At 52.1% G+C, this 56704-nt stretch carries 58 protein-coding genes, 1 other RNA gene and 2 pseudogenes (2 of these 61 cut by a window edge); 31 read left to right on the forward strand and 30 right to left on the reverse strand.

Annotated features, from left to right (window positions below; all coding sequences use genetic code 11):
- A protein-coding gene (locus N0B36_RS16510; RefSeq protein WP_047413955.1) for a DEAD/DEAH family ATP-dependent RNA helicase crosses the window boundary here: on the forward strand, positions 1-253 show its end. It extends 1679 nt beyond the left edge of the window; the window shows 253 of its 1932 coding nt (coding positions 1680-1932); its start codon lies off the left edge, out of view; it ends in the stop codon at positions 251-253.
- A gap of 153 nt (positions 254-406) precedes the next feature.
- Positions 407-1651: a tryptophan permease gene (gene mtr, locus N0B36_RS16515; protein WP_016154664.1), complete on the forward strand. Its 1245-nt coding sequence runs from the start codon at positions 407-409 to the stop codon at positions 1649-1651.
- Positions 1652-1740: 89 nt separating this feature from the next.
- Here the strand turns inward: mtr and N0B36_RS16520 are convergent, their stop codons facing one another.
- From N0B36_RS16520 to N0B36_RS16530, 3 genes are all read right to left on the reverse strand, one after another.
- Positions 1741-2748, reverse strand: coding sequence for an LLM class flavin-dependent oxidoreductase (locus N0B36_RS16520; RefSeq protein ID WP_016154663.1), 1008 nt, complete (start codon positions 2746-2748; stop codon positions 1741-1743).
- 80 nt (positions 2749-2828) lie between these two features.
- On the reverse strand, positions 2829-3707 hold the full coding sequence (locus tag N0B36_RS16525; protein WP_259688639.1) for a U32 family peptidase: 879 nt from the start codon (positions 3705-3707) through the stop codon (positions 2829-2831).
- 8 nt (positions 3708-3715) lie between these two features.
- Positions 3716-4711, reverse strand: a complete 996-nt coding sequence (locus N0B36_RS16530; RefSeq protein WP_016154661.1) for a peptidase U32 family protein — start codon at positions 4709-4711, stop codon at positions 3716-3718.
- A gap of 219 nt (positions 4712-4930) precedes the next feature.
- Between N0B36_RS16530 and N0B36_RS16535 the strand changes: the two genes are divergently transcribed.
- Positions 4931-5455 carry an SCP2 domain-containing protein gene (locus N0B36_RS16535; RefSeq protein WP_016154660.1) on the forward strand — a complete coding sequence of 175 codons (525 nt, stop codon included), beginning with the start codon at positions 4931-4933 and terminating at the stop codon, positions 5453-5455.
- Positions 5449-5952 (forward strand): GNAT family N-acetyltransferase, encoded by a 504-nt coding sequence (locus tag N0B36_RS16540; RefSeq protein ID WP_047499702.1) that lies wholly within the window; start codon positions 5449-5451, stop codon positions 5950-5952. Before N0B36_RS16535 ends, N0B36_RS16540 begins: the two co-directional genes overlap by 7 nt.
- Here N0B36_RS16540 and N0B36_RS16545 read toward each other — a convergent pair.
- Positions 5939-6248, reverse strand: a pseudogene (locus N0B36_RS16545) (GIY-YIG nuclease family protein). The gene N0B36_RS16540 and the pseudogene N0B36_RS16545 overlap by 14 nt on opposite strands.
- 43 nt (positions 6249-6291) lie before the next feature.
- Between N0B36_RS16545 and N0B36_RS16550 the strand changes: the two are divergent.
- Together N0B36_RS16550 and N0B36_RS16555 are read left to right on the forward strand one after the other, a co-directional pair.
- Positions 6292-6720, forward strand: a complete 429-nt coding sequence (locus N0B36_RS16550) for a YhbP family protein (protein WP_016154657.1) — start codon at positions 6292-6294, stop codon at positions 6718-6720.
- 37 nt (positions 6721-6757) lie between these two features.
- Entirely contained in the window at positions 6758-7393 is a 636-nt protein-coding gene (locus N0B36_RS16555; RefSeq protein WP_047499696.1) for an NAD(P)H-binding protein, read from the forward strand.
- A gap of 49 nt (positions 7394-7442) precedes the next feature.
- Here the strand turns inward: N0B36_RS16555 and dolP are convergent, their stop codons facing one another.
- Genes dolP through N0B36_RS16575 form a run of 4 tightly spaced genes read right to left on the reverse strand, consistent with a single transcriptional unit; the run spans position 7443 to position 11057 of the window.
- Positions 7443-8018: a division/outer membrane stress-associated lipid-binding lipoprotein gene (gene dolP / locus N0B36_RS16560; protein WP_003024954.1), complete on the reverse strand. Its 576-nt coding sequence runs from the start codon at positions 8016-8018 to the stop codon at positions 7443-7445.
- Between the two features lie 9 nt (positions 8019-8027).
- Positions 8028-8618: a DnaA initiator-associating protein DiaA gene (gene diaA, locus N0B36_RS16565; protein WP_003024948.1), complete on the reverse strand. Its 591-nt coding sequence runs from the start codon at positions 8616-8618 to the stop codon at positions 8028-8030.
- Positions 8619-8652: 34 nt separating this feature from the next.
- A complete protein-coding gene (locus N0B36_RS16570) occupies positions 8653-9048 on the reverse strand; it encodes a YraN family protein (protein ID WP_216404065.1) in 396 nt (131 codons plus the stop codon).
- On the reverse strand, positions 9006-11057 hold the full coding sequence (locus N0B36_RS16575) for a penicillin-binding protein activator (protein ID WP_046275524.1): 2052 nt from the start codon (positions 11055-11057) through the stop codon (positions 9006-9008). Before N0B36_RS16575 ends, N0B36_RS16570 begins: the two co-directional genes overlap by 43 nt.
- Positions 11058-11120: 63 nt before the next feature.
- On the opposite strand from N0B36_RS16575, the gene rsmI reads away from it, so the two are divergent.
- Both rsmI and N0B36_RS16585 read left to right on the forward strand, forming a co-directional pair.
- Entirely contained in the window at positions 11121-11984 is an 864-nt protein-coding gene (gene rsmI, locus N0B36_RS16580; RefSeq protein WP_016154652.1) for a 16S rRNA (cytidine(1402)-2'-O)-methyltransferase, read from the forward strand.
- 2 nt (positions 11985-11986) lie between these two features.
- On the forward strand, positions 11987-13000 hold the full coding sequence (locus N0B36_RS16585; RefSeq protein WP_200047076.1) for a Fic family protein: 1014 nt from the start codon (positions 11987-11989) through the stop codon (positions 12998-13000).
- Here N0B36_RS16585 and N0B36_RS16590 read toward each other — a convergent pair.
- The 8 genes from N0B36_RS16590 to garD form a co-directional block, all read right to left on the reverse strand.
- Positions 12997-13770, reverse strand: a complete 774-nt coding sequence (locus tag N0B36_RS16590) for a DeoR/GlpR family DNA-binding transcription regulator (protein ID WP_003828620.1) — start codon at positions 13768-13770, stop codon at positions 12997-12999. The genes N0B36_RS16585 and N0B36_RS16590 overlap by 4 nt on opposite strands.
- Before the next feature lie 111 nt (positions 13771-13881).
- Complete coding sequence (gene gatD, locus N0B36_RS16595; RefSeq protein ID WP_016154649.1) at positions 13882-14925, reverse strand: galactitol-1-phosphate 5-dehydrogenase; 1044 nt, start codon at positions 14923-14925, stop codon at positions 13882-13884.
- Between the two features lie 44 nt (positions 14926-14969).
- Positions 14970-16343, reverse strand: coding sequence for a galactitol-specific PTS transporter subunit IIC (locus N0B36_RS16600; protein ID WP_016154648.1), 1374 nt, complete (start codon positions 16341-16343; stop codon positions 14970-14972).
- 4 nt (positions 16344-16347) lie between these two features.
- The gene (gene gatB, locus N0B36_RS16605; RefSeq protein WP_003828616.1) at positions 16348-16632 is read right to left on the reverse strand and encodes a PTS galactitol transporter subunit IIB; all 285 of its coding nucleotides are present in this window, start codon (positions 16630-16632) and stop codon (positions 16348-16350) included.
- Positions 16633-16661: 29 nt separating this feature from the next.
- Positions 16662-17126 carry a PTS galactitol transporter subunit IIA gene (gatA, locus tag N0B36_RS16610; protein ID WP_019077770.1) on the reverse strand — a complete coding sequence of 155 codons (465 nt, stop codon included), beginning with the start codon at positions 17124-17126 and terminating at the stop codon, positions 16662-16664.
- Positions 17127-17140: 14 nt separating this feature from the next.
- Positions 17141-18412, reverse strand: a complete 1272-nt coding sequence (gene gatZ / locus N0B36_RS16615) for a tagatose-bisphosphate aldolase subunit GatZ (protein WP_181220886.1) — start codon at positions 18410-18412, stop codon at positions 17141-17143.
- A 132-nt stretch (positions 18413-18544) separates the two neighbouring features.
- The gene (locus tag N0B36_RS16620; RefSeq protein ID WP_181220885.1) at positions 18545-19399 is read right to left on the reverse strand and encodes a tagatose bisphosphate family class II aldolase; all 855 of its coding nucleotides are present in this window, start codon (positions 19397-19399) and stop codon (positions 18545-18547) included.
- Positions 19400-19577: 178 nt separating this feature from the next.
- Positions 19578-21149: a galactarate dehydratase gene (gene garD, locus N0B36_RS16625; protein ID WP_216403294.1), complete on the reverse strand. Its 1572-nt coding sequence runs from the start codon at positions 21147-21149 to the stop codon at positions 19578-19580.
- A 403-nt stretch (positions 21150-21552) separates the two neighbouring features.
- Here garD and garP point away from each other — a divergent pair, with 403 nt between their 5' ends.
- The 19 genes and pseudogenes from garP (at position 21553) to N0B36_RS16715 (ending at position 42441) form a co-directional block, all read left to right on the forward strand.
- On the forward strand, positions 21553-22887 hold the full coding sequence (gene garP, locus N0B36_RS16630; RefSeq protein ID WP_003024898.1) for a galactarate/glucarate/glycerate transporter GarP: 1335 nt from the start codon (positions 21553-21555) through the stop codon (positions 22885-22887).
- A gap of 15 nt (positions 22888-22902) precedes the next feature.
- Positions 22903-23673, forward strand: coding sequence for a 2-dehydro-3-deoxyglucarate aldolase (garL, locus tag N0B36_RS16635; RefSeq protein ID WP_216403293.1), 771 nt, complete (start codon positions 22903-22905; stop codon positions 23671-23673).
- A 31-nt stretch (positions 23674-23704) separates the two neighbouring features.
- The gene (gene garR, locus N0B36_RS16640) at positions 23705-24595 is read left to right on the forward strand and encodes a 2-hydroxy-3-oxopropionate reductase (RefSeq protein WP_003840019.1); all 891 of its coding nucleotides are present in this window, start codon (positions 23705-23707) and stop codon (positions 24593-24595) included.
- A gap of 65 nt (positions 24596-24660) precedes the next feature.
- The gene (gene garK, locus N0B36_RS16645) at positions 24661-25806 is read left to right on the forward strand and encodes a glycerate 2-kinase (protein WP_181220883.1); all 1146 of its coding nucleotides are present in this window, start codon (positions 24661-24663) and stop codon (positions 25804-25806) included.
- A gap of 32 nt (positions 25807-25838) precedes the next feature.
- An RNA gene (rnpB, locus tag N0B36_RS16650) (RNase P RNA component class A) lies at positions 25839-26215 on the forward strand.
- 324 nt (positions 26216-26539) lie between these two features.
- Positions 26540-28180 carry an S-type pyocin domain-containing protein gene (locus tag N0B36_RS16655; RefSeq protein ID WP_259688640.1) on the forward strand — a complete coding sequence of 547 codons (1641 nt, stop codon included), beginning with the start codon at positions 26540-26542 and terminating at the stop codon, positions 28178-28180.
- Between the two features lies 1 nt (position 28181).
- A complete protein-coding gene (locus N0B36_RS16660) occupies positions 28182-28442 on the forward strand; it encodes a bacteriocin immunity protein (RefSeq protein ID WP_200108100.1) in 261 nt (86 codons plus the stop codon).
- 105 nt (positions 28443-28547) lie between these two features.
- Positions 28548-28697, forward strand: a pseudogene (locus tag N0B36_RS24470) (S-type pyocin domain-containing protein); the annotation flags it as partial.
- Positions 28698-29105, forward strand: coding sequence for an HNH endonuclease signature motif containing protein (locus N0B36_RS16665; RefSeq protein WP_409065458.1), 408 nt, complete (start codon positions 28698-28700; stop codon positions 29103-29105).
- Position 29106: 1 nt separating this feature from the next.
- Entirely contained in the window at positions 29107-29364 is a 258-nt protein-coding gene (locus N0B36_RS16670; protein ID WP_259688641.1) for a bacteriocin immunity protein, read from the forward strand.
- A 750-nt stretch (positions 29365-30114) separates the two neighbouring features.
- Positions 30115-31053, forward strand: a complete 939-nt coding sequence (tdcA, locus tag N0B36_RS16675) for a transcriptional regulator TdcA (protein WP_259688642.1) — start codon at positions 30115-30117, stop codon at positions 31051-31053.
- A 98-nt stretch (positions 31054-31151) separates the two neighbouring features.
- Entirely contained in the window at positions 31152-32141 is a 990-nt protein-coding gene (gene tdcB, locus N0B36_RS16680) for a bifunctional threonine ammonia-lyase/L-serine ammonia-lyase TdcB (protein WP_003828594.1), read from the forward strand.
- Between the two features lie 22 nt (positions 32142-32163).
- Complete coding sequence (gene tdcC, locus N0B36_RS16685; RefSeq protein ID WP_153689985.1) at positions 32164-33495, forward strand: threonine/serine transporter TdcC; 1332 nt, start codon at positions 32164-32166, stop codon at positions 33493-33495.
- Positions 33496-33526: 31 nt separating this feature from the next.
- On the forward strand, positions 33527-34735 hold the full coding sequence (tdcD, locus tag N0B36_RS16690) for a propionate kinase (protein WP_016154632.1): 1209 nt from the start codon (positions 33527-33529) through the stop codon (positions 34733-34735).
- 28 nt (positions 34736-34763) lie between these two features.
- Positions 34764-37058, forward strand: a complete 2295-nt coding sequence (gene pflB, locus N0B36_RS16695; protein WP_016154631.1) for a formate C-acetyltransferase — start codon at positions 34764-34766, stop codon at positions 37056-37058.
- A 13-nt stretch (positions 37059-37071) separates the two neighbouring features.
- A complete protein-coding gene (locus tag N0B36_RS16700; RefSeq protein ID WP_016154630.1) occupies positions 37072-37467 on the forward strand; it encodes an enamine/imine deaminase in 396 nt (131 codons plus the stop codon).
- Between the two features lie 87 nt (positions 37468-37554).
- On the forward strand, positions 37555-38919 hold the full coding sequence (tdcG, locus tag N0B36_RS16705) for an L-serine ammonia-lyase (protein WP_019077758.1): 1365 nt from the start codon (positions 37555-37557) through the stop codon (positions 38917-38919).
- A gap of 855 nt (positions 38920-39774) precedes the next feature.
- Positions 39775-41106: an amino acid permease gene (locus N0B36_RS16710; RefSeq protein WP_016157542.1), complete on the forward strand. Its 1332-nt coding sequence runs from the start codon at positions 39775-39777 to the stop codon at positions 41104-41106.
- 24 nt (positions 41107-41130) lie between these two features.
- The gene (locus N0B36_RS16715; protein WP_016154627.1) at positions 41131-42441 is read left to right on the forward strand and encodes a serine dehydratase subunit alpha family protein; all 1311 of its coding nucleotides are present in this window, start codon (positions 41131-41133) and stop codon (positions 42439-42441) included.
- A 53-nt stretch (positions 42442-42494) separates the two neighbouring features.
- Here the strand turns inward: N0B36_RS16715 and N0B36_RS16720 are convergent, their stop codons facing one another.
- Positions 42495-42644: a hypothetical protein gene (locus tag N0B36_RS16720; RefSeq protein WP_016157540.1), complete on the reverse strand. Its 150-nt coding sequence runs from the start codon at positions 42642-42644 to the stop codon at positions 42495-42497.
- A gap of 26 nt (positions 42645-42670) precedes the next feature.
- Entirely contained in the window at positions 42671-43372 is a 702-nt protein-coding gene (locus N0B36_RS16725; protein WP_016157539.1) for a pirin family protein, read from the reverse strand.
- 104 nt (positions 43373-43476) lie between these two features.
- On the opposite strand from N0B36_RS16725, the gene yhaJ reads away from it, so the two are divergent.
- On the forward strand, positions 43477-44373 hold the full coding sequence (gene yhaJ / locus N0B36_RS16730) for a DNA-binding transcriptional regulator YhaJ (protein ID WP_016154624.1): 897 nt from the start codon (positions 43477-43479) through the stop codon (positions 44371-44373).
- Between the two features lie 64 nt (positions 44374-44437).
- Here yhaJ and N0B36_RS16735 read toward each other — a convergent pair whose 3' ends face one another.
- The 11 genes from N0B36_RS16735 to N0B36_RS16785 form a co-directional block, all read right to left on the reverse strand.
- Positions 44438-44803: a DUF805 domain-containing protein gene (locus tag N0B36_RS16735; protein ID WP_016154623.1), complete on the reverse strand. Its 366-nt coding sequence runs from the start codon at positions 44801-44803 to the stop codon at positions 44438-44440.
- Between the two features lie 124 nt (positions 44804-44927).
- On the reverse strand, positions 44928-45914 hold the full coding sequence (yqjG, locus tag N0B36_RS16740; protein WP_049283302.1) for a glutathionyl-hydroquinone reductase YqjG: 987 nt from the start codon (positions 45912-45914) through the stop codon (positions 44928-44930).
- A gap of 72 nt (positions 45915-45986) precedes the next feature.
- Complete coding sequence (locus N0B36_RS16745) at positions 45987-46379, reverse strand: DoxX family protein (RefSeq protein ID WP_003024847.1); 393 nt, start codon at positions 46377-46379, stop codon at positions 45987-45989.
- A 174-nt stretch (positions 46380-46553) separates the two neighbouring features.
- Positions 46554-46853, reverse strand: coding sequence for a YqjK-like family protein (locus tag N0B36_RS16750; RefSeq protein WP_003024845.1), 300 nt, complete (start codon positions 46851-46853; stop codon positions 46554-46556).
- The gene (locus N0B36_RS16755; protein ID WP_016157537.1) at positions 46853-47248 is read right to left on the reverse strand and encodes a phage holin family protein; all 396 of its coding nucleotides are present in this window, start codon (positions 47246-47248) and stop codon (positions 46853-46855) included. Before N0B36_RS16755 ends, N0B36_RS16750 begins: the two co-directional genes overlap by 1 nt.
- A 2-nt stretch (positions 47249-47250) precedes the next feature.
- A complete protein-coding gene (locus N0B36_RS16760) occupies positions 47251-47556 on the reverse strand; it encodes a YqjD family protein (protein WP_003024832.1) in 306 nt (101 codons plus the stop codon).
- A 33-nt stretch (positions 47557-47589) separates the two neighbouring features.
- A complete protein-coding gene (locus tag N0B36_RS16765; protein WP_016154619.1) occupies positions 47590-47958 on the reverse strand; it encodes a DUF1090 domain-containing protein in 369 nt (122 codons plus the stop codon).
- Positions 47959-48105: 147 nt separating this feature from the next.
- Positions 48106-48474 carry an EnvZ/OmpR regulon moderator MzrA gene (mzrA, locus tag N0B36_RS16770; RefSeq protein ID WP_029139667.1) on the reverse strand — a complete coding sequence of 123 codons (369 nt, stop codon included), beginning with the start codon at positions 48472-48474 and terminating at the stop codon, positions 48106-48108.
- Positions 48475-48492: 18 nt separating this feature from the next.
- On the reverse strand, positions 48493-49155 hold the full coding sequence (gene yqjA, locus N0B36_RS16775) for a DedA family general envelope maintenance protein YqjA (protein ID WP_003024820.1): 663 nt from the start codon (positions 49153-49155) through the stop codon (positions 48493-48495).
- A 348-nt stretch (positions 49156-49503) separates the two neighbouring features.
- A complete protein-coding gene (exuR, locus tag N0B36_RS16780; protein WP_047499647.1) occupies positions 49504-50280 on the reverse strand; it encodes a transcriptional regulator ExuR in 777 nt (258 codons plus the stop codon).
- A gap of 134 nt (positions 50281-50414) precedes the next feature.
- Positions 50415-51716 carry an MFS transporter gene (locus tag N0B36_RS16785; protein WP_016154616.1) on the reverse strand — a complete coding sequence of 434 codons (1302 nt, stop codon included), beginning with the start codon at positions 51714-51716 and terminating at the stop codon, positions 50415-50417.
- Positions 51717-52189: 473 nt separating this feature from the next.
- Here N0B36_RS16785 and uxaC point away from each other — a divergent pair, with 473 nt between their 5' ends.
- The 3 genes from uxaC to N0B36_RS16800 all read left to right on the forward strand — a co-directional run bounded on the left by uxaC (position 52190) and on the right by N0B36_RS16800 (position 55866).
- A complete protein-coding gene (gene uxaC / locus N0B36_RS16790; RefSeq protein WP_047499643.1) occupies positions 52190-53602 on the forward strand; it encodes a glucuronate isomerase in 1413 nt (470 codons plus the stop codon).
- A gap of 15 nt (positions 53603-53617) precedes the next feature.
- On the forward strand, positions 53618-55105 hold the full coding sequence (locus N0B36_RS16795) for a UxaA family hydrolase (RefSeq protein WP_016154614.1): 1488 nt from the start codon (positions 53618-53620) through the stop codon (positions 55103-55105).
- A 206-nt stretch (positions 55106-55311) separates the two neighbouring features.
- On the forward strand, positions 55312-55866 hold the full coding sequence (locus N0B36_RS16800) for a YgjV family protein (protein WP_016154613.1): 555 nt from the start codon (positions 55312-55314) through the stop codon (positions 55864-55866).
- 14 nt (positions 55867-55880) lie between these two features.
- Here N0B36_RS16800 and sstT read toward each other — a convergent pair whose 3' ends face one another.
- Positions 55881-56704, reverse strand: partial view of a serine/threonine transporter SstT gene (gene sstT, locus N0B36_RS16805; RefSeq protein WP_049283300.1) — the 3' portion only. Its footprint extends 421 nt past the window's final position; only the last 824 of its 1245 coding nucleotides appear in the window; the start codon falls outside the window, past its right edge; it ends in the stop codon at positions 55881-55883.

Consider the following 56704-nt stretch of genomic DNA (forward strand, 5'->3'; position numbering starts at 1 on the left):
GCTGGTTGGCGATGCAGTTCCGCACACCGGTGGTGAGCGTCGTGGCGGTGGCCGTTTCAGCGGTGAGCGTCGTGAAGGCGGTCGTGGCGAAGGTCGTGGTTTCAGCGGTGAGCGTCGTGAAGGCGGTCGTAGCGAAGGTCGTCGTTTCAGCGGCGAACGTCGTGAAGGCAACCGCGGTCCGCGTCGTGACGATTCTTCTGCTCCGCGTCGTGATGATTCCGCTGGTCGTCGTCGTTTCGGTGGTGATGCGTAATCCATGCGAAATTACGGTTTAATACCGTAAAGTAAAATATACAGCCCCGATCTCAACAATCGGGGCTTTTTTTATTTCATTTGTACTCGTGTACTGGTACAGTGCAGCACATTGAAATGTAGTCACAATATAAATGACTGGAGAGATGGCTAAATGGCAACACTAACCACCACCCAAACGTCACCTTCGCTGCTTGGCGGCGTGGTGATCATCGGCGGCACCATTATTGGCGCGGGGATGTTTTCTCTGCCAGTGGTCATGTCCGGGGCGTGGTTCTTCTGGTCAATGGCGGCGCTGATCTTCACCTGGTTTTGCATGCTGCACTCCGGGCTGATGATCCTTGAAGCTAACCTCAATTACCGCATTGGTTCCAGCTTTGACACCATCACGAAAGATCTGCTGGGCAAAGGCTGGAACGTTGTGAACGGCATCTCGATTGCTTTCGTTCTCTATATCCTTACCTATGCGTATATCTCGGCGAGTGGTTCGATCCTGCATCACACCTTTTCGGAGATGTCGCTGAACGTTCCGGCGCGTGCGGCGGGTCTTGGTTTTGCGCTGCTGGTGGCGTTCGTGGTGTGGTTAAGCACCAAAGCGGTTAGCCGCATGACGGCGATTGTGCTGGGCGCGAAGGTGATTACTTTTTTCCTGACCTTCGGCAGTCTGCTGGGGCATGTTACGCCTACTACGCTGTTTAACGTGGCGCAGAGCAACGCTTCGTATACGCCGTACCTGCTGATGACGTTACCGTTCTGCCTGGCCTCATTCGGCTATCACGGCAACGTCCCGAGCCTGATGAAGTACTACGGCAAAGATCCGAAGACCATCGTTAAGTGCCTGGTGTACGGCACGCTGCTGGCGCTGGTGCTGTATACCGTATGGTTGCTGGGGACGATGGGTAACATCCCGCGTCCGGAATTTATCGGTATTGCGCAGCAGGGCGGTAACATTGATGTGCTGGTACAGGCGCTGAGCGGCGTGCTGAACAGCCGCAGTCTGGATCTGCTGCTGGTGGTGTTCTCCAACTTTGCGGTGGCGAGTTCATTCCTCGGGGTCACGCTCGGTCTGTTTGACTATTTGGCGGATCTGTTTGGCTTTGATGACTCGGCAATGGGACGTTTTAAAACGGCATTGCTGACGTTTGTCCCGCCGATTGTCGGTGGCCTGTTGTGGCCGAACGGTTTCCTGTACGCCATTGGCTATGCAGGGCTTGCCGCGACCATCTGGGCCGCCATTGTTCCGGCGCTGCTGGCCCGTAAATCCCGCGAGCGTTTCGGCAGCCCGAAATTCCGTGTCTGGGGCGGCAAGCCGATGATTGCGCTGATCCTGGTATTCGGTATTGGCAACGCGGTTATCCATATTCTGTCGAGCGTGAATTTGTTGCCTGTGTACCAGTAACCTTTTAGTGCCGGATGGCGGTTGCGCCTTATCCGGCCTATACGGTCTCGTAAGCCCGGTAAGCGAAGCGCCACCGGGCAAAACAACGATTACCCCACCAACTCTTCTTTCACCTGCATCGCCAGGTCAAACGAATGTAGCCGTGCCTGATGATCAAAAATCTGGCCGTTAACCATAATTTCATCGGCCTGGGTTTCACGCAAAATGGCGTCGAGACCGTGTCGCACTTTCGCCTTATCACCAACCAGCGACATGCTCAGAGCCTGTTGTACGCCGTACTGCTCAGAAGCGGACCACAGCTGATGCATATTCTCTACCGGTGGCGGTAGCTGGCCGGTTTCGCCACGACGCAGTTTCACAAACGCCTGCTGCATTGAGGTGAAAAGAAATTCGGCATCGCGGTTGCTGTCGGCGGCAATGATGTTGATGCACACCATCGCATACGGCTTTGCCAGCCGCGCTGAGGGCTTGAACTGGGTGCGATACAGATGCAGCGCCTGATGCAACATATCCGGAGCAAAGTGCGAGGCGAAGGCAAATGGCAGGCCGAGCTGGGCTGCCAGCTGTGCGCTGTACAGGCTGGAGCCTAATAACCAGACCGGGATCTGCTCGCCGTAGCCGGGAACCGGGCGTACATGGGGATTAGGATCGCGGGCGTCGAACCAGTCCACCAGTTCAGCTACGTCGCGCGGGAAGTTATCGATATCACCACTCATATGGCGGCGCAACGCGCGCATGGTCGGTTGGTCGCTACCCGGCGCGCGGCCAAGCCCGAGATCGATTCGTCCCGGATACAGCGTATTCAGGGTACCGAACTGCTCGGCGATCACCAGCGGCGAATGGTTGGGCAGCATAACGCCGCCAGAACCAAGATGCAGCGTGGTGGTATTGGCAGCCAGATAGCCAATCAGCACAGAGGTCGCCGCGCTGGCGATGCCGGTCATGTTGTGATGTTCTGCCAGCCAGTAGCGGTGGTAGCCGCGCTTTTCGGCCAGTCGAGCGAGATCAAGCGAGTGTGTGAAGGCCTCTTTTGCCGAAGATCCTTCAGGGATCGGCGCCAGATCCAGCACCGAGAACGGAATAGTTTTGTCAGTCATAACGGCTCACTTTGTTACCGGTTAATCTTTTAATACTGCATTAAAGATTAGCGAATGTTGTTAACAAAGTGAGCTATTAATCACGGCTGTAGTTCAAGACCTGCCAGTCGCTTCCAGTAGCCGTTGCAGTCGCTGTGGGCAGCAAGCGGTAATGGGGCAGTGCCATTTTCATTGGCGCGGAAGGCATCGAGCATGGCGAACGTGTCGCTGCCTGCAGGGGACAGACGTACAATATCAACCAGACCCTGCATCGATGTCAGCTCGTTGCCGAGGTTGTAAACATAGCCGCTCATAGTCTGGATGCCGTTGAGGACAAAGACCTGCTGATTCTCCTGCGACAGCACATCGCGCCCATTCGGGTATTTGATGCAGCAGGTTTCACACTCGTCTTTTGGACGGTCTTCAGAGCGTGCGGTAAAGCAGCGGGCAGAGTACGCCAGCGGCAGATGCCCGTAGCTCAGTACCTCTACTTCAAACTGATTGCGAATACCCAGCTCTTCACACTGGTTAAGCAGATTGACCAGCCAGTCACGGGACAGTTCTACCGGCATACACCAGCGCACCATGCCCTGCCTGAGCAGCAAACGCAGGGTTACCGCGTTGTAGCAGTTGAGTGCATGCCCGGCGACAAACGGCAGCTTACGCTCGGCGCACATGTTTACCACGCCGAGATCGCTGGCTTCCAGCAGGAAGTCGCCGTTTTCGACATAGCGCTTCAGTTCTCCCAGCTCAGAGGAGGCCTGCACCAGCGCCAGCGTTGACAGCACCACCTGTTTACCGCTGCCAGCGAGTGATTTCGCCATATCGATCCAGTCGCCCACTTTGGTGGCGCGGCGTTTACTGCACACCGCTTCGCCAAGATAGATAACGTCGGCCTGGCTGGTGGCGGCCTGCTGATAAAAATCTTCCAGCGTTTCTTTCGGCCAGTACCATAGCACCGGCCCTAAGGAATATTTCATTGCTTCTCTCACTGCCATTTACGGTGATACGCGCCAAGCGTGGTCTGCGTGCCTTCGGACATTGAACCGAGCGTTTCCATCCACGCGGCCTGTGGGGCGTAGTTTTGCGGGTCGGCCATACAGCGGTCGATCGCCTGGCGCCACACTTTCGCCACCTGGCTGACGTAGGCCGGGCTACGCTGACGCCCTTCGATTTTCACCGAGGCAATATTGGCCGCCAGCAGTTCAGGCAGCAGCTCCAGCGTATTCAGGCTGGTGGGTTCTTCCAGCGCATGATAGCGCTCGCCATCAACCAGATAGCGGCCTTTACACAGCGTCGGATAACCGGCGTTTTCTCCGTCCTGATAACGGTCGATCAGCACTTCATTAAGACGGGATTCCAGCCCTTGTTGGGTCTGCTGCCAGCGAACAAAACGGGCAGGAGAGCAGGCGCCAACCGTATTAGGAGACTCGCCCGTCAGATAGGATGAAAGATAGCAGCGGCCTTCCGCCATAATGCACAGACTGCCAAAGGCGAACACTTCCAGGGGAACTGGCGTGACGCGAGCGAGCTGCTTCACCTGGTGAATAGACAGTACGCGCGGCAGTACCACGCGGGCGACATCAAAGTTGCGATGATAGAAATTAATCGCCTCTTCATTGGTTGCAGATGCCTGAACAGAGACATGACGCTCAATATGCGGGTAGCGCTCTGCGGCATACTCAAGCATGGCGAGGTCGGCGAGGATCAGCGCATCCGCACCCAGTTGCGCCGCCATATCTACGGCACGTTGCCAGCGCGCGTAACCATCCGGATGCGCAAAGGTGTTAATCGCGATGTGCAGCTTACGGCGGTGCTGATGGACAAAACTCACCGCTTCCTGCAATTTTTTCTCGGTAAAATTAAGGCCGGCGAAATGACGGGCGTTGGTATCATCTTTCAGCCCGATGTAGACCGCATCAGCGCCGTTCTCGATGGCCGCCTTAAGCGCCGGGAGGTTTCCGGCAGGGCAGAGCAGCTCCATAATTTATCCTGAACGTTGCGCCGTAAAGGGCGCAGAAATGTTAACGAAGAGGGATTTTAGTTAACCTTGCTGAGACAATTTTTGATTTGAGGCAGTTAAAGTCGTATTGGTGATACCAATAAGAGGTAACAATTTCGTAGCGAATTGTTGATTTATGCCGCTATGTCGTTTATTTGATATGGCAAAATAGCAGGATAATTGAAACAGGGAGTAAAGCTCGTGTTGGATAAACTGCGTTCACGCTTAGTACATTTTGGTCCTTCTCTGATGAGTGTACCGGTTAAACTGACGCCCTTTGCGCTGAAGCGCCAGGTTCTGGAGCAGGTCCTGAGCTGGCAGTTTAGTCAGGCGCTGGCCGATGGGGAGCTGGAGTTTCTCGACGGTCGCTGGCTGAGCATTCATGTGCGTGACATTGGCCTTAAATGGTATACCTCTGTTGAGAACGATAAACTTATCGTCAGCCAGAATGCAGAGGCGGATGTGAGTTTTAGCGCGGATGCCAGCGATCTCCTGATGATCGCGGCGCGTAAGCAGGATCCGGATACGCTGTTCTTCCAGCGTCGCCTGGTGATTGAAGGTGATACAGAATTAGGGCTGTATGTAAAAAATCTGATGGACGCCATCGAACTGGATCAGATGCCTAAAGCGTTGCGCGTCATGCTGATGCAGTTGGCGGATTTTGTTGAGGCGGGAATGAAAACGTCGCCAGAAACCAAACAGACTTCGGTAGGTGAGCCATGCTGATTCGAGTTGAAATTCCCATTGATGCCCCAGGTATTGATGCATTGCTGCGTCGTTCATTTGAGAGCGATGCGGAAGCGAAATTAGTGCACGACCTGCGTGAAGACGGTTTCATAACGCTGGGTCTGGTTGCTACCGATGACGAAGGTCAGGTAGTGGGTTACGTCGCGTTCAGCCCTGTCGATGTCCAGGGCGAAGACCTGCAATGGGTCGGCATGGCGCCGCTCGCGGTGGATGAAAAATACCGTGGACAGGGCCTGGCGCGTCAGCTGGTCTATGAAGGACTCGATTCCCTGAACGAGTTTGGTTACGCCGCGGTGGTTACGCTGGGCGATCCGGCGCTGTACAGCCGCTTTGGTTTTGAGCTGGCTGCCCATCATGACCTGCGTTGCCGCTGGCCGGGTACCGAAAGCGCGTTCCAGGTTCATCGCCTGGCGGACGATGCGCTGGAGGGTGTGACGGGCCTTGTGGAATACCACGACTACTTCAATCGTTTTTAAGCGCCGGGGGTTTGCAGGCTGCTCAGTAGTGCCTCAAGCCCTTCGCCTTCAACAAGGCGCTCTTTCTGCCGCTTTGTAAGCTGTTTGACGCGATATTCTAAGCGCAGGGCCAGCGAACGGTCGCCGACCTGAGCCGCAAATGCCAACGTGAGTTCTCCCTTTCCGCGCAGCGCCTTCGCGCCTTTCCCACTTTGATGCTGCTTATAGCGGCGCTGCACATCGGTGGTTATTCCGGTGTATAAGGCGTTGTCCGCAGTACGGATCAGGTACAGATACCAGGGTGTCATTGTCACCATCGACGTGATAATTTTCAGGCCTACAGTATAAAAGAGAACAGAAATGGAAACACTGACTGCGGTGACCCGCTGGCTGGCAAAGCAGCACGTCGTGACCTGGTGTGTACATCATGACGGTGAATTATGGTGCGCCAATGCGTTTTACCTGTTTGATGCGCAGAAGATGGTGTTCTATGTGCTGACCGAAGAAAAAACGCGGCATGCGCAGATGTCCGGGCCGCGCGCGGCGATTGCCGGCACGGTAAATGGTCAGCCCAAAACGGTCGCCCTGATTCGTGGCGTACAGTTTAAAGGGGAAATCCGGCGTCTTGAAGGGCAGGAGAGTGAAGCCGCGCGTAACGCCTACAACCGCCGTTTCCCGGTCGCCAGAATGCTGCCTGCGCCCGTATGGGAGATTCGACTGGATGAAGTCAAATTCACGGACAACACGCTGGGCTTTGGTAAAAAAATGCACTGGCAACGTGATCTATAGTTAATAGAGTGATTAAAGAGTCAGGGGAAGATTAGCGATGAGTCAGGTGTTAATAACAGGCGCAACGGGGCTGGTAGGCGGAAATTTGCTGCGTATGCTGCTCAATGAACCCCGGGTCAATGCCATCACGGCACCGACGCGTCGACCGCTGGCTGATACGGCTGGCGTCTATAATCCCTATGATCCGCAGCTAACCGATGCGCTGGCGCAGGTCACCGAACCGGTAGATATTGTCTTTTGTTGTCTGGGAACCACCCGGCGAGAAGCGGGTAGCAAAGAAGCGTTTATCCATGCTGACTATACGCTGGTGGTGGACACGGCCCTGACGGGGCGTCGGTTGGGCGCTCAGCATATGTTGGTGGTCAGTTCGATGGGGGCCAATGCCAATTCACCGTTTTTTTATAACCGGGTGAAAGGGGAAATGGAGCAGGCGCTGATCGCGCAAAATTGGCCGCGGCTGACGATTGTTCGGCCTTCAATGTTACTCGGAGAGCGGGATAAACAGCGGGCGAATGAGAGGTTTTTAGCGCCGTTATTTCGGCTGCTGCCGGGGAACTGGAAGTCGATTGAGGCGCGTGATGTAGCCCGGGCTATGCTGGCGGAGGCACTGGCGCCTGGACATGAAGGCGTTTCGATCCTGACCTCTTCCGAACTGCGCGAAAGAGCCAAATAAAATGCCGGAGAGGACGCTCTGGCGTCGCCATCCGGCATTTGTAGCAGTCTTACTTAATAAACGTAAAAGCCGTAGTGACGCGTTTCACGCCGCTTACCCGGCTGGCGATGTCTGCCGCAGCCTTCGCTTCACGTTCAGTTACCAGACCCAACAGGAACACTTCCCCGTTTTCGGTGGTGACTTTCACGTTAGAGGATTTCACCTGATCGCTGGTCAGCAACTGGGAACGTACTTTAGTGGTTATCCAGGTATCGTTAGACGCATCGCCCAGGCCGATTGGCTGACCCTGACGGATCTCGTTAAAGACCTCAGTAGTACCTTCTACGCCCATCGCAATCTGTTTTGCTCGCGCAGACAGTTCGCTATTTGGCGACTGACCGACCAGCAGCACTTTACCCTGATACGCGCTCACGTTGATACGCGCCTCTTTCTTGATCTGGGCATCTTTCGACAACGCGGTATTGACGCGTAATTCCAGGGTTCCGTCATCTACCTGGGTGCCTACACTGCGAGGATCCGTCGCGGCTTTGGTGCCGACAGCAGCAGTTCCGACAACGGCGGCAGCGACACAGCCTTGCAGCAGCAGGGCAGCGATAATCACAGCAAGCGGCGAAAATGCCTTCATGTGTACTCCTTAATCATCCTGGTGAGGGAAAAGCGTGTTATCGATGAGATCGCAAAGGCAGTTGACCGTCAGCATATGCATTTCCTGAACGCGGGCGCTGTGGTGTGAAGGGATACGGATTTCAACATCCTGCGGCCCCAGTAACCCGGCCAGCTCCCCTCCGTCATACCCGGTCAGTGCGACAATTGTCATGTCGCGTGTCACGGCGGCTTCAACGGCTTTTACGATATCGCGGCTATTACCACGCGTAGAGATTGCCAGCAGAACATCCCCTGCATGTCCCAGCGCACGGACTTGTTTTGCATAAACTTCATCGTGCAGGCGATCGTTGGCAATCGCAGTTAAGACCACATTATCAGTATTTAGTGCAATCGCAGGTAAACTTGGGCGCTCTGTTTCAAAACGATTGATCATGCTGGCAGCAAAATGCTGTGCGTTGGCAGCGGACGTCCCATTACCACAACAGAGAATTTTGTTGCCATTGAGCAGGGACTGAACCAGCGTCATGGCTGCACGGGAGATCGCATCCGGAAGTGCTTCAGCCGCAGCTATCTGAGTTTGAATGCTTTCTGTAAAGCAGACTTTAATTCTATCTAACACGCTAATCCTTAAGAACCAGGCTCTGAATCTTCAACTATGAGCGGTCGTTGAACGCGTCCTTAAACCACTCAACATCATTTCCGGTGAAGGCTAACACATCGAACCGGCAATCCACAGTATCAAAACTTCCATTGTGGCGCGCAAGCCACAAGCGGGCAGTCTGTAATAATTTGTGTTGTTTGCTCCGGGTCACACTCGCCGCTGCACCGCCAAACTGGGCTGAGCGCCGATAGCGAACCTCAACAAATACGGTGGTGTTGCCTTCACGCATTATCAGGTCGATTTCGCCGCCACGCTCATGCACGTTGGCGGCGATAAAATGCAGTCCCCTGCTCTGCAGCCAGTCACGCGCGGTGGATTCCCACGCGTCACCGGTCTGTTTACTCGTTAACTGGCGGGGACGACTTGTCCTTGCTGGTATTTGAGCCATGATAACTTCCTGTTAATCACACAATCCTGCGTTGCGGTTAAGGCTCCGGTGTTGCCGTTAATTTCGAAACCCTGCACCTGACGCATTTGCGAGAAGTGGTTGGCAAGCGACCAGGCATCGACGCCCATCGCGTACATACGTGCCAGCGAGTAGTCGTTACGAACCGCGCCCAGCGCCTGCTGCATGAGAGGGGCGTTAGCGCCTGCCAGCATCGGAATTTCGCTGTACTGCAAGCCTTCCATCTCCAGACGGAAATCCGGGCCGGCAGTTCCCTGCGCGCTACGGGAGCTGGCGTACAGCGTGGCACCGCTCTGGCTACCGTTGCGCATGGCGATCATCGGCTTTATAAATGCAATTTCTTCCGGCGTTGCCAGAATATATACGGCATCAACACGACCGCTGCCGCCGGTGATTTGCGCATCGGTAGGTGCTGCCGGAATGGTCAGACCGCCAATCGTCACGCCAGGCTGCGCGGGTACAGAAGAGGCCACCGGGCTGCCCGTCAGGGAAATCCCCGAGCCGCCGTTGACGCCCATTTTCAGCTCAGCGGTGGAGCCGAACTTCTGCTGCAGCACCACGCCGCCACCCAGTTTTTGCCACTCCTGTGCAAAGGCGTTGGCAACGCGATCGCCTAACGAACTCCGCGGGATCAACAACAGCGGCGTCTGCTTTCCTTGATCGCGAATGTGGCGTGCTGCGTCGCGCGCTTCATCTTCTGGCGACAGAGCGAAGTAGCAGACGTTCGGCAGGTTTTTCACCGACTCCGGCTGATTAAGCGCCAGGACGTTTAATGGCGTGTTGCTTTTCATCAGCTCTTCAACATTGTTCTTCAACAGTGGGCCAACCACGATGCTGGCGCCATCCTGCTGAACCTGAGTCAGGATCTGATTCAGCGGCTGTGATGACGTGTCGTAGATTTTCAGCTCCGCGGACGGATTCGCTGGTGCGCTGGCGGTTGTTGGCTGCGCAGGCGCTGTTGGTTGTGGAGCTGTAGCTTCTGGCTGTGCTGGCGTCTCGTTGGTCAGATCGCTTACTGACGCCTGAGCCGGGCTGGCAACACCGTCAGTCGTTTGCGGCTGTTCCGTGGTCGTCGCAGCCGCTGTATCCGCAGCAGGCGCGGCAACAGCAGGGTCCGCTACGGGTTGAGTACCCATATTTTTCGCAGCTTCAAAGCCTTGCTGAATAGTACGGCCAAACACCGCAGCCTGACCGTTCAGCGGCAGCAGCAGAGCAATTTTGCTGGTGGAAGCGGGTTTAAAGCTCTGCACGTTAACCAACTGCGTTGGCAACAGTTTTGCCCCCGGGTTTTGTGGATAACGTTTCTGCCAGTCAGCAATACCGGCTTTCATCATGTCTGGATCGTTACGGTTATCGAACCAGACGCGCTGGAGATCTAACCAGCCTTGCAGCACGTTTTCATCCGCATTGATGACCAGCGTCTGCGCTTGCTCCTGGGTCATGGATGACAGCGCCTGCCAGGTGGCATCCATGTTTTTCTGCTTAGCGTTCGCGGCCAGCAGCGGTTCCTGGGCGATCAGGGCGCGCAGTAAAGTCAGCGATGGACGACCCTGGTTGACGTCGATTTGCGCCTGCCAGTATCTCGCCTGCTGGTTTTGATCAAAATCGGCGGGGGTTAGCTTATCCAGCAGGGCCTGTGCGCCAGCGACATCTTTCTGCGCGAGCTTAATTTCGACAGCCAGCAGTGACTGCTCACGACGCTGGGTATCGCTTAGCTTCTGTGGTAGCTGGTTGAACAGCTCGAAAGCCTGCTGGCTCTTGCCTTCTTTCAGCAGTGCACGAATGGCGAGTAATTGCCAGTTGGTCTTGCTATCATCTGAGCTTTGCTGCATTTGTTGCAGATAAAAGCCGGAATCAGCCTGCGCAGTGCCCTGCATATGGGCTGCACTCTGGTCTGGTGCCTGGGTGCCACAGCCTGCAAAAATCAGTGCAGCCAGAATGACTGGTAGCGCGCGTGCGGCTTTCAAACGAGAAAATGTTGAGGGTACCATACTGTATCCAGTGATATTTTTTTACTCAATGCTCAATATTAAATCGGCAATACGGACGACACAATGAAACAACACGAATCGGCGGATAATTCTCAAGGCCAACTCTTTATTGTACCTACTCCTATAGGAAATTTGGCTGATATTACCCAACGAGCGCTCGAAGTTTTACAAGCCGTTGATTTGATTGCCGCTGAAGACACTCGTCATACAGGACTCTTGTTACAACACTTCGCGATTAACGCGCGTTTGTTCGCTTTACATGATCACAACGAGCAGCAAAAGGCCGAAACGCTGGTGGCGAAGCTTAAAGAAGGGCAAAACATTGCGCTGGTTTCCGATGCCGGAACGCCGCTGATTAACGATCCTGGCTACCATCTGGTACGGACCTGTCGCGAAGCAGGGATCCGCGTTGTTCCCCTGCCAGGCCCTTGCGCGGCGATTGCTGCCCTGAGCGCTGCAGGTCTGCCTTCAGACCGCTTTTGCTATGAAGGTTTTCTGCCTGCCAAATCGAAAGGGCGTCGTGATGCGATGAAAGCCATTGAGGCTGAACCGCGTACGCTTATTTTTTATGAATCTACCCACCGTTTGCTGGATAGCCTGGAAGACATGGTTGCCGTCTGGGGCGAATCCCGCTACGTGGTGTTGGCGCGTGAGTTGACCAAAACCTGGGAAACCATTCACGGCGCGCCGGTCGGCGAACTGCTGGCGTGGGTCAAGGAAGATGAAAACCGTCGAAAAGGCGAAATGGTGCTGATTGTCGAAGGACACAAAGCGCAAGAAGACGACCTTCCGGCTGATGCGCTGCGTACGCTGGCCTTATTGCAGGCAGAGCTGCCGCTGAAAAAGGCCGCCGCACTGGCCGCTGAGATCCACGGCGTGAAGAAGAATGCGCTGTATAAGTACGCGCTGGAACAGCAGGGGGAGTAACAGTGAGTACCTACCAACCACCTTTCGTCATCACTCCATTGATCCTCAATCAAGTCATTGAAATTGGGGAGTTGATGGGAAATTGGGCGGCGATGGCTGGTAGGGCATCTCCTCTTTTGCGCAAAGAGAATCGTATTCGCACTATTCAGGCCTCTTTAGCGATTGAGCATAATTCGTTGACTACGGAACAAGTCACCGCTCTGATGGAGGGGAAACGTATTCTGGCTCCGGCTAAAGATATACAGGAAGTCAGAAATGCGATTCTGGCCTATGAAAAAATGTCAGAGTGGAAAAGTGAAAGACTCTCCGATCTTTTACAGGCACATCAAATCCTGATGATGGGGCTTGTCGATAACCCGGGTCAATTGCGATCCGGCAATGTCGGTGTTTACAGGGAGAAACAGCTTATCCATATGGCCCCACCGGCGTCACAAGTTCTTCGATTGATGAATGACCTACTGGGCTGGTTAAAAACGACAGAGCTCCACCCACTGATTGCTGGTGCTATTTTCCATTATGAATTTGAATTCATTCATCCTTTTGCCGACGGCAATGGACGGATGGGCCGGTTGTGGCAGACATTAATCCTCCGTGAGTGGCGATCGGAATTGGCGTGGTTACCAGTAGAGACACTGATCCACTACCAACAGGATCGCTACTACCAGGTGTTAGGGCAGTGCGATCGGCAAAGTAGCTGCACGCCATTTATAGAATTTATCCTTGAAAACATCATCTCTGCTTTGCAAGAGGGATTGGGGAAATCATCAGCCCTGTCGGAAGAAATGTCGGAAGAAATGTCGGAAGAAATGTCGGAAGAAATGTCGCCTGATTTACTGGATATTGAAAAACGCATACTACAAATCTTGTCGAATCAGCCAGGCAGATCCGCCAAAAGTATCGCTGATGAGTGTGAAATCTCAGCCCGAACTGTAGAACGCTATCTGAAAGCGTTGCAGCTAAAAGGTAAACTGCAACGCGTTGGCGCGACGAAAGGGGGGCTATGGAGGGTAATTTAAACGACCAGCAGTTCAACCCCTGTTTTGGCCAGCGCTGATTTATCCTGTTTGCTGATACTGTCGTCGGTTATTACGCAGTTAATCTTCTCCATTGGAAGTACCTGATTAAAACCTCGTCGGTTAAATTTTGTTGCATCCAGTACGGCAATAACCTTATGTGCCGCAGCAGCCATCACGCTACTAATCGAATAGCCTTCGTTGAATGTCGTTATACCATTAGTGGCATCAATCCCGTCGGCGCCAACGAACATCAGGTCTGCGCTTATCCCTTGAAGGGAACGTTCAGCGATAGTGCCATGCATTGAATGAGTTTTGTGACGCACCGTGCCGCCGCAGACGACCAGCGTAATGTCTTTGTTTTCCGATAACGTAAACGCAGCGGGCAGGCTATTGGTAATAACTGTGATATTACTTTTTCGGTTTAGCGCCTCAGCGATCAGTAAGGTCGTGCTTCCGCTATCCAGAATCACGGTCATTCCTTCCTCGACCATTGCCGTTGCAGCCTGAGCGATCCGCTTTTTGGGATCGCTGGCAAGCTGATACCGGTCTTCTAATAATACTTCCTGATTGTCACCTTCAGCCAGATGGCTTCCTGGTTTTGCCGCACCGCCATGAAAACGGGTGACCAGACCCTTCTCTTCTAATAACCGCAGGTCGGCGCGAATGGTTACTTCAGAAATACCAAAGGTATTCGAAAGATCCATTACCAGTACGCTACCTTGCGTATTAATCAGGTCGACAATTTTATTCCTTCTCTCAAATGAGTTCATATTGATTTGCCTGATAATTTGACTGCCACTAGTTTAATCGAAGGATTGCGAAAGGTGAACGCTAAATTTCGAAAGTAAATGTGAGCCAGCGCAGGTTGCTGGCTCGTTGGGTCAGGAGAGTTTGAGCAGAATTTTCCCCTGCATCGGCGCGCCATTGAGTGACTTGACGGCGCTGGCAAAGCTGTCGGCATCACCACTGTGGGCAATTAACGGCTCAAGCTGTAAGCGTTTCTCCGTGAGTAAACGGGCAGCGGTTTCCCACTCTTCTCCAGGCCATGGGCTGGAATAGTTCATCCAACTGCCAAGGATGGTTAACTCTTTACGCAATATTTGCCCAAAAACACCTGAAGCTAGCGCCAGATCGTGATGCAGCGTACCGACTAATGCCAGTTGAGCGCGAGGTCCGGCAATTTCGATCGACAGAGTAACAGTTTGTGGGGTTCCCGCAGTCTCCAGGATGAGTTGGTCAAATTGAATGTTCTCCAGACCGGAGTGGATCTCGGTCGCACTCATCTCCCGACTGTTAAACACATAGGTTGCCCCCAGTTCTTTTGCTAACGCCAGCTTCTGCGGGTTGATATCAATCGCCGTGATGCTTTTTGCGCCGAGTTCGCGAGCACATTGCATTGCCAGTAAACCGATAGTACCTGCACCAACGATGATCACGTTTTTGCCTTCGCATCCCTGAGCGAGGTGAAAAGCATGCAGGCCAACGGTAATGGGCTCAATGAATGCGCCATCATCAATCGGCATTTCTGAAGGCAGGCGGAACAGGTTGGCGCGTTTTACCACCACATATTCTGCATTGCCGCCTTCGCTGCGCGATCCGACAAACTGATATTGCTTACACAATGAGAAATATCCACGCTCGCACTGAGGACAGTGGAAGCAGGGGAGCAGCGGTACGCAGGCAACGGCATCTCCGGGTTGTAGATCGGTTACGCCCGCGCCGTAAGACTCAACATAGCCACTGAACTCATGCCCAAGTGTGATTGGATAATAGTGAGCGCCATGATTGAAGACTCGGGGAATATCTGAGCCGCAAAGCCCTGAACTGACCACCTTGACCAGTACATCTTCATCAGTTTGTAGTTGTGGTATGGGACGTTCTTCAACGCGTACGTCGCCCTCAGCGTGAATAACCACTGATTTCATAAGTGTCTCCAGAAAAGTGAAGGGGAGCAAATGCTCCCCAGAAATTAAGATGCGGTCTGGCTTTCTGTTATGGCTGCCGCTTTTTCAGCCGCCACGAAATTACGCGCCCGACGCCAGGTCAGCAGTACACCCAACAGGTAAATAGCACCGATAATGATGAAACCCACCACGTTCTGCCAGGTGAAGAGCTGGATTAGCAGCCAGGTGATTGGGGAACCGCCCTGGTCCATTGAAGCCACCATGCCACCAGCTTTCAATGCGCCCGCATTGGCGGCTAGCTGGGTATGTAAACCAATGGTTTGCGTGGCTATCCAAAGGGTGATACCCATGATGATGACGCCGGAGATCAGCGTGCGGAAAAGGTTTCCCTGATGAACGGCTACCGCCATGGCGACAAAGAAACCAATGGTCGCGAGATCGCCGAATGGCAGAACCTGGTTTCCTGGTACCAGAACGGCAATCAGAATGGTCAGCGGGATAAAGATAAGACTGGCGGAAACCACCGACGTATGGCCGAGCAGTAGCGCAGGATCCAGGCCAATCAAGAACTCCTGTCCACCAAATTTTGCCTGCAGGCGCTTGCGAGCATGCTTTGCAATGGGAGTGAGTCCATCCATAATCGGTTTAATTACGCGTGGCATGAGCAACATAACGGCAGCTGTTTTAACCGCCAGTTGGAGCACAGCTTTAACGTCATACCCTGCCAGCATGCCGATCACTAACCCCATCACAAAACCGACGGTGACGGGTTCTCCGAAGGGGCCGAAGCGTTTTTGTACATCATCCGCACTGAAATGAATGCGGTTCAGACCTGGGATTTTTTCAATGATCGTATCAACCAGGACCGCTATCGGGCCCAGATATGCCGAGGAACCATGTGGAATGGCGATGCCTTCCAGGCCAAAAAAGTCGCGCGTGTCTTTGGCAAACCAGTCGCCCAGTTTGTAAACGAAGGCGGCATGAACAACCACACCGAGGATGCCCAACCAGTATGAACCGGTCGCCAGATGCAACATGGCGCCGGTAAACGTCATATGCCAGATATTCCAGATGTCGACATTCACCACACGGGTCATGCGGGTAACCAGCATCAGGATATTCACCCCAATGGCGACAGGAATCGCAATTAACGCAATTTGCGAAGCCCAGGTCATCGGTGATGAACCAGGCCAGCCGACATCGATGACGTGCAGGTTGATTTGAAACTGTTCTGCCATTGCTTTTGCGGCAGGTCCAATAGAGTCCAGCATCAGGCCGATTACCAGACCGATGCCGACAAACCCAATCCCGATATGCAGACCAGATTTAAAACAATCCCCGAGCTTCATTCCCAGCAATTTTGAGAAGATGATGATCACTAACGGCAGCATAACCGTTGGACCTAAATCGAGGATATAACGCATTATTTCGCTAAACATGGCGTTACCCCACGAGGATGGTCAGGATTTTTTGCTGCAATGCTTCGATACCCACGCCTGAGACAAAAGGCATGCCGTGAACCACCGGGATATCGCCAAATGTACGGTCAACGCGAGCCGTGGTACAAATGAGGTCTGCGCCGTCCATATAGGTTTCGATTTCTGTTACACGACACTGAACCAGGTCGAGTTGTATATTGTTGGCTTCACAGAGTTCTTTAATTTCTTCCGCAGCCATTGTTGAAGTTGCTACAGCACCGCCACAGGCCACAATTACTTTACGTTTCATAGGGTATTCCTTTTATTATCAGTTTTTTATCAAATCTGGGCACAGAGCTCAGACTCAAGGATTTTTTCCCGAAAGAGCATTGCCAGTTCTGCATCGGGCGCATTCAGTAACGCTTCAATGGTGTTCGGGTTTTGTAGCTCACTAAACAGACGACGCAGGAGCTTCAGTTGTGCCGTCGGGTTCTCAACGATTAAGGCGATAATTAAAGAGACGGCGATCTCTTCATCATCATCCGCTTGTTGAAAGTTGACCGGTGTATCCGGGCGAATCAGATAGATAGCAGGAGATTTAGCATGAACAGCTTCACAATGTGGAATCGCAACGGCATGACGTTCCAGCGCTATTCCAGTTGGAAAGGTTGCTTCACGCTCAATCAGGGCCTGCGGGTAGCTTTCGTGCACGACCCCTTTGGCCAGCATCTCCTCCCCAATATGTGTCAGCGCATGCTGACACGAGCTAAAGTTAATTCCTGTTCGGACAAAAAGTTGGCTCATATATTCTCCTGATTTCAGGCAAGTGCTGGTGCGCAACCAAAGCGATAGGCGCGCAGAACGTCCTGAATTTTGTCGATAATCAGATTGTGTGGCGTCGCGGTTAACGTTCCTTCAGACAGACGCTCAAATTGCACGGGCATAAATTGGCTAATTAGCCCCAGTGGTAAAGCGACGTCATTAAGATTGGTTATTAATTTCTCTACGCTTTGACGAATGCGGGGATGCGGCCAGTAGTAACGAATACGGTCGGAGAGACTGAAGTGAATATCAACCATCGCCTGACTCCAGGTTGGGCGATAGTATTTTTTCCAGTAGCCCGGTTCATTCAACATAACTTCGTCAATCACTTCCAATACCCGGCTTCTCTGCTCCGGAGATACCAGTTCATTTTCCATTTGCGCAAGGGCAAAAATAGCTTCACGCAGAGCGAAGGTGAGTGCTGGACCCACTTTCAAAATCGCATAGTGATCGCGTACCAGCGCACGGTATGCCTGGCGGGTTTGATAATCGGTAGAATGCGCTTCGTAGACCATTGGGGTCTCTTTGACCCAGGCGGAAAGCGCTTTTGCAGCTTGTGGCTGATAGTGAATAATTTGAGTGTGATCGAATTCGACGCCGGGCTGGACCACAATGGCGATTACGCGCGTTAACGCTTCTTCAAGCCCTAATGCACTGAAGGCAACCTGATGGGTTTCCAGTGTCCGGGCGGCATCTTCTTCACGTGTGACATGAACGCTACCGATGGTGGTGGCTTCTCCTCCTGGTACGGGAACTTCTGTGCCAATCACGTAAGTCAGTTGGCGTTTCTGTTCTTCGGTTGCTGTTGATTCTGCTGCCTGGCAAAGTATGGCTGCTCGCTGAGCAACAACCATCGGGTCTAGCGGTGTCGGATCGTCAGCGCAGGACATTGAAGCATCAAGATGGATTTTGCTGAATCCTGCGGCGACGTAAGCTTTAATCAAGGCTACGGATTTCTCCATCGCTTCTGCCGCTACTTCATTTTGCCAGCAGTTAGGGCCGAGGTGATCGCCCCCCAGGATCAGTCTTTCTCGAGGGAAGCCAATTTCTTGTGCGATGCCATAGACAAAATCACGGAAATCGGCGGGTTTCATCCCGGTATAGCCACCAAACTGATTAACCTGATTAGACGTTGCTTCGATCAGAACTTTACTGTCCGTATTGAGATCAAAGCGTAATGCGGATTCAATGACCAACGGATGTGCTGAACAAACAGAACAAATACCTAAATGTTCACCTGCTTTATGACGAGAGATTATTTCTTTCACTTCTATCTCCGATATCTTTTGTTTATCTTCATAATATTTTTGGATTGAAGGCAAAGGGTAAAAGCAGCTTTCGTGATCCAGCTTTAAAACAGACCTTTGCCAGAATTCATACAATTCATATTAATCAGTTACTTATAGTTTTCCTTCGCAACCGCAGTCGGCAATGACTTTACGTACCACTTCTTTCATGGCGGCTTTTGCTGGCACCATGTAATGCCGTGGGTCATTCGCATTGGTATGTGTACTCAGATAGGTTTTGAGTGCGCCAGAAAAGGCGATTTTGAGTTCGGTAGCGACGTTGACTTTGCAGATCCCTAAAGAGATGGCGCGCTTAATATCATGTGCTGGCAGGCCGGATGCGCCATGTAGAACCAGTGGAATATCAACGGACTGACGAATTTCTGTTAGCCGTTCAAAATCCAGTTTAGGTTCAGTGCTATACAGACCATGAGCCGTGCCAATCGCGACCGCCAGTGAGTCGATACCGGTTTTTTCCACGAACTCCCGAGCCTGTTCTGGGTGGGTATAAAGCGCATCTTTTCCGTCCACGATTAGGTCATCTTCTTGTCCACCCAACCGTCCCAGCTCAGCTTCAACGCTAACGTCATAGCGATGGCAGTAATCTGTTACGTGTTTAACTAACGCAATGTTGTCGACAAACGGCAGATGGGAACCATCGATCATGACGGAGCGAATACCTGTAGCGACTTTCTCTTCAATATCGGTGGCGCTTTCATGGTGATCGAGATGGATGGCGAGAGGATGGTTCCAGCATCTTGCCAGTTCACTGGCGATTGCAACGATATTACCGACACCGGCATAGCTAAAAGTGCCAGGCGTGCCGGCGACGATCAACGGAGAGCGTAGTTCGGCTGCTGTTTCCACGACAACCTGTAAGGTCTCCAGGTTGTGAATGTTAAACGCCGGTACGGCATAGCCTTCTCGCTGTGCCTTCTTCAGCATCATTTTGCTTGAGATGATAAACATACTTCCTCCGAAGTCTTTCGATTGCTTTCTTCGAAATAAAGTATAGGGTTTCGTAACGTTTTTTTGTGATTTCGATCTGATAAATGAAAGTTTCGAAAGAAAAGGGAGGGTTGCGAAAGTATATGGCGAAAAAAAAAGCATGCCCGAAGGCATGCTCATGAAGAAAAAACGTGGATAATCAGGTCACTGGCGCCGGGTTAAACACCGCCAGTTGGTTATGCAGTCCCCATTGATCCGAGAAGGTTTTCTTACGCCCGCTGGCGACGTCGAGAATAAACTCGAACAGTTTCAGACCCACGTCTTCAATGGTTTCTTCCCCGGTGGCGATGGTGCCTGCGTTGATGTCCATCAGGTCAAACCAACGGTTGGCCAGCTCGGTACGGGTCGCCATTTTTATCACCGGCACGGCCATCAGGCCGTACGGCGTACCGCGACCGGTGGTGAACACCTGCACGGTGATCCCGGAAGCGACCTGCTGCGTACCGCAGACAAAATCGCTGGCGGGTGTAGCCGCGTAAATCAGGCCACGTTTGGTTGGGCGTTGGCCCGGCGACAAGACTTCGACAATCGCGCTCTTGCCAGACTTGGCAATAGAACCCAGCGCTTTTTCCACCACGTTTGCCAGACCGCCTTTCTTGTTGCCAGGAGAAGGGTTGGCGCTGCGATCCGTTTTGCCCATATCAAGGTAGTTATCGTACCAGGCCATCTCTTCGAGCAGGCGTTTACCTACTTCTTCGTTAATCGCACGTGGGGTCAGAAGATGGATGGCATCGCGCACTTCGGTAACCTCAGAGAACATTACGGTGGCGCCGCAGCGTACTAACAGGTCGGAGGCATAACCGACCGCCGGGTTGGCCGTCACGCCTGAAAACGCATCGCTGCCGCCGCACTGCATGCCGACCACCAGTTCTGACGCCGGGCAGGTTTCACGCTGGCGTTGATTGAGTTTTGCCAGATGGCGTTCGGCCACCTGCAAAATATCGGCAACCATCAATTGAAAGCCAACGTGTTTTTCATCCTGCAGGCTGACGATGCTGGCGCTGTCGACCGGAATACTTTTCACATCGTGCGTACCTTCCAGCAGGCGCTCTGGCTGCAGTTTTTCGCAGCCGAGGCCAATGACCATCACTTCACCGCCAAAGTTCGGGTTTAGCGCAATATTGTGAATGGTACGAATCGGCACGATGGCGGCTGGGGCATTAATCGCCACGCCGCAGCCGTAAAGATGATTGAGTCCGACCACGCCGTCAACGTTCGGGTATTTTGGCAGCAGATCGCGCTCAATGATTTTCACCACATAATCCACCACGCCCGCCACGCAGTGCACACTGGTGGAAATACCGAGCAGATTCTTGGTGCCGACACTACCGTCTGCATTGCGATAACCTTCGAAGGTGTAACCTTCAAGAGGCGGCAGCGGTTCTGGCACTTTGGTTGCCAGCGGCAGCGTCTCCAGCGGCGGGGCCTTGGGTAGCTCAACCATTGATTCATCAATCCAACTGCCGCGTGGGATATCGCGAACGGCATAGCCTATCACTTCGCCATAACGCACGATTTCGCCGCGAACAGGAATATCCAGGAGCGCCACTTTATGTCCCTGGGGAATATGTTCAATGAGTTCCAGTCCGTCTGGAAAACGCGTCCCAGCTTTCAGACCATTGTCATTGACAATTATCGCCACATTATCTGTTTCGTGAACTTTAATATAAAACGCCGTTGGCGATTCTTGTCTGATTTCGATGTCGGCCATTGTCCAGTATTCTCCAACAAGGTGGTGATAATAGTGTGGATATTTATATTTTGAATCTAATTATAAGTAATAAAGATTCGGTATCGTGAAATAAGAATGTCAGGAGTTTATCGCCAAGAATGTGATGATGATCACTTAAACTTAGCAAGGCCGCCCCACCAGGGGTAGCAATACGTAAATGTGTGCATTAGCGCCCATGTATGTGTGCATATGCCCAAAACATTATTTTAATAACGCATGTTTAATGAGCGCTTGCACAATGATTAACGTTGCGCTGCTGATTATACTAAATCACGGTTTCATAGCGTCTGATAAATTATTATGCATTCTTATTATCAGTAATTTATCACCAGGAATATCTACCCAATAATAATAAAAATTTAATGTACCCGAGGTAATTAGAATGATTCTGGATACAGTTGTCGAGAAAAAGAAAGGCACGCACACCCGTTACTTAATATTGCTGATAATATTTATCGTTACAGCCGTTAACTATGCGGACCGTGCAACGCTGTCAATTGCCGGCACGGAAGTGGCGAAAGAGTTACAGCTCAGTGCCATCTCAATGGGGTACATTTTCTCCGCTTTCGGCTGGGCTTACCTGTTAATGCAAATCCCCGGCGGCTGGCTGCTGGATAAGTTCGGTTCAAAGAAAGTCTATACCTACAGCCTGTTCTTCTGGTCGCTGTTTACCTTCCTGCAGGGCTTTGTCGACATGTTCCCGCTGGCCTGGGCGGGTATTTCAATGTTCATCATGCGCTTTATGCTGGGCTTCTCGGAAGCGCCGTCCTTCCCGGCGAATGCCCGGATCGTGGCGGCCTGGTTCCCGACGAAAGAGCGCGGTACGGCGTCCGCAATTTTTAACTCCGCACAGTATTTCTCTCTGGCGCTGTTTTCGCCGCTGCTGGGCTGGCTGACCTTCGCCTGGGGCTGGGAACACGTCTTTACCGTGATGGGCGTGATTGGTTTTGTGCTCACCGGGCTGTGGGTAAAGTTTATTCATAACCCAACCGATCACCCGCGTATGTCGCAAGAAGAGCTGAAGTTTATCTCTGAAAACGGCGCGGTCGTGGATATGGACCATAAAAAGCCGGGTGATGTGAAGTCAGGCGGTCCTAAACTGCATTATATCAAGCAGTTGCTCACTAACCGTATGATGCTCGGCGTGTTCTTCGGACAGTATTTTATCAACACAATTACCTGGTTTTTCCTCACCTGGTTCCCGATTTACCTGGTACAGGAAAAAGGCATGTCGATCCTGAAAGTGGGCCTGGTGGCTTCGATTCCTGCGCTGTGCGGATTTGCCGGTGGCGTACTCGGCGGCGTGTTCTCTGATTATCTGATTAAACGTGGCTTCAGCATCACTCTGGCACGTAAGCTGCCGATTGTGCTCGGAATGCTGCTCGCCTCGACCATTATTCTGTGTAACTACACCGATAACACCACCCTGGTGGTGGCGCTGATGGCGCTGGCGTTCTTCGGTAAAGGCTTCGGGGCGCTGGGGTGGCCGGTGATTTCCGATACTGCGCCGAAAGAGATTGTCGGTCTGTGCGGTGGGGTATTTAACGTATTTGGCAATGTGGCTTCCATCGTCACCCCGCTGGTGATTGGGTATCTGGTGAGCGAGCTGCACTCATTTAATGCTGCGCTGATGTTTGTAGGGTGCTCGGCGCTGATGGCAATGGTTTGCTACCTGTTTATTGTCGGTGACATTAAACGTATGGAATTGCAGAAATAAACAAAGGTGTAAGCGATGAATAACACGATTTTTCCGAATAAGTTTAAAGCGGCTCTCGCGGCGCAACAGATTCAGATTGGCTGCTGGTCTGCATTAGCCAACCCAATCAGTACCGAAGTTTTAGGCCTGGCGGGTTTTGACTGGCTGGTGCTGGACGGCGAACACGCGCCGAACGACATATCGACGTTTATCCCGCAATTGATGGCGCTGAAAGGCAGCGCCAGCGCGCCGGTAGTGCGCGTACCGACCAACGAGCCGGTAATTATCAAACGCCTGCTGGATATCGGATTTTACAACTTCCTGATCCCGTTCGTGGAGACGGAAGAAGAGGCGGTGAACGCCGTGGCGTCGACCCGCTATCCGCCGGAAGGTATTCGCGGCGTGTCCGTATCCCATCGCGCCAATATGTTTGGCACCGTACCGGACTATTTTGCGCAGTCGAATAAGAACATCACCATCATCGTGCAGATCGAAAGTCAGCAGGGCGTTGATAACGTTGACGCAATCGCGGCGACAGAAGGCGTCGACGGGGTCTTCGTCGGCCCAAGCGATCTGGCTGCGGCGTTAGGCCACCTCGGCAATGCGTCACATCCTGATGTGCAGAAAGCTATCCAGCACATTTTTGCCCGCGCGAAAGCACACGGCAAACCAAGCGGCATTCTGGCCCCGGTAGAGGCGGATGCGCGTCGTTATCTGGAGTGGGGCGCGACGTTTGTTGCCGTTGGCAGCGATCTTGGCGTGTTCCGTTCAGCCACGCAAAAATTGGCTGATTCTTTTAAGAAATAACCCCCCCTCGACAGTAGAGAGAGATAAAGACATGACAATGAAAGTTGGTTTTATTGGCCTCGGTATTATGGGTAAACCAATGAGTAAAAACCTCCTCAAGGCAGGTTACTCGCTGGTGGTTGCTGACCGTAACCCGGAATCCATTGCGGAAGTGATTGCCGCAGGCGCAGAAACCGCCGCCACGGCGAAAGATATTGCCGAGCAGTGCGATGTGATCATCACCATGCTGCCGAATTCTCCACATGTGAAAGAAGTGGCGCTGGGAGAGGGCGGCATTATTGAAGGGGCGAAACCGGGGACAGTGCTGATCGACATGAGCTCCATCGCGCCGTTAGCCAGCCGTGAAATCAGCGACGCGCTGAAAGCGAAAGGCGTGGATATGCTGGACGCGCCGGTAAGCGGCGGCGAACCGAAAGCCATCGACGGTACTCTGTCGGTGATGGTTGGCGGTGATAAAGCGATTTTTGACAAATATTACGATCTGCTGAAGGCGATGGCAGGTTCCGTGGTACATACCGGTGACATCGGCGCGGGTAACGTCACCAAGCTGGCGAATCAGGTGATTGTGGCGCTGAACATTGCGGCAATGTCCGAAGCGCTGACGCTGGCGACCAAAGCGGGCGTAAACCCGGATCTGGTGTATCAGGCGATCCGTGGTGGGCTGGCGGGAAGCACCGTACTGGATGCGAAAGCGCCAATGGTTATGGACAGAAACTTTAAGCCGGGTTTCCGTATCGACCTGCATATTAAAGATCTGGCGAACGCGCTGGATACCTCTCATGGCGTTGGCGCTCAGTTACCGCTGACTGCTGCAGTCATGGAGATGATGCAGGCGCTACGCGCTGATGGGCTGGGCACCGCCGATCATAGCGCACTCGCATGCTACTACGAAAAACTGGCGAAAGTGGAAGTCACTCGCTAACAAGAAGGGCGCGGATGCGCGCCCTGTATTTCTTGCCTTGCGCGGCACTGTCAGGCTACATAACTATGAAAATCGTAATTGCCCCAGACTCTTATAAAGAAAGCCTTTCTGCCACCGAGGTAGCTCAGGCAATAGAAAAAGGATTTCGGGAAATTTTCCCCGATGCGCAATATGTTTCTGTCCCGGTTGCCGATGGTGGTGAAGGAACGGTCGAAGCCATGATTGCCGCTACGCAGGGGAGTGAACATTCAGCGTGGGTGACAGGGCCGCTGGGCGAAAAAGTGAATGCCTGCTGGGGCATGTCTGGAGATGGTAAAACCGCGTTTATCGAAATGGCGGCAGCCAGCGGTCTGGCGTTGGTTCCACCTGAAAAGCGTAACCCGTTAGTCACCACGTCGCGTGGCACCGGGGAGTTGATTTTGCAGGCGCTGGATAGCGGTGCGCAGAGCATCATTATTGGTATTGGCGGTAGTGCGACCAACGACGGCGGCGCGGGTATGGTGCAGGCGCTGGGGGCGAAACTCTGCGACGCCAACGGGACAGAGATTGGCAACGGTGGTGGAAGCCTGGGGAGTCTGAACACCATCGATATATCGGGCCTGGATCCGCGCTTAAAAACCTGCTCAATTCGCGTGGCCTGCGATGTGACCAATCCACTCACCGGCGATACTGGCGCTTCGCGCATTTTTGGCCCGCAGAAAGGGGCGACGGAAGAACGCATTATCGAACTGGACCGCAATCTGTCTCACTATGCCGACATCATTAAAAAATCGCTGCGGGTTGATGTGAAAGACGTTCCTGGCTCAGGTGCGGCAGGCGGAATGGGCGCCGCGTTAATGGCTTTTTTAGGTGCGGAGTTGCGCAGTGGTATTGAGATTGTGACCCAGGCGCTCAATCTGGAAGAGCATATTCATGACTGTACGCTGGTGGTGACCGGAGAAGGGCGGATTGACAGCCAGAGCATTCACGGCAAAGTGCCGGTGGGTGTGGCGAATGTCGCGAAGAAGTACCACAAGCCGGTAATTGGTATTGGCGGTAGCCTGACGCGCGATGTGGAGGTGGTGCATCAATATGGTATCGATGCGGTGTTTAGCGTATTAACCACCATCAGCACGCTGGAAGAGGCCTTTCGTGGGGCATTTGATAATATTTATCGCGCTTCAAGAAACATCGCCGCCACGTTGGCGATAGGAATGCACAGTGCGGGGTGACAATGCCCCGCAAACCCTCTATACTGCGCGCCGAAGCTGACCAGACAGTCGCCGCTTCGTCGTCGTCCTCTTCGGGGGAGACGGGCGGAGGGGAGGAAAGTCCGGGCTCCATAGGGCAGGGTGCCAGGTAACGCCTGGGGGGGAAACCCACGACCAGTGCAACAGAGAGCAAACCGCCGATGGCCCACGCAAGTGGGATCAGGTAAGGGTGAAAGGGTGCGGTAAGAGCGCACCGCGCGGCTGGTAACAGTCCGTGGCACGGTAAACTCCACCCGGAGCAAGGCCAAATAGGGGTTCACAAGGTACGGCCCGTACTGAACCCGGGTAGGCTGCTTGAGCCAGTGAGCGATTGCTGGCCTAGATGAATGACTGTCCACGACAGAACCCGGCTTATCGGTCAGCTTCACCTCTTTAAAAACAATACGTTGGTGTATCTCAGACGCTCAGAAGCTGACATGGGATACACCAACGGTTGCAACATCCCTCATACGCTCCGCCGCAACGACATTTACCTACGTCACGAAGTCAAAAAAATGTGCAGCGATTAAAACATTCGACAGTTCACAAGCCGAATGAATATCAGCGAATTATTCACAACAATAAATATTGTGGAACACAGTTTCATTTTGAGGAAAAACCACTTCTGGAATATGGATGTTATTCGTACAATGGCCGTTCTGGAAGAAATGAATAACATGCAAAAGGACTTATGGCAAAGGGATACATTCTACACATGTACGATCCCACCACCTGTGGTGGCAAGGTTCTGGAGGGAGCGCCAAACAGACGAACCAACGGCACGCCAGTAGCCCGTATGGGCGACAAGGTAACGTGTGGTAAAGACGGCAATACTTATCACATTATTGGTGGAATATCATGGATAACCACCGAGGGGCGTCTGGTTGCGGGTAGTCTGGACAGTTTCAGCAGTTGCCCTTGCAAGGCAAAAATTATTCCGCAAATAATGGTGCAGAGTTATGAATCGCGTAGGGGGACCAGTACCAAGACATCAAACACCGCAGCGCGCGTAGTTGCACAGAGTTCATCTTCATCTTCACCTTCATCTATATCATCAGACTTTCTTACCCCACTTCCTGTTGCGGTTTACGCGAAATCCTGTCTTCGTGGTGAAGGCTGCACCGATGCTGGTACAGAGCAAGAGCGACTCGATAATTTTGGTCATGCAGGCTATTACCGTGCTGCGCCTCAGACAGAACAAACAAAGGAAGAGCCTGTTCAGCACGCGCAGGTAGCAAAGAAACACAAACCAGACGAACCAACCCCACCACTGGAAGATAATCGCCCCTGGTACAAACGTCTCTTCAACTCACCGGACACAACCAAAGCCGCAGCGGCGGCAGGAATAGCGACAACGACCGGGATAACTACGGGTGCAACGACCGAAGCCGGATATGCAGCATTGCAAAAAATCGGGGGAAATCTTTCTGCTGCTGGCCGTTGGATAGTCCCCAACCCCACCACCGTTTTTCTGTTTGGCATATTCTACTCGCCAAAACTCAACAGCGGCGAACAGGACTACATCGATAAAATGCGGCTTGAGCAGGCCGCACGGAATAAAGAAGATGTTCCAACGCGCGTTCGCTTTCGCTGGGAAGCAGAGCAAAACGGGACGATAAGGCCGAAAGGTTTTCATGTCAGCGCCGGAGGTGGGCAGGACAAAGTTCCGGTTCGAATGCTTCAGAAGAACAGCACCACCGGGAACTATGAGTTCTGGGAGGATGGCGCAAGTAAGCCAACGATTGTTTGGACACCAGACGATCCTGGGTATGAATCTCCTTCCAATACCGGGAATCGGGACAATGTATACGTCCCTCCGAGTGTGCTGGTTTACCCTGAAAGTGAAATCAACAGCCCGTGGTCAACGGAAACGCCAGCACCGGGAGAACGCCCATTCAGGGATTATATTCTGGTACACCCTGCCGGGACGTTTGACCCGATTTATGTTTATCTTCGCAATCTGCCAGGGCAAGTCACAGGCAAGGGGCAAAAGATTTCTGGCACCTGGTTAGCTGATGCGGGTCAGGGCAACGGCTCGCCTATCCCGTCTCAGATTGCTGATAAACTGCGTGGACGCACCTTTTCCAATTTTGACGACTTCAGGCAGGCTTTCTGGCTGGAGGTTTCAAAAGATCCAGGACTGAGCCGACAATTTAGGTCTAATAACTTGACACATATCCAGAAAGGAAACTCCCCATTTACCAGGGAACAAGATTCTGTCGGAGGCCGAGAGCGTTTCGAGTTGCACCATATCACCCCGATAAGCCAAGGAGGTGAAGTGTACAATGTAGATAACATGGGAGTAACTACGTCAAAACGCCATATTGAAATTCATTCATCAGCTAAAGGGGAATAAAGTGTTTGATCAGAAATCCATTTCAGACTACACGGAAAGAGAGTTTTTAGAATTAGTGCGTAAAATTTGCTTAGCCGATACTGAAACTGAGGAGGAAGGAAACAAGCTGGTAAGAGAATTCAGAAGGTTGGCTGAGCACCCCGCTGGATCTGACCTTATCTTCTACCCTGAAGACGGGCAGGATGATAGCCCCGAGGGTGTAGTCCAACAGGTCAAAATGTGGCGTAAAGCCAATGGCAAGCCCGGTTTTCGCGATGAGTAAATCCTTATTGCGAGTGAATGGCTGGGCTTTGTTCCGGCCTTTATTTTGTCTGATAACCTGCTTTATTTGTCTCCCAAAGAGTGATATGTATCACCTTCAAATACCGGTAATCAAGACCACCTATACGTCCCTCCGAACGCGTTGGTTTACCCTGAAAGTGAAATCAACAGCCCGTGGTCAACGGAAACGCCAGCACCGGGAGAACGCCCATTCAGGGATTATATTCTGGTACACCCTGCCGGGACGTTTGACCCGATTTATGTTTATCTTCGCAATCTGCCAGGGCAAGTCACGGGCAAGGGGCAAAAGATTTCTGGCACCTGGTTAGCTGATGCGGGTCAGGGTAACGGTTCGCCTATCCCGTCTCAGATTGCTGACAAACTGCGTGGACGCACCTTCTCCAATTTTGACGACTTCAGGCAGGCTTTCTGGCTGGAGGTCAGCAAAGACCATGAACTTTCAAAGCAATTTGATCCACGCAACTTAGCTACGATGAAAAATGGTCGATCCGCCTACGCAAGAAAACCCGATAGCATCGGGCAAAGGGTCAAGTATGAACTTCATCATATCGAAGAGATCAGAAATAGTGGTGCAGTTTATGACGTAGATAATTTGGGTGTCACTACACCAAAGCGGCACATCGAAATTCACCAAGGAAAATAAAATGGTAACGCATAAACAAATCACTGATTTTACTGAAGCTGAGTTCCTCAGTTTTGTTGAAGATATTTGTAACGATACCTATCCATCTGAAAAGGCTCATATGGCTGCTGTAGCAGAGTTTGAGCGGCTTTCTGAACATTCGTCAGGTTCTGATTTGATATATTACCCAGAAGAAGGGAAAGGCGGTCCGGTCGCGGTTGTTCAAGAAATCAAAGAGTGGCGTAAAGCCAATGGCAAGCCCGGTTTTCGCGATGAGTAAATCCTGATTGTGAGTGAATGGCTGGGCTTTGTCCTGGCCTTTCTTTGTTGTAGTTGGTTCACCACGGATCTGGCCTTTATTTCCCATTCATCTCATCGTTATTTGACCTTTATTTACGCACTGAACTTCTTTTATCTAAGGGAATGTCTTGCGGGATATTTCCTTTTTTGTGATGACTAGCACAAAACGCTGCGCGATACGTTTTTATCGAGAATAATCGAACGCAATCGATCGCCATCACAAAATTACTGGCTGATAAATCGTACAAAACCACTGTTAATGTAATGTTGCATTTGATAGTGCTTTGTGTGTTTTGGTTTAAATATTAATAAATGCAATGTTTCTTTACAAACAAATAAGGCTAAAAAACGTGATGCATAACGTTATTTGACCACTATAAACGATAAAATATAATTATATTTGATAAGTTGCTTATTAAATTTAAGCACTGTTTTGCCTGGTAATTACTCTGTAATTGATTGAAATATAGCCTTTCGTGGTTTTAAGAAATAGCAGGAGAAATGGTGTTGTTATAGCCATAAAAAATCGTTATCCCCCCATCTTTTTTTGATTAAAGTCAGGATAAAGTGAGATCAATATTTCATATCTATATGATTATTAAGTGATTTCAATTTAAATAATAGTCTTACAAAATGTAAGTCAAGGGGATTTGTGAGTGGTAGCACATATCCTCGTTCGCTTAATTTGGTACACTTCCTGCCGTCAACAAAGTAATTAGCGCAGGTCGATATGAATACTATTACACTCCCTAAAACACAGCACTTAGTGGTCTTTCAGGAAGTCATTAGAAGCGGTTCTATCGGCTCAGCTGCAAAAGAATTAGGTTTAACTCAACCGGCTGTCAGCAAAATCATTAATGATGTAGAAGCTTATTTCGGTATTGAGTTAGTCGTACGCAAAAATACTGGTGTGACATTAACTCAGGCAGGTCAGGTTATGCTCTCATGGTCTGAATCTATTACCCGTGAAATGAAGAACATGGTTGATGAGATGAACAGCATGACGAGCAATGCGGTCGTTGATGTGTCGTTTGGCTTTCCTTCATTGATTGCCTTCACCATCATGTCCGGCATGATTAAAAAATTCAAAGAAGTGTTCCCGAAAGCGCAGGTTTCCATGTATGAAGCTCAGCTCTCCTCGTTCTTACCTGCGATTCGTGACGGGCGTCTGGACTTCGCGATCGGTACGCTGAGTGATGAGATGAAACTGCACGATCTGCATGTTGAACCGCTCTTTGAGTCAGACTTCGTCCTCGTTGCCAGCAAGTCCCGAACATGCACCGGCATCACCTCGCTGACCGCGTTGAAAAACGAACAGTGGGTGTTGCCACAAACGAATATGGGGTACTACAGTGAACTTCTAACCACGTTACAAAATAATGGCATCAGCAGTGAAAACATCGTTAAAACAGACTCCGTCGTTACGATTTATAATCTTGTTCTCAATGCTGATTTCTTAACAGTAATTCCCTGCGATATGACCACACCATTTGGCTCAAACCAGTTTATTACTATCCCGGTAGAAGAAACCTTACCCGTCGCGCGTTATGCCGCCGTATGGTCGAAAAATTATCGAATTAAAAAAGCAGCATCTATTTTGGTGGAATTAGCCAAAGAGTATTCATCATATAATTGTCGGAGACGAAGGCAATTAATTGAAATTGATTAAAGATTGAATTTGTTTTAACACGAAATTAACGCCATCTGTCTATATCTGACAATGGTCATGGCTATCTATTTACTTTAATACCCTAGTAAGAGGTTCTAATGCACATTACATACGATCTCCCAGTTGCAATTGAAGATATCCTCGAAGCGAAAAAAAGACTGGCGGGGAAAATTTATAAAACGGGAATGCCTCGCTCTAACTATTTTAGTGAACGTTGCAAAGGGGAAATTTTCCTCAAGTTTGAAAATATGCAACGTACCGGTTCATTTAAAATCCGTGGTGCGTTTAACAAGCTCAGTTCATTAACCGAAGCTGAAAGATGTAAGGGCGTGGTGGCTTGCTCTGCAGGTAACCATGCGCAAGGGGTTTCTCTCTCCTGCGCCATGCTCGGAATCGACGGCAAAGTGGTCATGCCGAAAGGCGCGCCGAAGTCTAAAGTTGCTGCAACCTGCGATTATTCCGCAGAGGTTGTGCTGCACGGCGACAACTTCAACGACACCATCGCTAAGGTTAGCGAGATTGTGGAAACTGAAGGCCGTATCTTTATTCCACCCTATGATGACCCGAAAGTGATTGCTGGTCAGGGCACTATTGGTCTGGAAATTCTGGAAGATCTGTACGATGTCGATAACGTGATTGTGCCAATTGGCGGTGGCGGACTGATTGCTGGTATTGCAGTGGCAATTAAATCTATTAACCCGACTATTAAAATTATTGGCGTACAGTCTGAAAATGTTCATGGCATGGCGGCTTCTTTCCACGCTGGAGAAATAACCACGCACCGAACGACCGGCACCCTGGCGGATGGTTGTGACGTTTCCCGCCCGGGTACTTTAACGTATGAAATTGTTCGTGAGCTGGTGGATGACATTGTCCTGGTCAGCGAAGATGAAATTCGCAACAGCATGGTGGCATTAATTCAGCGAAATAAAGTTGTGACTGAAGGTGCCGGCGCGCTGGCTTGCGCAGCATTATTAAGCGGGAAATTAGATAGCTATATCCAGAACAGAAAAACAGTCAGCATTATTTCTGGCGGTAATATCGACCTTTCTCGTGTATCTCAAATTACTGGTTTAGTTGACGCTTAATATACTTCGTTGAGGATAGGATATGAGTACTACTGATAGCATTGTATCCAGCCAGACAAAACAGTCGTCCTGGCGCAAATCGGACACCACCTGGACACTGGGTTTATTTGGTACAGCCATCGGCGCCGGGGTGCTGTTCTTCCCTATCCGCGCAGGTTTTGGCGGACTGATCCCCATTCTGATAATGCTGGTGTTAGCATACCCCATCGCCTTCTATTGCCACCGTGCGCTGGCACGCCTGTGTCTTTCCGGTTCTAACCCTTCCGGTAACATCACAGAAACGGTTGAAGAGCACTTTGGTAAAACGGGCGGCGTGGTTATCACGTTCCTCTACTTCTTTGCAATTTGTCCGCTGCTGTGGATTTATGGCGTCACCATTACCAACACCTTTATGACCTTTTGGGAAAACCAGTTGCAGATGCCAGCGTTAAACCGTGGCTTCGTGGCACTGTTCCTGCTGCTGCTGATGGCATTCGTCATCTGGTTTGGTAAGGATCTGATGGTTAAAGTGATGAGCTACCTGGTATGGCCGTTTATTGCCAGCCTGGTGCTGATCTCTCTGTCTCTGATTCCTTACTGGAACTCTGCGGTTATCGATCAGGTTGATCTCAGCAATATCGCACTGACTGGCCATGACGGCATCCTGGTTACCGTGTGGCTGGGTATTTCCATCATGGTGTTTTCTTTCAACTTCTCACCTATCGTTTCTTCCTTCGTGGTCTCTAAACGTGAAGAGTATGAGAAAGATTACGGTCGCGAATTTACCGAGCAGAAATGTTCAAAAATCATCTCCCGCGCCAGTATGCTGATGGTTGCCGTGGTGATGTTCTTTGCCTTTAGCTGCCTGTTCACGCTCTCTCCGGCAAACATGGCGGATGCGAAAGCGCAGAACATTCCAGTACTGTCTTACCTGGCGAACCACTTCGCTTCACTGTCCGGTTCGAAGTCCACCTTCGCGACCGTTCTGGAGTACGGCGCTTCAATCATCGCACTGGTTGCTATCTTCAAATCTTTCTTCGGCCACTACCTGGGCACGCTGGAAGGTCTGAACGGTCTGGTGCTGAAGTTTGGTTACAAAGGCGATAAAACTAAGGTTTCCGTCGGCAAACTTAACACCATCAGCATGATCTTTATCATGGGCTCCACCTGGGTTGTGGCTTACGCCAACCCGAACATCCTGGACCTGATTGAAGCAATGGGCGCGCCGATTATTGCCTCTCTGCTCTGCCTGCTGCCGATGTATGCCATCCGTAAAGCGCCGTCACTGGCGAAATACCGTGGCCGTCTGGATAACGTGTTTGTTACCGTGATTGGTCTGCTGACTATCCTGAACATTGTCTACAAACTGTTTTAATCCTTAAGCTCAGGATGAGCGGAGTAGTGAAATGAATGAGTTTCCGGTAGTACTGGTTATTAACTGTGGTTCGTCTTCCATTAAATTCTCAGTGCTGGATGCAGCGAACTGTGAAGTTTTAATGGCGGGAATCGCGGACGGTATTAACTCTGAAAATGCGTTCATAGCAATTAATGGAGGAGAGCCAGCTAAGCTGGCTCACCACAGCTACGAAGACGCATTAAAAGCAATCGCCGTTGAACTGGAAAAACGTAATTTAATGGACAGCGTGGCCTTAATTGGCCACCGCATTGCCCACGGTGGAAATATCTTTACCGAATCAGCAATTATTACTGACGACGTTATCGATAATATTCGCCGGGTATCGCCTTTAGCTCCGTTACATAATTATGCGAACCTCAGTGGGATTGAATCCGCACAGCACCTTTTCCCAGGCGTGCAGCAGGTTGCGGTATTTGATACCAGCTTCCACCAGACGATGGCCCCAGAGGCCTATCTTTACGGTCTACCGTGGAAATATTTTGAGGAGTTAGGCGTTCGTCGTTATGGCTTCCACGGCACGTCGCACCGCTATGTATCTCAGCGAGCGCATGAGCTTCTTGAGCTGCAGAGTGATGACTCCGGTCTGGTTGTGGCTCACCTGGGGAACGGCGCGTCAATCTGCGCGGTGCGTAACGGGCAGAGCGTTGATACCTCAATGGGCATGACGCCGTTGGAAGGGTTGATGATGGGCACACGCAGCGGTGACGTCGATTTCGGCGCCATGGCGTGGATTGCCAGCGAAACCAACCAGACGCTGAGCGACCTTGAGCGTGTTGTGAATAAAGAGTCCGGTTTACTGGGTATTTCCGGTTTGTCCTCTGACTTACGTACGTTAGAAAAAGCCTGGCACGAGGGACATGAGCGTGCGCAGCTGGCGATTAAAACGTTTGTGCATCGTATCGCGCGCCATATCGCCGGACATGCCGCTTCGCTGCATCGTCTTGATGGGATTATTTTCACCGGTGGAATAGGTGAGAACTCGGTATTAATTCGTCGTCTGGTTATTGAACATCTCGCCGTTTTAGGGGTGAATATCGACAGCGAGATGAATAGCCTGCCAAATTCCCATGGCGAAAGAATTATCTCTAATAAAGATGCTCGTGTTATTTGTGCGGTTATTCCCACAAATGAAGAGAAAATGATTGCGCGTGATGCCATTGCGTTAGGCAAAATTAATATACCAGTAGAATTTGCATAATTAATTTTCAGCAGAGAGATTATTTTTCATGAAGGTAAATATCGATACCAGCGATATGCTGTATGCCGAAGCCTGGAATGGCTTTAAAGGTACGGACTGGAAAGAAGAAATTAATGTCCGTGATTTTATTCAGCACAACTATACGCCTTATGAAGGGGATGAATCTTTCCTCGCCGAAGCAACGCCAGCGACCACTGCATTGTGGGAAAAAGTCATGGCGGGCATCCGTATTGAAAACTCGACGCACGCGCCGGTTGATTTCGATACCAATATTGCCACCACGATAACCGCACATGATGCGGGTTATATTGAACAAGAACTGGAAAAAATCGTTGGTCTGCAAACGGATAAGCCGCTCAAGCGTGCTCTGCATCCGTTTGGCGGCATCAACATGATCAAAAGCTCTTTTGATGCTTATGGTCGTGAGATGGATGCTGATTTTGAATACCAGTTTACTGAACTGCGTAAAACCCATAACCAGGGCGTATTCGACGCCTACTCTCCGGATATGCTGCGCTGCCGTAAATCCGGCGTGCTGACCGGTCTGCCGGATGGCTATGGCCGTGGTCGTATCATCGGCGACTATCGCCGCGTCGCGCTGTACGGTATCCGCTACCTGGTACGCGAGCGTGAACTGCAGTTTGCCGATCTCCAGTCGAACCTGGAGTGGGGCCAGAATCTTGAAGCCACGATTCGCCTGCGCGAAGAGCTGTCTGAGCACCGTCGCGCCCTGCTGCAGATGCAGGAAATGGCAGCGAAGTACGGCTGCGATATCTCCCGCCCGGCGCGTAATGCGCAGGAAGCGGTGCAGTGGGTTTACTTTGCTTACCTGGCTGCGGTGAAATCTCAGAACGGCGGCGCAATGTCGTTGGGCCGTACCGCATCGTTCCTCGACATCTACATTGAGCGCGATTTCAAAGCGGGAATTTTAAACGAGCAGCAGGCGCAGGAGCTGATCGACCACTTCATTATGAAGATCCGTATGGTGCGCTTCCTGCGTACGCCGGAATTCGACACCCTGTTCTCAGGCGACCCTATCTGGGCGACTGAAGTTATCGGCGGCATGGGGCTGGATGGCCGCACGCTGGTAACGAAAAACTCGTTCCGCTACCTGCATACGCTGCACACTATGGGACCGGCGCCTGAGCCGAACCTGACGGTGCTGTGGTCTGAAGCGCTGCCGATTGCCTTCAAAAAGTACGCCGCCCAGGTGTCTATCATCACCTCGTCTTTGCAGTATGAAAACGACGATTTGATGCGTGCCGACTTTGACAGCGATGACTATGCCATTGCCTGCTGCGTAAGCCCGATGGTTATCGGCAAACAAATGCAGTTCTTCGGTGCGCGTGCCAACCTCGCCAAAACGTTGCTGTACGCAATCAACGGCGGCGTGGATGAGAAGCTGAAAATTCAGGTTGGGCCGAAAACGGCACCGCTGATGGATGACGTGCTGGATTACGATACGGTGATGGAGAGCCTGGACCACTTTATGGACTGGCTGGCCGTGCAGTACATCAGCGCGCTGAACATCATCCACTATATGCACGACAAGTACAGCTATGAAGCTTCGCTGATGGCGCTACACGATCGTGATGTCTATCGCACGATGGCTTGTGGTATGGCGGGTCTGTCCGTGGCGGCGGATTCTCTGTCGGCTATCAAATACGCCCGCGTGAAACCGATTCGTGATGAAAACGGTCTGGCTGTCGATTTCGAAATCGAAGGCGACTATCCGCAATACGGCAACAACGACGAGCGAGTAGACAGCATTGCCTGCGACCTGGTCGAACGCTTCATGAAGAAAATTAAAGTGTTGCCAACCTACCGTAACGCGGTGCCGACGCAGTCCATCCTGACCATCACCTCCAACGTGGTGTACGGACAGAAAACCGGTAACACACCGGACGGACGTCGCGCAGGTACGCCGTTTGCACCAGGGGCTAACCCGATGCACGGTCGCGATCGTAAAGGCGCGGTTGCGTCGTTAACCTCAGTGGCCAAACTGCCGTTTACCTATGCCAAAGACGGTATCTCGTACACCTTCTCCATTGTGCCGGCTGCACTGGGCAAAGAAGATGGGGTGCGTAAAACCAACCTGGTTGGTCTGCTGGACGGTTACTTCCACCACGAAGCGCATGTGGAAGGTGGGCAGCATCTGAACGTTAACGTTATGAACCGTGAAATGTTGATGGATGCCATTGAGCACCCGGAAAACTATCCGAACCTGACGATCCGCGTGTCTGGCTATGCGGTGCGCTTCAACGCGTTGACCCGTGAACAGCAGCAGGATGTTATTTCACGTACTTTCACCCAGGCGCTCTGACGCCGGAGGGATTATGAGAAAAGTTATTGCAACCGAATGTGCGCCAGGGGCGATTGGGCCTTACGTACAGGGCGTGGACCTGGGCAGCATGGTGTTGACGTCAGGTCAAATCCCGGTGTGTCCACAGACCGGTGAAGTGGCAGAAAACGTGGCCGATCAGGCACGTCAAAGCCTGGAAAACGTGAAAGCGATCGTCGAGTCCGCAGGTTTGAAAGTGAGCGATATCGTGAAGACTACCGTTTTCGTATCCGACCTGAACGACTTCGCCACCATTAACCAGGTGTACCAGCAGTTCTTTGATGAGCATCAGGCTACCTACCCCACGCGCAGTTGCGTACAGGTCGCCCGCTTACCAAAGGATGTGAAGCTGGAGATTGAAGCCATCGCCGTACGTGGCGACACGCTGTAATCCCTTGCGGGGCGATCTCAGGATCGCCCCAATCCTTAATGAGTGTGAAACCTGGTCTTCACTGAACGGCAATCCGAGGGTGTGGATATGATTAGCGCATTCGATATTTTCAAGATTGGCATTGGACCTTCCAGCTCCCATACCGTGGGGCCAATGAACGCAGGTAAAAGCTTTATCGATCTGTTGGTCAGCAGCGGAGAACTCCCCAGAACCACGCATATTGTGGTCGATCTTTACGGATCGCTTTCCCTGACCGGGAAAGGTCATGCGACAGATGTCGCGATCATGATGGGGCTGGCCGGTAACAGTCCGCAAAACGTTAATATAGACTCAATCGCTGGTTTTACTCAGGAAGTGGCCCGTACCGGACGTTTGCCGGTTGCTGAGGGCACGCATGTTGTCGATTTCTCTCCAGATGAAAATATTCTCTTTCATACCGAAACCCTGCCACGCCATGAAAATGGCATGCGTATCACCGCGTGGAACGGCACCGAGAGGCTATTAAGCAAAACCTATTACTCCGTCGGCGGTGGTTTTATCATTGAAGAGGAGCAATTTGGGCAGGTGCATGATGTTGAAGCACACGTGCCCTACAATTTTCATTCCGCCAGCGAACTGCTGAAACTGTGCGAGCGCAATGGGCTGTCTGTTTCCGGCTTGATGATGCAAAACGAGCTGGCGATGCGCAGCAAAGAGGAAATCGATGCTGGCTTTGCCGCCATTTGGGACGTCATGCACGCCGGGATTGAGCGCGGCATGAACACCGAAGGCGTCCTGCCGGGGCCGCTTAACGTTCCACGTCGCGCCGTGGCATTACGTCGGTTGCTGGTTTCCAGCGATAATCTGTCCAGCGACCCGATGAACGTTATTGACTGGATCAACATGTTCGCGCTGGCCGTGAGCGAAGAAAACGCCGCCGGGTGCCGGGTTGTGACGGCGCCGACCAACGGTGCATGTGGGATTATTCCCGCCGTATTGGCCTATTACGACAAGTTCCGCCGTCCGGTGAATGCGAACTCCATTGCCCGCTATTTGCTGGCCGCGGGGGCGATAGGCGCGCTGTATAAGATGAACGCCTCTATTTCTGGTGCTGAGGTGGGCTGCCAGGGTGAGATTGGCGTAGCCTGTTCAATGGCGGCTGCCGGTCTGACAGAACTGCTGGGCGGTAGCCCGTCGCAGGTCTGTATCGCAGCGGAAATCGCCATGGAGCATAACCTGGGGCTGACCTGCGATCCGGTAGCCGGACAGGTGCAAATACCGTGCATTGAACGTAATGCGATCAACGCAGTAAAAGCCGTCAACGCCGCGCGCATGGCGCTACGTCGAACGTCAGAACCACGCGTTTCGCTCGATAAAGTGATCGAGACCATGTATGAAACGGGCAAAGATATGAACGACAAATACCGTGAAACCTCACGCGGTGGGCTGGCAATTAAAGTGGTTTGTACCTGAGGTGAAAAGCCGTGCCTGGTCAGCGCAGCGCTATTCGACAATGAATTAATCAATATGACCTGATAAAAAAGGTGCACGTTAGTGCGTAATGCTTGTCAGTTAACGAGGATGAGTGGCCGTAGCGATAATGGAAAGTGGCACATACGGAGGTAATGAATCTGTTGCCTCCGGCGTATTGCTACGTTCACCTTAGTGATATCACTTCTCTGAGACAATACGACCTGTGAACGTGTTAAGGGTACTATCGCCGTACCCTTAACAATCCCGGCTCCCGGCGGGAAAATTGCCGCTCCGCGGTTCCCTCCGTTTATTCCTCCAGGCTACCGGGCCGGGCGCGAGGTAGCGTCCCTGCAAAACGCGCCCTGAACCCGCATCCCTGCGGGTTCTCCCGGCCTTACGGAAACACGTCGGCAATTTTCAGCCGGACCAGCCCACACCTGACCCCCTGCGTTTTTTATCTGAACAGCAAAACAGATTTAACTGGAAGTCAGTGCACCGTGCACGTTCACGGGTATCTGCGCTTCAGAAAAGTGATACCACTGAGGTGAACGGAACCCTGAGCCGAAATCACATATTCTCCATAATGCTTAACTGACTGGCATTACATGTTAGTGCGCCTTTTTTGTTGTGATCTGCTTCAAATATAGAAATTCAATTCTTTATATGGAAATAAAAGAGAAAATATTTCTTAACTTTTAGAAATTACAGGGGTTTGTTTGTGAAGTTTTTCTCTGATCCTGCGCGTATGATTTCCTCATTACTCCAATAGCTCACCTGCACCGTAGTACTGCGTATCGCATTGAGGCAGTACGAAAAAAATATAAAAACCTCTACCTACACATTGAGCGGAAAATTATGGAAACGGCAACGAATAACAGCGTAATACTCGACGCATCTGCTCCGGCACGTCGGGCGGGAATGACCGAAAGTGAATGGCGCGAAGCCATTAAATTCGACAGCATGGACACCGGCTGGGTCATTATGAGTATCGGTATGGCAATTGGTGCGGGGATTGTTTTTCTTCCCGTCCAGGTGGGTTTGATGGGGCTGTGGGTGTTTTTGCTCTCCTCTATCATCGGCTACCCAGCCATGTATCTGTTCCAGCGTCTGTTTATTAATACGCTGGCTGAGTCCCCAGAGTGTAAAGACTACCCGAGCGTGATCAGCGGCTATCTGGGTAAGAACTGGGGCATCCTGTTAGGTGCGTTGTATTTTGTGATGCTGGTTATCTGGATGTTCGTCTATTCCACCGCCATCACCAACGATAGCGCCTCCTACCTGCATACTTTTGGTGTTACTGAAGGGTTACTGTCCGACAGCCCGTTCTATGGCCTGGTGCTGATTTGCATCCTGGTGGCTATCTCGTCCCGCGGGGAAAAACTGCTGTTTAAAATCTCCACCGGTATGGTACTGACCAAGCTGCTGGTGGTGGCGGCGCTTGGCGTGTCGATGGTTGGGATGTGGCATTTATATAACGTAGGTTCACTGCCGCCGATGGCGCTGTTGATCAAAAACGCGATTATCACGCTGCCGTTTACCCTGACCTCGATTCTGTTTATTCAGACCTTAAGCCCGATGGTTATCTCCTATCGTTCTCGCAATAAATCCATTGAAGTGGCACGCCATAAAGCCCTGCGAGCCATGAATATTGCGTTCGGTATTCTGTTTGTGACCGTCTTTTTCTACGCCGTTTCCTTCACGCTGGCGATGGGCCATGACGAAGCGGTTAAAGCTTATGAGCAGAACATTTCCGCTCTGGCGATTGCCGCGCAGTTTATCAGCGGCGCGGGTGCTGGCTGGGTGAAAATCGTCAGCGTTATTCTGAACATCTTTGCCGTAATGACCGCTTTCTTCGGCGTTTACTTAGGGTTCCGTGAAGCCACTCAAGGGATCGTGATGAACGTGCTGCGCCGCAAAATGCCAGCCGAGAAAATCAATGAGACCCTGGTTCAGCGCGGCATTATGGTTTTCGCTATCCTGCTGGCGTGGGGAGCCATTGTGCTTAATGCGCCAGTACTGAGCTTCACTTCTATTTGTAGCCCTATCTTCGGCATGGTGGGATGTCTGATCCCGGCCTGGCTGGTCTACAAAGTTCCTGCACTGCACAAATACAAAGGCGCTTCCCTGTATCTGATTATTGTCACGGGCCTGCTGCTGTGCGTTTCTCCGTTCCTGGCATTTTCCTGAGATATCTGAGCAAAGGTTGTTGTTATGTTTGAGACTACATTGAATCCATTATGGGATAGTTTTATCCGCGCGGTGCAGGAAGAAGTTAAGCCTGCGCTGGGCTGCACGGAACCTATCTCTCTGGCTCTGGCGGCAGCGGTCGCCTCCTCTGAGCTGGACGGCGCGGTTGAACGCATTGATGCGTGGGTCTCACCGAACCTGATGAAAAACGGCATGGGCGTTACCGTGCCGGGTACCGGAATGGTTGGGCTGCCTGTCGCGGCGGCACTGGGTGCGCTGGGGGGAAATGCCCACGCCGGTTTAGAGGTACTGAAAGACGCCTCGCCTCAAGCGATTGCCGATGCGAAAGCGATGCTTACCGCCGGGAAGGTCGCGGTGATGCTGCAGGAGCCATGCGAGGACATTCTTTTCTCCCGTGCGAAGGTTTATAGCGCTGAAGGATGGGCGTGCGTGACGATTGTTGGTGGTCATACCAACATTGTGCACATTGAGACCAATAAGGGCGTGGTGTTCACGACAGAACAGAACGCTCAGGAAGAGGAGCAGGAGTCACCGCTGGCGGTATTGTCCCACACGTCGCTGGAAGAGATTCTGGCGTTCGTGAACGCGGTACCGTTTGAGTCAATCCGCTTTATTCTCGATGCGGCGAAACTGAACGGTGCGCTGTCCCAGGAAGGGCTGCGCGGTAACTGGGGCTTGCACATCGGAACCACGCTTGAGAAGCAGTGCGCGCGTGGCCTGCTGGCGAACGATCTCTCCACCTCTATTCTGATCCGCACCAGTGCGGCATCGGATGCGCGAATGGGCGGGGCGACGCTTCCGGCAATGAGCAACTCGGGCTCTGGAAATCAGGGGATTACCGCGACCGTTCCGGTAATGGTGGTGGCTGAGCACTTTGGTGCGGATGAAGAGAAACTGGCGCGTGCGCTGATGTTGTCTCACCTGAGCGCTATCTACATCCATCATCAGCTTCCGCGTTTGTCTGCACTGTGTGCGGCAACCACGGCGGCGATGGGCGCCGCGGCGGGGATGGCGTGGATTGTTGATGGTCGCTACAACACCATCGCGATGGCAATCAGCAGCATGATTGGCGACGTGAGCGGAATGATTTGCGATGGCGCCTCAAACAGCTGCGCGATGAAAGTTTCAACCAGCGCATCTGCGGCGTGGAAAGCGGTGCTGATGGCGCTGGATGACACCGCTGTGACCGGCAATGAAGGGATTGTGGCGCACAACGTGGAGCAATCTATCACGAACCTGTGTGCGCTGGCGTGTCGCTCGATGCAGGAAACCGACAAGCAGATCATTGAGATTATGGCCAGTAAGGCACATTAATCTGTAGGCCGGGTAAGGCGGAATCGCCCCCGGCATAACTCTAAGCCGCCTTTTCAGGCGGCTTCTTCGTCTTCCAGCCGTAGCTCGGCATCCGCCACAATCGCTTCCAGCTCTGTCAGCATTTCTTCATAGCCGAAGGTCACAGTATCCTGTTTTTTCGGCTCAACCTGCGGCTGGCGTTTTTTTGATGATTTCTTGCTCAATAGTCGTACTCCATTGTTTTCCCTGACTATACGGGCAAATCTATCAGCAAAGCGCGCAGCGCGGTATCGGCGACTAACGTTATGTTAGTTTCGTCACGAATAAATGCGCCATCGCCGCAGGTGAGCGCTTCCTTTTCGGCGCCAGATGTCACCGCATGGAATCTGCCGTGGATCGACTGTAAGTAAGCCCGCGGCCCATGTAACTGAAAACTCAGCGATTCACCTTGTTGCAGTTCAACGTGGTGCACCCATACCTGTTGACGCAGATGCAGGCTGCCTTGTTCACCATCCGGCGAGGCGAGCAACTGATGCTTACCGGCACTCAGCGTGGCTTTCTGTACGCAGGCGTTTTCGCGCTGCGGGCAGGCATCCAGCCAGAGCTGCATTCGGGTTAACGGTTTATCTTTGCTGATATTGTGTTCGCTGTAGCTAATTCCCGGCTGTGTGGCGAGCAGTAAAACTTCTCCTGCCTTGGCCTGGATATGGTTACCTTCACTGTCGCGATACTCCGCTTCCCCTTCGAGGATCAGATTGACGATATCCACCTTCGGATAGGTACGTGGCTGGAAAGAGGCTCCCGGTGCCAGAACTTCCTGGTTCAGAACACGCAGCGAGGCATAACCCAGCAGTTTAGGATCAAAATAGTGTCCAAAGGAGAAGGTATAACGGGCCTGCAGCCAGCCGTAGTCTGCTTGCCCGCATTGTTTGGCTGTACGGGTAGTAATCATAGTTCTTGACCTCTCTTTACTTCCTTTTATGTTAAATGGCTAGACGCTGCATTGTTAGCCAGATATTCTGCCCGGTATGTTCAAATTTCCTGAATGAGAACGAGATGGCCAAAGAAAGGGCTTTAACGCTTGAGGCGTTACGCGTCATGGACGCAATAGACCGGCGTGGCAGCTTTGCCGCCGCAGCGGACGAACTGGGGCGCGTTCCTTCCGCGCTCAGCTATACCATGCAGAAGCTGGAGGAAGAGCTGGACGTCGTGCTGTTCGACCGTTCAGGTCATCGCACAAAATTCACCAACGTCGGGCGTATGCTGCTGGAACGTGGGCGTGTACTGCTGGAAGCTGCGGATAAGCTGACCACTGATGCCGAAGCGCTGGCTCGCGGTTGGGAAACGCATCTGACCATCGTCACCGAAGCGCTGGTGCCGACGGCGGCGTTTTTCCCGCTGATCGACAGACTTGCCGGGAAGGCCAATACCCAGCTTTCCGTTATTACCGAAGTTCTGGCCGGGGCGTGGGAGCGTCTGGAGCAGGGGCGGGCGGATATCGTGATTGCGCCGGATATGCATTTTCGCTCATCTTCGGAAATCAACTCGCGCAAGCTGTACTCGTTGATGAACGTATATGTGGCGGCCCCGGATCATCCAATTCATCAGGAGCCGGAACCGTTGTCGGAAGTCACCCGCGTGAAGTACCGCGGAATCGCGGTGGCGGACACGGCCCGCGAACGTCCGGTGCTGACGGTTCAACTGCTGGATAAACAGCCGCGTCTGACGGTGAGTTCGATAGAAGATAAACGCCAGGCGCTGTTGGCCGGCCTTGGCGTGGCGACGATGCCATACCCGCTGGTGGAAGAGGACATTGCGGCGGGTCGGTTGCGTGTGGTTAGCCCGGAATCGACAAGCGAAATTGATATTATTATGGCCTGGCGTCGAGACAGCATGGGCGAAGCGAAATCCTGGTGTTTGCGGGAAATTCCCAAGCTGTTTGCGGGTAAATAGCAGGGCTGTTACGCCGGATGTGGTGCAAATGCACCTTATCCGGCCGACAAGATGGTGTATTACATCAGGACAGTTGTTTTGGGTCAGCGCCGAAGCGGTTGCTCCCCTGAGTCCCATTTTGACAGTTGAAAATGATGATTACCAACCAGCCTACGATCGGGATCAGCAGCACCAGTAGCCACCAGGCCGAACGGTCGGTGTCATGTAAACGCCGGAACTGCACCGCCCACCACGGGATAAAGACCAGAACCCCATAAATCGTCGTTAATATGCCTTCCCCTCCGGCGCGTTCCCAGCCAAGCATTCTGTCCAGAATGCCCAGCACGAACGTAAAGATGATGTTGACCAGCACAAACATCCAGTATTCTTTACGACGCGCGCGGCCCCCAAAACCAAAGTAGTTCTTTAATACGTTTAAATACCAATCCATTTTTGCCTCGTTCTGTATTCAATTACTTGTTTTTAAAGCAATCAAATTAAGAATAGCCGTGAATGGAATGCTGGTAAATATTTGCAGTATTAATTATTTGGCCCCCAAAGGGGACCCGTGTAAATCAGGCAAAACGGTCATCACGCCCGTGGGGTTCGTTGAGGTCCTGCCACGGTCCGACAGAAATAATGCCGGTCGGGTTAATGGTTTTGTGACTACGGAAGTAGTGATTGCGGATGTGATCGAAATTAACGGTCTCCGCAATGCCTGGCATCTGGTAGATATCGCGCAGGAAACCGTACAGGTTCAGATAGTCGCTAATCCGGTGTTTGTCGCACTTGAAGTGCGTCACATACACAGGATCAAAGCGCACCAGCGTGGTCCACAGGCGAATATCGGCCTCTGTTAACTGGTCCCCGGTCAGGTAGCGATGTTGCCCAAGGATCTGCTCCAGTCGCGCCAGAGATTGAAAGACTTTTTCTACGGCGTCGTCGTAGGCTTCCTGACTGGTGGCAAATCCGGCTTTATACACGCCGTTATTGACGTTGTCATAAATCCAGCCGTTCAGCTCGTCGATTTTAGTTTGCAGAGCGGGTGGATAGTAATCCCCGGCTTTCGAGCCCAGCGCATCAAACGCAGTGTTAAACATACGGATGATATCTGCAGATTCGTTGCTGACAATGGTGTGGTTCTTTTTGTCCCACAGCACCGGAACGGTCACCCGACCGCTGTAGTGCGGATCGGCGTGTAAATAGAGTTGATAAAGAAATTCGTGCTGATACAGGGTATCGCCGGTTGCCGCCGGGAAGTTATCGTCAAAGGTCCAGCCGTTTTCCAGCATCAGCGGATGCACAACGGAAACGGAAATAAACGGTTCCAGCCCTTTGAGTTTACGCAAGATCAGCGTGCGATGCGCCCACGGACAGGCCAGAGAAACGTAGAGATGATAGCGGTCTTTTTCGGCGGCGAAACCCCCTTCGCCCGTTGGACCGGGTGCGCTATCCGCAGTGAGCCAGTTACGGAAAGCTGATGCAGAGCGTTGAAATTTTCCCCCGGTTGATTTGGTGTCATACCAGGTGTCATGCCATACGCCGTCAATGAGTTGTCCCATGATTTTCGCCTCCTCAGATAGCAAAAGCGAGGAGATGTCTCCTCGCTTTTTGATGCGTTTAGTATAGCTCGCTTACCATTTTTTATTCAGTACACGGTCGATGCTGAATGCGCCCGGACCGGTGATAGCCAGCAGCAGGAAGCCGCCTGCGATGGTCAGGTTTTTCATAAACATCAGAGAGTTCACACCTTCCGCAAAGTTGCTGTGGAAGAGGAACGCCGTCAGCAGCGTGAAGCCCGCGGTGAACAGCGCAGTAGTACGAGTCAGGAAACCAAACAGGATGGCCAGACCGCCGCCAAACTCAAGCAGGATAACCAGCGGTAACATAAATCCTGGGACGCCCATGGCTTCCATGTACTGTTGGGTACCCGCATATCCGGTGATTTTTCCCCAACCTGCGGTAATAAACAGGATTGGCATCAGAATGCGCGCTACCAGTACACCAACATCTTCTAATTTCTTCATCATACTCTCCAGGAAACCACTCAGGCGGCTTATTGTTTTTTTTTGTGCAACGACGTCGCAGAGTGCGTCGTTACTGTCGATGGAGAGAATCATAAACGCGGCTAATGACAATTGTTAGCAAGGAAAACTGTCAGAAATTTTCAAAAAATTTGAGGTTAGGGGAAGGAGAGGTGATCAGCCGCGCAGTTGCTGTTGTCTGATGGTCGATTTAACCAGACGCCAGATGCTCCACACGCTAAAGCCGCGTTTAGCCCAGCGTACCAGCAGATTCGGGTTACGGATGGTGCGAACCGCCATAATACTGCTTCCGACCAACACCCAGCCACGCAGGTTCAGCAGCGTCTTCCAGCCACGATCGTAAACTTCGGTGGCTTCAAGCCAGTCGCGGCGAGTGGCAGACAGATCCAGCCTTTGCTGCTGGATCTGTCCAAGCAGTTGCGCCTTACGTTGTTGACGTTCGACTTTACTGCTCATTATGCATCATCCTCCAGGGCCTGCCTGTCGTTAGCGAGTTCATTGCGCGTATGGCGTAGCAGCGTTGTTTTACGCGCTTTACTCAGCGTCCATAGCCCGCCGATAAGCGCTAAAAGCAACAGCACAACGGTGGTGGCAATCATGGCGTTCAGGCGATACTGCGGGTCTATGGCCCAGATGATAAGCACCATCAGACTCATCAGACCAAACGCCGCGAACAGCATGGTCAGCCCAAGCATCAGCAGGATCTGGATGAGATTGGCTTTTTCCTCTTCCAGCTCAACGACGGCCAGCCGCAGCCGCGTCTCTACGATCTCAACGAGAATCGTCAGGATCCGCTGTCCAATACCCAGTACGCCTTTGCCTGGACCTTGTGCGTGTTGAGAGTCTGCCATTATTAACGGCGCGACAGCAGTACACCAAGCACCACACCGACTGCAGCGCCAATGCCGACGCCTGTCCATGGGTTTTCGCGTACGTAGTTATCGGCTTTTGCCGCGGCCTCACGGGTCTGTTTGGCAATCACATCGCTGGTTTCGCTCAGACGATGGCGGCTCTCGCGTAACGCATGTTCGGCTTTGCTGCGAATTTTACTCATCTCTTCCTTCGACTTATCGCCAGAGGAGCTAAGTACTTCTTCAAGCGTATCCGCAAGAGATTTCAGCTCAGCGCGCAGGTTTTCCGTAGCATTATCTTTCGACATAGTTTTCTCCAGTTGAGTGGCTAGTTACCGTAGTTAGTAATCGCGTGTCTCGAGTTCTTTCAGCTCTTGCTGAGCTTCAGCAAGCTTATGTTCGCGCTTGGCTATCTTATCCGCATCGCCTTTTTGCTTCGCCTCGGCCAAATCACGTTGACGCTCGGCTATCTCATTTTTCTGCTCGGCGATTTTTTTCTGATGGTCGGCGCGCAGTTTGCTGTCAGTACAATTTGCCCGAACTTCGCTCAGCGCTTTGTTCAGACCATTGATACGGTTTTGATTGTTGTGCTTTTCGGCATAGCTTATCTCCCGCTGAATATCCTGTTCTTTTTCCTGACAGAGGGTGGAGGCGTAACTGCCGGCACTGAGAGCGAAAAGACTAATTGCTAAAGCGATGCGGTATTTCATTCTTGAACCTTCCATTGTGATTCGACCTTGTGGCTTTGGCCGATGCTCCAGAATAATAAAGCAATGGGTCATAAACCCAGTTTATTAATCATAGGCGCTAAATGATGAAATCACCAAAGTGAGTGATCTAATTCAGATTCCTGGAGATTAACCAAAACGGTGCGGGGTATCACGTAAGCGGGATAACCACTGTACCGCCTGATTATCATCATCCTGCTGAGCAATAACGAAACCGTGCGGTAACGTTCGGTCCAGCACGACCTTTGCGGCTGCGCTTTGCGCGCTGGAATCAAAGGTGATCAGCAGCGCGTCATTTTGCGGAGTAATGCTTTTAAAGCGAATGCCGTTGGCGTCCAGGTGATGCCAGATAGAGAAGCCATCAGGCATGGTGGCTCCCTGGTTTACAGCACGAATGGCAAGCGTTGACTCCTGCTGGCGGATGACCGACCAGGTCAGGAGCAGCGCGCCGATAAACAGCATAAAAGTAGTCGTCCAGGCCAGTCGTCGGAGTGTTATGCATGATTTCAGCATAATTTACCCTCGGTTCCCGTATTTCTTTTTCCAAAGCACAACCAGTGAACCTGCCAGACCAAACACCAGTAACACCACGGGAAGCAGCATCAGACAAGACATCAGCTGATCTTCATATTTGAGAAACACTGGCGTTTTGCCCAGCAGATAGCCAAGCGTTGTGAGAATCAGAACCCAAAGCAGTCCGCTCATCCAGTTAAAGAACTGAAAGCGCGCATTGTTCAGACCGGACAATCCTGCGATGGTCGGCAGTAATGTTCTGACAAACGCGATAAAGCGACCGACCAGCAGGGCAGACAAGCCATGCTTATGGAACAGATGATGTGCGCGCTGATGGTAGTGCGCGGGTAGATGAGACAGCCAGTTTTGAACGGTGCGGGTATTTCCCAGCCATCTCCCCTGGATATAGCTGAGCCAGCAACCCAGGCTGGCCGCGGTGGTGAGCAGCAGTACAGTTTGCGGAAAACCCATCGCGCCTTTAGCGATAAGTACGCCGACCAGTACCAGTAGACTGTCGCCAGGTAAAAAGGCTGCTGGCAGCAGTCCGTTTTCCAGAAACAAAATGGTAAACAGTACGAAATAGAGCATGCCAATCATGGAGGGATTGGCCAGCGTTTCAAAATCCTGAGCCCATAAAGCATTCAGTAATTGAGTCAGTAGTTCCATTCAATATTCCTGGAGAATCGGTTGTCGTCATGCCGGTATTCTGGAGTTTGTAACGCCGCAATTTTATTGGTGTTTTTTACATGGATCGCGGTCTGACACAAATTCACGGCCTGAACTATTCCCTGTAAAGTTGTGAAGTAAGCAAGCTCTCAAACACAAAAATTCAAATAACAACTAATTGTAACAAAGGTCAACGTAGTCCGTTATAGAAATTACGGGTGTTGTCCTGTGATTTTGCTTATCGCAATGGAGGGAGGCGAGAGGATTTACACAGGCTGACACTTTATACCTAATGCTTACCAAGTGTCAGAAACAGGCGCTTTGTCGCGCCTGCATCGTTAAGATTGTTTATTTTGCGCCGTTAGCTGCCGTATCGAGATGAATGACGGGATTATCGGTAAAAAGATAACGGTCTGCGTTGAATTCAAAATCATCGCTGGTTTCGTTAAACAGCATCTGCTTTGTGTTCTCAAGATGCTGCCACATCGCCAGTTTGGCGGCGTGTGGATCTTTGCGAATCAGCGCCCGCAGGATCTGGTCATGGTCGTCGCACCAGTTATCTATCGTGCGCAGGTCGATGTGGTCGTGCAGCTTCTTCCAGTAGGGGTTGTGAATACGCTGAGTCCACATTTTTTCAACAATCGCGGCCAGGGCAGAGTTCTGTGTTGCCAGCGCGACCTGCACATGGAACAGGAGATCCCACTCGGAGTCACGAAAGCTTTTTTCGTTACGCGACTTCTCCTGAATTTCCATCAGTTTCATGATGTCCTGTTTGGTCACCTGGGTGGCGGCAAACTCAGCAATGTTGCTTTCTATGAGCTGGCGAGCCTGGAGCAGCTCAAACGGACCGTAGCTGGCGAACTCCAGACTTTCATCTGGCGCGACATAGTGTTTGGGTTGGTTTGAAATGACGTGGATCCCCGATCCTTTACGCACTTCAACGTAGCCCTCAACCTCGAGCATGATAATCGCTTCACGAACCACGGTGCGGCTGACATTTTTTTCATCGGCGATAAAGCGCTCGGCGGGGAGTTTGTCACCCACCAGGTAGACACCCTGCTCAATGCGTTCTTTCAGATCAGCGGCAAGTTGTTGGTACAAACGTCGTGGTTCGGTGATTTCCATATGCGCTCCAGGCATGATACGGCAGACTCTATTTGTTATACCACTTTTGCGATTACGGCTCCACTCGCGGCGATAAAAAAGCCGCCAGATGACTGGCGGCTTAGCATTACATAACCTTGTTAAATCGTGTCTGGTTAACTTTGCGCAGCGGGATCGCCAGTTTGCGAAGCTGACTCTACCTCGCTGGCCGATTTGTTCTGCAATACCGTCCAGATGACTAACGCGCCGAGCAGGTCGAATACCGCCAGTACGGCGAACAGCGGGCTGAAGCCGATGGTGTCAGCCAGCGCGCCAACGACCAGCGCAAACAGCGTACTTGCAAGCCATGCGGACATACCGGTCAGACCGTTCGCGGTTGCCACTTCATTACGACCAAATACGTCAGAAGAGAGCGTGATCAGCGCACCGGACAGCGCCTGGTGAGCAAAGCCGCCGACGCACAGCAGGGCGATAGCAATGTACGGGCTGGTGAACAGACCGATCATCCCTGGGCCAATCATCAGCAATGCGCCCATGGTGACGACCATTTTACGGGAAACGATCAGGTTAACGCCGAACCAGCGCTGGAACAGCGGCGGTAAGTAACCCCCTACGATACAACCCAGGTCAGCAAACAGCATCGGCATCCAGGCAAACATCGCAATCTCTTTCAGGTTAAAGCCGTAGACTTTAAACATGAACAGCGGGATCCAGGCGTTGAAGGTACCCCAGGCCGGCTCTGCCAGGAAACGCGGCAGCGCGATGCCCCAGAACTGGCGGTTACGCAGGATCTGACCGAGAGACATTTTCTTGGCGGTGCTGTTTTTATGCTGTGATTCCTGACCATTCAGAATGTAATCACGTTCTTCATCAGACAGTTTTTTCTGGTCGCGTGGGTGTTTGTAAAATACCAACCAGCACATGGCCCAGATGAAGCTCAGGGCACCGGAAATAATGAATGCCATCTGCCAGCTGTGCATGACGATAGCCCAGACGACCAGCGGCGGAGCAATCATCGCGCCGATAGAGGAACCGACGTTAAAATAACCCACGGCGATTGAACGTTCTTTTGCCGGGAACCATTCAGAACTGGCTTTCAGACCCGCAGGGATCATCGCAGCTTCAGCGGCACCGACTGCACCTCGCGCCAGCGCCAGTCCACCCCAGCTACCAGCCAGTGCGGTCGCGCCACAGAAGACGGCCCACAGAACGGCGAACATCGCGTAACCAATTTTTGTGCCGAGCACATCGAGCACGTAGCCGGCAACGGGTTGCATTACGGTGTAAGCAGCAGAATACGCTGCGATGATATAGGAATACTGTTGGGTGGAGATGTGTAACTCTTCCATCAGAGTTGGCGCAGCTGCCGCCACAGTGTTACGTGTCAGATAACCCAGCACGGTGCCAAGCGTCACCAGTGCGATCATGTACCAACGTAACCCTTTAATTTTACGCATGTAAAACCTCATCGTTTTGTTATGTCCGCGAACGAGCGGTCATCTTCCAGTTCAGGGAGGAGGATGTTCTTTTACGAGGGGGTAACCGAAAAAAAAGCCGGTACTCCCCGAACTCTGCCATGTCAATATTTGTGCTAATTCGGTTTCCGTACCGGTTAATCCGATGGTGATACATCGGTAATTTGCATTCCGTCGGCTTATGTATCGCGACGGCAAAAAGATAACTTGTCATACAGCTTTAAAAGGTGAGTGCCATCACAAAAGTGTGAATCTTCGTGTGGTCATTATTTCGATTCAGCAAAGCCAGTGCTGGTGCGGCTTGGCGCGAGGTTTACCTCTTTGAGAGTAATTTTTTTGTCGCCATTTGTTGATCTAACTCACGAAAATATCTTCAGTGTATGGAAATTGGTGTGATAACTTTGTCAACATCAAAACATAAGCAATCTGACGCACTCGCTGAGAGGAAGACGATAATGACCCCGTTTATGACTGAAGATTTCCTGTTGGACACCGAATTTGCCCGCCGTCTGTATCATGATTACGCCAAAGACCAGCCAATCTTCGACTACCACTGTCATTTGCCACCGCAACAAATCGCGGAAAACTACCGTTTTAATAACCTGTATGACATCTGGCTGAAGGGTGACCACTACAAGTGGCGTGCGATGCGTACTAACGGCGTCGCTGAGCGCCTGTGTACCGGCGATGCGTCCGATCGCGAGAAGTTTGACGCCTGGGCCGCCACGGTTCCGCACACAATCGGTAACCCGCTGTACCATTGGACCCACCTCGAATTACGTCGCCCGTTTGGTATTACAGGTAAGCTGCTGTCTCCGGCAACGGCTGACGAAATCTGGAACCAGTGCAACGAACTGCTGGCGCAGGACAAATTCTCCGCGCGCGGCATCATGCAGCAGATGAATGTGAAAATGGTTGGTACTACCGATGACCCGATCGACTCTCTGGAGCATCACGCGGCCGTTGCTAAAGACGGAAGCTTTGATGTGAAAGTGCTGCCGAGCTGGCGTCCGGATAAAGCCTTTAACATTGAGCAGGCGACCTTTAACGACTATATGGCGAAGCTCGGTGAGGTGTCTGACACGGATATCCGCCGCTTCAGCGACCTGCAAGCTGCACTGACCAAACGTCTGGATCACTTTGCGGCTCACGGCTGTAAAGTCTCTGACCACGCGCTGGACGTGGTGCTGTTTGCTGAATCTAACGAATCTGAACTGGATAGCATTCTGGCACGCCGCCTGGCGGGTGAAACGCTGAGCGAGCATGAAGTTGCCCAGTTTAAAACCGCGGTGCTGGTGTTCCTCGGTGCGGAATACGCGCGTCGTGAATGGGTACAGCAGTACCATATCGGCGCACTGCGTAATAACAACCTGCGTCAGTTCAAACTGTTGGGCGCGGATGTCGGCTTCGACTCCATCAACGATCGCCCGATGGCCGAAGAGCTGTCCAAACTGCTGAGCAAGCAGAACGAACAGAACCTGCTGCCGAAAACTATTCTCTACTGTTTGAACCCGCGCGATAACGAAGTGCTGGGCACCATGATCGGCAACTTCCAGGGCGAAGGTATGCCGGGCAAGATGCAGTTCGGTTCCGGCTGGTGGTTCAACGATCAGAAAGACGGTATGGAACGTCAGATGACGCAACTGGCCCAGCTCGGTCTGCTGAGCCGTTTCGTCGGCATGCTGACCGATAGCCGTAGCTTCCTGTCATACACGCGCCATGAATACTTCCGTCGCATCCTGTGCCAGATGATTGGCCGTTGGGTTGCTGCAGGTGAAGCGCCGGCAGATATCCAGCTGTTGGGTGAAATGGTCAGAAATATTTGCTTCAACAATGCGCGTGATTATTTCGCCATTGAACTGAACTAAGGCCTGGGTGAAGGTATGCAATACATCAAGATCCATACGCTGGATAACGTCGCGGTAGCGCTCGCTGATTTGGCTGAAGGAACCGAAGTCACCGTTGATGGGCAAGCGGTAATCCTGCGCCAAGCGGTTTCTCGTGGCCATAAATTCGCTTTATGCGATATTGCGCAAGGCGAAAATGTCATTAAATACGGTTTGCCAATCGGTCATACGTTGGTGGACGTGGCGGCGGGTGAGCATATTCATGCTCACAACACGCGCACGAATCTGAGCGACCTGGACACGTATAGCTACCACCCTGATTTTCAGGCAGAGCTTGTTCAACCCGCCGATCGCGACGTACAGATCTACCGTCGCGCCAACGGCGAGGTCGGCGTGCGCAACGAACTGTGGATCCTGCCGACGGTCGGCTGCGTCAACGCTATGGCGCGTCAGATGCAGACCCGCTTTCTGAAAGAGACCAACGACGCCGAGGGTATCGACGGCGTGCATCTTTTCAGTCACACCTACGGCTGTTCACAGCTGGGTGACGACCACATCAACACCCGTACCATGCTGCAAAATATGGTGCGCCACCCGAATGCGGGTGCGGTGCTGGTGGTCGGCCTGGGCTGTGAAAACAACCAGGTTGATGCCTTCCGCGAAACCTTAGGCGAGTACGATCCTGAGCGTGTTCACTTTATGGTCTGCCAACATCAGGAAGACGAAGTGGAAGCGGGGATTGAACATCTCCATCAGTTGTACAACGTGATGCGTAACGATAAGCGTGAGCCGGGTAAGCTGGGCGAGCTGAAGTTTGGTCTGGAATGCGGCGGCTCTGACGGCCTGTCTGGTATTACCGCCAACCCGATGCTGGGGCGTTTTTCCGACTATGTGATTGCCAACGGCGGCACCACCGTGCTGACTGAAGTACCGGAAATGTTCGGTGCCGAGCAACTGCTGATGGACCACTGCCGTGACGAAGAAACCTTCGGCAAGCTGGTGACCATGGTCAATGACTTTAAGCAGTACTTCATTGCTCACGACCAGCCGATTTACGAGAATCCATCGCCGGGCAACAAAGCGGGCGGGATCACCACGCTGGAAGATAAATCTCTGGGCTGCACGCAAAAAGCGGGCTCCAGCCAGGTGGTGGATGTACTGCGCTACGGCGAACGCCTGAAGACACACGGCCTGAACTTACTGAGCGCGCCGGGTAACGATGCGGTTGCTACCAGTGCCCTCGCGGGCGCGGGCTGTCATATGGTGCTGTTCAGCACCGGCCGCGGTACGCCGTACGGCGGTTTTGTGCCGACGGTGAAAATTGCGACCAACAGCGAGCTGGCGGCCAAGAAAAAACACTGGATCGATTTTGACGCCGGACAGCTGATCCACGGTAAAGCGATGCCTCAGCTGCTGAGCGAGTTTGTCGATACGATCGTTGAGTTCGCCAATGGCAAGCAAACTTGCAACGAGCGCAACGATTTCCGGGAACTGGCTATCTTTAAAAGCGGCGTAACATTGTAATTACCCTTCATCTTTCGCGTGACAGCCGCGTTGGCTGCGTCCATTCACCCCGGTCACTTACTCCAGTAAGCTCCCGGGGATGTCTGAACTTACCGCCTTGCGGTAGCACGAAATCTATTGGGTAATCGAAATGGAGTGGATTTTAAAAACGGCGTTTCATAATATGGAGCGCCGTTTGTTTTTGCGTTTCCTCACAAGGATCTCCCATGACCGCGTATTGGCTGGCCCAGGGCGTAGGTGTCATCGCCTTTTTGATCGGCATTACCACCTTTTTCAATCGAGATGAGCGCCGGTTCCGGCTGCAACTTGCCGTCTACAGCGCCACCATTGGCGTGCATTTTTTTCTGATGGGCGCCTGGCCTGCGGGAATGAGTGCAGAGCTAAACACCATCCGCACACTCGTCTCGATGCATACCCGCAAACTGTGGGTAATGACCGTTTTTATTATCCTCACCCTGGTTCTTGGGCTGGCGAAATTACAGCATGCGATGGAGCTGTTGCCGATTATCGGCACGCTGGCCAGCACCTGGGCGCTGTTTCGCTGCCAGGGGCTGACCGTGCGCTGCGTAATGTGGTGCGCAACCGCCTGTTGGGTTATCCATAATTTCTGGTTGGGATCGATTGGTGGGACGATGATCGAAGGTAGCTTTCTGGTGATGAACGGCCTGAACATTATTCGCTTCCGGCGGATGCAAAAACGCGGAATTGATCCATTCAAAATTGAAAAAAGCGTACAAGAAGAGAACCCCTCCGTCCGGTGACGGAGGGGCAGAGATTAGCCGCGCAGGGCGTTATTTGCCAGACGTTCGTCTTCAGCCTGGCAGGCCGCAGCGGTAAACAGGACGTCTGTAGAAGAGTTCAGCGCCGTTTCACAGGAATCCTGCAATACGCCGATGATAAAGCCAACGGCAACGACCTGCATGGCGATGTCATTCGGGATACCGAACATATTACATGCCAGTGGGATCAGCAGCAGAGAACCTCCCGCCACGCCCGATGCGCCGCAGGCACACAGCGAAGCCACCACGCTCAGTAACAGCGCCGTCGGTAAATCGACCGGAATACCCAACGTATTTACCGCCGCCAGCGTCAACACGGTAATGGTGATCGCCGCGCCAGCCATGTTGATGGTGGCTCCCAGCGGGATAGAAACCGAATAGGTATCACGATCCAGGTTCAGCTTCTCACACAGCGCCATATTCACCGGAATGTTTGCCGCGGAGCTACGGGTAAAGAAGGCGTACACGCCGCTTTCACGCAGACAGGCCAGCACTAACGGATATGGGTTGCGGCGAATTTTCCAGAATACCAGCAGCGGGTTGACCACCAGTGCTACCAGCAGCATACAGCCTACCAGCACGGTCAGCAGCTGCGCGTAGCCCCAAAGCGTGGCGAAACCGGTGGTTGCCAGCGTGGAGGAGACCAGGCCGAAGATACCGATCGGCGCGAAACGAATCACAAGCTTCACCATAAAGGTAACAGCGTTGGACATATCGTTGACCAGATTTTTGGTCGTTTCATTACCGTGACGCAGCGCAAAGCCCAGACCGACGGCCCAAACCAGGATGCCGATGTAGTTGGCGTTAAGCAGTGCATCAA

The sequence above is a fragment of the Citrobacter sp. XY323 genome (assembly GCF_025106035.1).
Classification (GTDB): Bacteria; Pseudomonadota; Gammaproteobacteria; order Enterobacterales; family Enterobacteriaceae; genus Citrobacter; species Citrobacter braakii.

Bases quoted from the DNA above. Each gene is read 5' to 3' on its own strand.
- uxaC (WP_047499643.1), top strand. From the start codon at position 52,190: ATGACCCCGTTTATGACTGAAGATTTCCTGTTGGACACCGAATTTGCC.
- N0B36_RS16735 (WP_016154623.1), bottom strand. From the start codon at position 44,803: ATGGATTGGTATTTAAACGTATTAAAGAACTACTTTGGTTTTGGGGGC.
- N0B36_RS16785 (WP_016154616.1), bottom strand. From the start codon at position 51,716: ATGCGTAAAATTAAAGGGTTACGTTGGTACATGATCGCACTGGTGACG.
- gatD (WP_016154649.1), bottom strand. From the start codon at position 14,925: ATGAAATCAGTGGTTATTCACGCTGAGGGCGACGTACGCGTTGAAGAA.
- N0B36_RS16550 (WP_016154657.1), top strand. From the start codon at position 6,292: ATGGAAACACTGACTGCGGTGACCCGCTGGCTGGCAAAGCAGCACGTC.
- yqjA (WP_003024820.1), bottom strand. From the start codon at position 49,155: ATGGAACTACTGACTCAATTACTGAATGCTTTATGGGCTCAGGATTTT.
- garD (WP_216403294.1), bottom strand. From the start codon at position 21,149: ATGGCCGACATCGAAATCAGACAAGAATCGCCAACGGCGTTTTATATT.
- exuR (WP_047499647.1), bottom strand. From the start codon at position 50,280: ATGGAAATCACCGAACCACGACGTTTGTACCAACAACTTGCCGCTGAT.
- gatB (WP_003828616.1), bottom strand. From the start codon at position 16,632: ATGAAACGTAAAGTAATTGTGGCCTGTGGCGGTGCTGTAGCAACTTCA.
- garL (WP_216403293.1), top strand. From the start codon at position 22,903: ATGAATAACACGATTTTTCCGAATAAGTTTAAAGCGGCTCTCGCGGCG.
- N0B36_RS16750 (WP_003024845.1), bottom strand. From the start codon at position 46,853: ATGAGCAGTAAAGTCGAACGTCAACAACGTAAGGCGCAACTGCTTGGA.
- N0B36_RS16765 (WP_016154619.1), bottom strand. From the start codon at position 47,958: ATGAAATACCGCATCGCTTTAGCAATTAGTCTTTTCGCTCTCAGTGCC.
- tdcD (WP_016154632.1), top strand. From the start codon at position 33,527: ATGAATGAGTTTCCGGTAGTACTGGTTATTAACTGTGGTTCGTCTTCC.
- yhaJ (WP_016154624.1), top strand. From the start codon at position 43,477: ATGGCCAAAGAAAGGGCTTTAACGCTTGAGGCGTTACGCGTCATGGAC.
- tdcC (WP_153689985.1), top strand. From the start codon at position 32,164: ATGAGTACTACTGATAGCATTGTATCCAGCCAGACAAAACAGTCGTCC.
- mtr (WP_016154664.1), top strand. From the start codon at position 407: ATGGCAACACTAACCACCACCCAAACGTCACCTTCGCTGCTTGGCGGC.
- N0B36_RS16530 (WP_016154661.1), bottom strand. From the start codon at position 4,711: ATGGAGCTGCTCTGCCCTGCCGGAAACCTCCCGGCGCTTAAGGCGGCC.
- yqjG (WP_049283302.1), bottom strand. From the start codon at position 45,914: ATGGGACAACTCATTGACGGCGTATGGCATGACACCTGGTATGACACC.
- N0B36_RS16555 (WP_047499696.1), top strand. From the start codon at position 6,758: ATGAGTCAGGTGTTAATAACAGGCGCAACGGGGCTGGTAGGCGGAAAT.
- tdcG (WP_019077758.1), top strand. From the start codon at position 37,555: ATGATTAGCGCATTCGATATTTTCAAGATTGGCATTGGACCTTCCAGC.
- N0B36_RS16655 (WP_259688640.1), top strand. From the start codon at position 26,540: ATGTACGATCCCACCACCTGTGGTGGCAAGGTTCTGGAGGGAGCGCCA.
- garK (WP_181220883.1), top strand. From the start codon at position 24,661: ATGAAAATCGTAATTGCCCCAGACTCTTATAAAGAAAGCCTTTCTGCC.
- N0B36_RS16755 (WP_016157537.1), bottom strand. From the start codon at position 47,248: ATGGCAGACTCTCAACACGCACAAGGTCCAGGCAAAGGCGTACTGGGT.
- pflB (WP_016154631.1), top strand. From the start codon at position 34,764: ATGAAGGTAAATATCGATACCAGCGATATGCTGTATGCCGAAGCCTGG.
- gatA (WP_019077770.1), bottom strand. From the start codon at position 17,126: ATGAGCCAACTTTTTGTCCGAACAGGAATTAACTTTAGCTCGTGTCAG.
- N0B36_RS16570 (WP_216404065.1), bottom strand. From the start codon at position 9,048: ATGGCTCAAATACCAGCAAGGACAAGTCGTCCCCGCCAGTTAACGAGT.
- N0B36_RS16670 (WP_259688641.1), top strand. From the start codon at position 29,107: ATGGTAACGCATAAACAAATCACTGATTTTACTGAAGCTGAGTTCCTC.
- garR (WP_003840019.1), top strand. From the start codon at position 23,705: ATGACAATGAAAGTTGGTTTTATTGGCCTCGGTATTATGGGTAAACCA.
- rsmI (WP_016154652.1), top strand. From the start codon at position 11,121: ATGAAACAACACGAATCGGCGGATAATTCTCAAGGCCAACTCTTTATT.
- N0B36_RS16800 (WP_016154613.1), top strand. From the start codon at position 55,312: ATGACCGCGTATTGGCTGGCCCAGGGCGTAGGTGTCATCGCCTTTTTG.
- garP (WP_003024898.1), top strand. From the start codon at position 21,553: ATGATTCTGGATACAGTTGTCGAGAAAAAGAAAGGCACGCACACCCGT.
- N0B36_RS16520 (WP_016154663.1), bottom strand. From the start codon at position 2,748: ATGACTGACAAAACTATTCCGTTCTCGGTGCTGGATCTGGCGCCGATC.
- dolP (WP_003024954.1), bottom strand. From the start codon at position 8,018: ATGAAGGCATTTTCGCCGCTTGCTGTGATTATCGCTGCCCTGCTGCTG.
- N0B36_RS16760 (WP_003024832.1), bottom strand. From the start codon at position 47,556: ATGTCGAAAGATAATGCTACGGAAAACCTGCGCGCTGAGCTGAAATCT.
- tdcA (WP_259688642.1), top strand. From the start codon at position 30,115: ATGAATACTATTACACTCCCTAAAACACAGCACTTAGTGGTCTTTCAG.
- N0B36_RS16575 (WP_046275524.1), bottom strand. From the start codon at position 11,057: ATGGTACCCTCAACATTTTCTCGTTTGAAAGCCGCACGCGCGCTACCA.
- tdcB (WP_003828594.1), top strand. From the start codon at position 31,152: ATGCACATTACATACGATCTCCCAGTTGCAATTGAAGATATCCTCGAA.
- N0B36_RS16600 (WP_016154648.1), bottom strand. From the start codon at position 16,343: ATGTTTAGCGAAATAATGCGTTATATCCTCGATTTAGGTCCAACGGTT.
- N0B36_RS16540 (WP_047499702.1), top strand. From the start codon at position 5,449: ATGCTGATTCGAGTTGAAATTCCCATTGATGCCCCAGGTATTGATGCA.
- N0B36_RS16590 (WP_003828620.1), bottom strand. From the start codon at position 13,770: ATGAACTCATTTGAGAGAAGGAATAAAATTGTCGACCTGATTAATACG.
- N0B36_RS16795 (WP_016154614.1), top strand. From the start codon at position 53,618: ATGCAATACATCAAGATCCATACGCTGGATAACGTCGCGGTAGCGCTC.
- N0B36_RS16725 (WP_016157539.1), bottom strand. From the start codon at position 43,372: ATGATTACTACCCGTACAGCCAAACAATGCGGGCAAGCAGACTACGGC.
- N0B36_RS16710 (WP_016157542.1), top strand. From the start codon at position 39,775: ATGGAAACGGCAACGAATAACAGCGTAATACTCGACGCATCTGCTCCG.
- N0B36_RS16700 (WP_016154630.1), top strand. From the start codon at position 37,072: ATGAGAAAAGTTATTGCAACCGAATGTGCGCCAGGGGCGATTGGGCCT.
- N0B36_RS16620 (WP_181220885.1), bottom strand. From the start codon at position 19,399: ATGTTTATCATCTCAAGCAAAATGATGCTGAAGAAGGCACAGCGAGAA.
- N0B36_RS16715 (WP_016154627.1), top strand. From the start codon at position 41,131: ATGTTTGAGACTACATTGAATCCATTATGGGATAGTTTTATCCGCGCG.
- N0B36_RS16525 (WP_259688639.1), bottom strand. From the start codon at position 3,707: ATGAAATATTCCTTAGGGCCGGTGCTATGGTACTGGCCGAAAGAAACG.
- N0B36_RS16745 (WP_003024847.1), bottom strand. From the start codon at position 46,379: ATGAAGAAATTAGAAGATGTTGGTGTACTGGTAGCGCGCATTCTGATG.